Raw genomic sequence first — 40639 nt, forward strand, 5'->3', positions numbered from 1 at the left:
GTTCCCCATCCAGGAGTACAGCTCGGGAAAGACGACGTCGACGACGTTCGACTTCGAGGATGACGGGCGGCTGGAGGTCATCTACGCGGACGAGCTGAAGCTGCGGATTTTCGACGGAGTGACGGGAGCGCTGCGCTGGGAGACGGCGCACAGCTCGGGCACGACGCACGAGTTCCCCATCGTGGCGGACGTGGACGGGGACGGCGCGGCGGAGATTGTCACGGTGGAGAACAACCACGGCGCCCCGGGCTTCAACGGGGTGCGCGTGTGGCACGACAAGAAGGAAGGGTGGGCCGGGACGCGCAAGATCTGGAACCAGCACGCGTACAGCATCACGAACGTGAACAACGACGGAACGATTCCGACGCTGCCCGCGGCCAACTGGCTCAACCCGAAGCTCAACAACTTCCGCTCCAACGTGGCCAACTACTTCGGTGACGGGCCGAGTCCCTTCGCGGCCGCGGACCTGCTGGCGTCGGATGTGACGACGTCGTGCGATGGCTACGGCTCGCTGGTGCTGGGCGCGCGCGTGCGCAACCAGGGCGAGGTGGCCGTGGCGGCGGGTGTGAAGGTGGCCTTCTACAAGGGCAATCCGGCCACGGGTGGCACGCTGCTGGGCGTGGCCACGGTGACGGATGCGCTGCCGGTGGGCGGCTCGGCCATCGCGACGGTGGTGGTGTCCTCCACCAGCTTCGGCACCACCGAGGTGTGGGCCGTGGTGGACGATGACGGCACGGGCAAGGGCACCATTTCCGAGTGCCGCGAGGACAACAACGGCTCCTCGGCCACGGGCAACCTGACGTGCACGGTGACCACGCCGACGAACAAGCCGCCGGTGGCGCTGTGCCGGGACGTGACGGTGAACGCGGACGTGTACTGCCTGGGCAGCGCGAGCGTGAACAATGGCAGCTACGACCCGGACAACGGGCCGTCGCCGTTGTCCATCACCGAGGTGCCCACCACCTCGCTGCCCCTGGGTACGCATCCCGTCACCCTGACGGCCTCGGATGGCGCGGCGACCGACCAGTGCGTGGGCAACGTCACCGTGGTGGACACCACGAAGCCGACCGTCAGCTGCCCGGCCTCGCAGGTGCTCGAGACGTGCTCGCCCGCCGGAGCCCCGGCCACCTTCGCGGCCTCGGCCACGGATACCTGTGGCCCGGCCACCCTGTCGTGCTCGTACGCCTCGGGCTCCACCTTCCCGGTGGGCGAGACGTCCGTCTCCTGCTCCGCCAGGGATGATGCGGGCAACACGGCCTCCTGCCGCTTCAACGTGACCGTGACCGGCGACACCACGCCGCCGGTGCTCAGCTGCCCGACCTCTCCGATCGTCATCCGCGCCTGCGCCCCGAGTGGCACCCGGGTCAACTACACGACCTCGGCCACGGACAACTGCGGCGAGGTGGCCGTCAACTGCTCGCATCCCTCGGGCTCCACCTTCCCTGTGGGCGAGACGCCCGTCACCTGCTCGACCCAGGACGCCTTCGGAAACGTGTCCACGTGCGGCTTCTCGGTGATCGTCGGCAGCACGGGCGGCGGCGATGATGACGAGGGCGACGACGGCGATGACGACGGCGATGGCCACGGCAACGGTGGTGGCGGTCACGACGACGATGACGACGGCAACGGTGGTGGTGGTGGTGGCGACGACGTCTGCGGCTACTGCAATGACGGCGCGCCCGTGGCCGGTGCGGACAAGGGCGTGCAGATGTGGCCGCCCAACCACAAGTACGTGACCCTGTCGCTGTCCGACTGCGCCCAGCCCGCGACGGACTCGTGCGGCAACACGCTGCCGCTGGACACGTACGGCCATGTGCTCCGCGTCACCTCGGACGAGGTGGAGGATGCCAATGGCAACGGTGACGGCCGCACCTGCGAGGACATGTCCATCATCGTGGGCAAGTCGTTCGTGCAGATCCGCTCGGAGCGCGAGGGCACGGGGGATGGCCGCGTCTACACCATCCACTACGCCATCACCAACGACGCGGGCCTCTCCACCGAGGCCTCCTGCCGTGTGGTCGTGCCGCATGATCAGTCCGGCCGCACGGTGGTGGACAGCGGCGTGAAGTACTGCGTCGGCCAGGGATGCCCCGAGGGCACCACCGAGGGCAGTCCGCTCTGCAAGTGAGTCGATGATCGGGTGAAGTAGCGCGGGGCCCGGGACCAGCGGTTGGTTCCGGGCCCTTCGATGGGAGAGTGGGCGCTGAGCCGTCCGGCGCTCAGTTCTCGCCGAACATCAGCCGGCGCACCACGGGCACGGGCGGGTAGCCGTAGGAGACCACGGCGTCATGGAAGCGCTGCAGGGTGAAGTCCTTGCCCCAGCGCGCCTTCGCCTCCTCGCGCAGCTCCAGGAGCATCTTCTTGCCCAGCGCGTACACCAGGTAGGTGGGATCGCTCGTGCCCCGGCGAGCCTCGCGCTCGGCGTTGATGCGCGGCATGTACGCCTCCTCCTCGAAGAAGCGCACCGCCTGCTCGTACGTCATGCCGCGCGTGTGCAGCGACAGGCCCACCATGTAGCGCGCCAGCCGCTGCAGGTAGAGCGCCAGCTGGTTCAGCTTCAGCTTGTCCGCCGCCACGCCCCTGCCGCCGTAGCCCGCCTCCAACATCATCTGCTCGGTGTACAGGCCCCAGCCCTCGCTGAAGGAGCCGCTGCCCATCAACTGCCGCACCCGCGAGTCCACCTTCTTGTTGGTCCACAGGTACTGCACGTAGTGGCCCGGGTAGGCCTCGTGGATGGAGACGAGCTCCAGCGCATGGCGGTTGTAGAAGCTCATGTGCTGCTCCGTCTGCTCGGCGCTCCAGGACGGGTCCGGCGGCGTGACGTAGTAGTAGGCCTCGGTGGCCACTGTCTCGAAGGGGCCCGGCGTGTTCATGCTCGCGAAGGAGAGCGCCCGGTTGAAGCTCGGCGTCTCCGCCACCTGCGCCCGTACCTCGCTCGGGATGGTGATGATGTGCTGGTCCACCAGGAACTGGCGGATCGTCTCCAGCGTCGCCCGCGTGGTGGGCACCAGTTCCGCCGGAGTGGGGTGCTCCTTGCCCAGCTCCCGGTACACGTCCATGGGCGCCCTCTTCGCATCCAGCCGGCGCGCCACCTCACGGAACTCGTCCTGAGTGCGCTTCAGCTCCGCGCGGCCCCAGGCCAGCAGGCTGTCGATGTCCTCGGTGACGCCCTCCTCGTAGGAGAGCTTCCGGCGGTAGATGGACTCGCCGATGGCGAAGTCCCCGTTGGAGCGCGGCAGCAGGTCCTCGCGTAGGAAGCGTACGTAGTCCTCCAGGGCCGCGAGCGCCTTCGCCTGCTCGCGCGTGAAGGACTCCTGGAGGGCCGCGTCCTTCACCGGTGCGAAGGCCTGGGGCAGGGTGCTGGCGAGCAGCGAGCGCGTGCCCGCCGCCTGTTGCAGGGCGATCTCCGTCCACAGCCGGGGCGGGTTCTTCAGCGCCGCCTTGCCCGCGGCGAACACCTCGGGCAGCCGCGCCATGCGGGCCACCGCCGAGCGCATCCGCTGCTCGAGCGGCGCGAAGTCCCGGTTGATGAGCCCATAGACGGAGCTGGAGGCGGTGCTCAGATAGGTGTTGGGGTTGCGCTCCCAGCCGCGCACCTCCTCGATGTCCAGGATGCGGGCCTTCAGGTTGGACTCGAAGATGTCGTAGTCGGCCTGGTCGAGCGGGGACAGCCGGGAGCGATCCACCTGCTGGGGCAGGGTGACGAGCTCCTGTTTCAGGAAGGCGGCCCAGGACAGCTGCTCCTCGGCGGTGAAGCCGGCCAGCTGGTCATCGTAGGTGTGCAGGCCCTTGCTGGTGGCGAACTGGGGGAAGCGGCGGAACTGCTCCTCGAGGTGCGCATCGACGATGCGGCGCAGGGCCTTCCGGTCGGGAGAGAGCGTGGGGGCCTCCGCCTGGGGGGCGGGGCGCGAGGTGGCACAAGCGGACAGCAGGACGAGCAGCGCGGCGGCGAGCACGCGGGTGGACGGCATGTACAATCAACACCTCCGGTAGGGTGGGGAGCCTCGCCCACCCACGCCCCCGCGACAACCCGGGAGTCGAGGAGCAGCGGATGCACCCGAGTGTGGACGCGGGGCTGGCCGCTGAAGGGGGGACTCCAGGCCTGGCGGGCCGAGGTGCTCGCCTCCCGCCAGAGGAATCCCTTCCCGGCGGATGCCGAGGACTGGGAGTGGTTCGTGTCCGCCCCTTGATCCCTTTCAGGACTGTGACCGAATATTCCCTCTCCCGGAGGGCGAGGGGAAATGGACGCGGTATCAGCGCTTTGTCTCAGGACATCCCTGAGGCGATTTAGAGCAGCTTGTCTGGAGTGATTGGCAGGTCCCGGACGCGTTTTCCCGTCGCGTGGAAGATGGCGTTGGCGATCGCGGCCGCCACGCCCACGATGCCAATCTCTCCCAGCCCCTTGGCACCGAGCGGATTGACGATGGTGTCCTCCTCGTCGACGAAGATCACGTCGATGTCCCGCACGTCGGCGTTCACGGGCACGTGGTACTCGGCGAGGTTGTGGTTCATGAACCGGCCGAGCTTCTGATCCGGGACCGACTCCTCTTCCAGCGCCATGCCGATTCCCCAGACGACCCCACCGAGGATCTGGCTTCGCGCCGTCTTCGGGTTCAAGACGCGGCCGCCCGCGATGGCGCTGACCACGCGGGTGACCTTCACGGTGCCGAAGTCCTCGTCGACCCTGACCTCCGCGAACACCGCCGAGTGCGTGCACAGCGTGTAGGCCGACTGTTTGTGTTTGTCGGGCAGGGACACCGTCTGCTCCTCGATGTGGAGGACCTCTCCGTGCCGCATGGCCTCGGTGATGGACACCGCCCGGGAAGGGTCCTCCTTGGAGCGGATGTGCCCTCCCTCGAACGACACTTCATCCAGGCGGGCCTTCGCGAGGGGCGAGCCCTTCACCTTCCGTGCGAGCTCGAACACCCGCTCGCGCACCTTCTCGCAGGCCGCCTTCACCGCCGAGCCCACCGAGGACACGGTCCACGAGCCGTCCTCGAGAGGTGACATGGGCAGCGAGGAATCCCCCAGCTTGAAGGTCACATCCTCCACCGGCAGGCCGAGCGTCTCCGCGGCGATCTGGGTCATGACCGTATAGGTCCCGGTTCCGATGTCGGCGGTGGCGCTGCTGACGGTGAGCTTGCCGTCGATGCCCAGGACGGCCTTCGCGCTGGCCTCCTGCTGCATGGCTTCCCAGATGCCGGTGGCCATCCCCCAACCGATGAGCTGCCTGCCCTCGCGCATCGAGCGCGGGGCGGGCGTGCGCCTGGCCCATCCGAAGCGCTCGGCACCCTGCTGGTAGCAGGCCCGGAGCTCCTTGCTCGAGAACGGCTTGTCCTCGTTCTGATCCCGCTCGGCGTAGTTCTTCAGCCGCAGCTCGAGCGGATCCATGCCTACGGCGGAGGCCAGCTCGTCCATGGCGCACTCCAGCGCGTACACGCCCACGGCCGCACCGGGCGCGCGCATGTCGATGGGCGTGTACGTGTCGAGCTGCGCCACCTTGTAGTCGAGCCGGACGTTGTCGCACCGGTAGAGCAGGCCGGACCAGTTGACGATGACCTCGATGTAGTCCTCGAAGCGCGAGGTCTCCGAGACGGTCTCGTGGATGACGGCCTCGAGCTTGCCCTCCGCCGAGGCGCCGAGCGCCACCCGCTGCAACGTCGTGGGGCGGTGGCCGAACGTGAACATCTGCTGGCGGGTCAGCGCCACTCGCACCGAGCGTTTCAGCTCGCGCGCCGCCATCACCGCCAGGAAGAGTTGATACTGTGGCCGCAAGCCCGAGCCGAAGGCTCCTCCCACGAAGGGCGAGCGCACGCGCACCTCTTCCGGGGACAGGTGGAACACCTTCGAGACATACTTCTGGGTGTTCATCACGCCCTGGGTCTTGTCGTAGACGGTGAGCGTGCCGTCGTCGTCGTAGACGACCGTCGTCGCGTGCATCTCCATCGGGTTGTGGTGCTCGACGGGCGAGGAATACTCCGCGTCGATCCGCGCCGCGGCGTTGGCGAGCGCCTTGTCGGCATGGCCCCTGGGCTTCGGAGGCGGTTCGAAGCCTCCTTTTCCCTCCTTGGGCGCATAGGCCTTGTCACGCCGGGCCCGCAGATCCGTTTCGTGTGAATGGGATTTGTACTCCACCTGGACGAGCGACGCGGCGTAGCGCGCCACCTCGAGCGTTTCCGCGACGACCAGCGCGATGGGCTGTCCGCTGTAGACGATCTCGTCGTCATGGAGCGGCCGGAACGGCGAGCCCGAGGGAGCGTCCTCGTCCTGGTAGTTGCGGTCGAACCAGGCGGCTCGCGGCCGGTTCTCGTGCGTGAAGACGTGCAGCACGCCCGGGACCGCGAGGGCGGCACTCGTGTCGATCTTCTTGATCTTCCCCCTGGCGATCGCACCCGACACGACGCAGCCATGGGTGAGACCGGGGACGTTGAACTCCGCGGCGTATTTCGCCTCGCCCGTCACCTTGAGGCGGCCATCGACGCGGCTGATGGGTCTTCCAAGCAGGGTCGAGGTCTTCGTCATGACGGCTGCTCCATCCCGGTGGCTTGCTCCAGGGCCCGCACCACGGCCCGCTTCGCCAGCTCGATCTTGAAGGTGTTGTGTCCGAAGCCCTTCGCCTCCCGGACGATCGCCTCCGCGACGGCGCGGAAGTTCTCCACGGTGGCGGGCTTGCCGCTCAACATCGCCTCGGCTGCCGTGTCGCGCCACGGCATGTGGGCCACGCCGCCGAGCGCGAGCCGGGCCTCCCGGATGTGGCCACCGTCCAGCTCCAACGCGGCGGCCACCGATACGAGCGCGAACGCGTACGACTGACGGTCCCGGATCTTCAGGTAGGCGTGATGCGTGGCGAAGCCCTTCGCGGGCAGGTCCACGGCGGTGATGAGCTCATCGGGCCGCAGGTTCGTATCCAACTCTGGCGTGTCTCCGGGCAGGCGGTGGAAGCCAGAGAAGGGAAGGGTGTGCTCGCCATCCGGCCCGGTCACGCGGACGGTCGCGCCGAGCGCCGCGAGCGCCACGCACATGTCCGACGGATGGGTGGCGATGCACTTGTCACTGGTGCCCAGGATGGCATGGATGCGATTGAAGCCGCCAATCGCACCGCAACCCGAGCCGGGCGCTCGTTTGTTGCAGGGCGTGGCCGTGTCGTAGAAGTAATAACACCGCGTGCGCTGGAGCAGGTTGCCGCCCGTCGTCGCCATGTTGCGCAGCTGTGCCGATGCGCCCGCGAGGATGGCCTTGGACAGCAAGGGATAGCGCTGCAGGATCCGCTCGTCGTAGGCGGTGTCCGCATTCGTGACGAGCGCGCCGATCCGCAAGCCACCGTCCCCGGTCTCCTCGATCCTCGCCAAGGGCAGCCGCGTGATGTCGATCAGCCGGGCGGGCCGCGAGACATTCTCCTTCATCAAATCGAGAAGGTTGGTGCCGCCCGCGATGAACCGCGCCCTGTCGTTCTTCGCGATGGCGCTGACCGCGCCCGCGATGGTCTCGGCCCGCTCGAAGGAAAACGGATTCATGGGCCACCACTCCCTTCCCGCGCTCGCCGCACCTGGTCGATGGCCGCGAGGATGTTGGGGTAGGCGCCACACCGGCAGAGGTTGCCACTCATCAGCTCGCGGATGTCCTCCACCGTCTTCGCCTTGCCCTCGTTGAGCAGCCCCACGGCGGAGCAGATCTGTCCGGGAGTGCAGTAGCCGCACTGGAAGGCGTCGTGCTCGATGAAGGCCTCCTGGAGCGGGTGGAGCGTCTGGCCCGTGGCGAGCCCCTCGACGGTCGTCACCTCCGCTCCGTCCTTCATGACCGCCAGGGTCAGGCAGGAATTGATACGCTTGCCATTGACGAGAACGGTACACGCCCCGCACTGGCCGTGGTCGCAGCCCTTCTTCGTGCCGGTGAGGCCGAGGGTCTCACGCAGCAGGTCGAGCAAGGTCGTCCAGGGCGCGACCTCCAGCTGTTTCTCCGTGCCATTGACCTGGAGGGTGATCCGTTGTGTGGAGGGTGGACCCGCGGGTGGGGCTTCGTGGGCCTGGTTCCTGGAATGACTCATGTGAACACCTTCGTGGAGAGACGCACCGGGGCGCCAATCTTCGTCGGCGCGCATGCGGTAGCCGCTCGAAGGTGTTCTTGCTATCGAGTAGTCAATAACAGGCCCGTCAGGCGGGCCCGCTCCTGTACTGAACGTGACGGACCGTGCCGTTCTACGCGGCTCCACTTCGCGCCGGCCGCGGCGACTCGATGAAGGCGATCAGCTCGTCGATGTCGATGGGCTTCACGAAGTGTTGACGGAAGCCCGCTGACTGGCTGCGCGTGCGGTCCCCATCCTGGCTGAAGCCCGTGAGCGCGGCGAAGACGGGGCTCGATTCTCCCAGCCGCTCGCGAATGCGCTCGGCGACCCCATAGCCATCCACCTCGGGCAGGCCGATGTCGAGGAGCGCCACGTCCGGACGGAACGTGTCGGCCTGCTGGAGCGCCTGCGGGCAGTCGTGTGCCACGGCCACCTCGTACCCGCTCATGTCCAGCAGCTCGGCCAGGGCCTGGAGGGTCCGGATGGAGCCGGACATCTCCCGCTCGAAGGCCGTGGCGAGCACGCGCGCCGAACGGATCACCCGCCGCTCGGCGTCCTGGCGCTCCATGCGGGCCAGCTGGAAGACCACGACCGCGGCGAAGACGACGGCGGGCAGGAGCGTACCGGCCGCGAGCCGGACGAGATGCCAGCGGAGTGGGAGGGAGGGGGCCGGGGAGGACAAGGCGGGGCTCCCCGGCACGGTAGCTGGAGCACCGTGGGCCGTGCAAACGAAGCCGTGCCCTGGTGTCTACCACCGCATCAGCCCAGTGACACCTCGAGCCTGGACATGGCGCGCATGATGGGGTGCGGCGTGAACTCCGGCTCGCCCAGCAGCTGCATCTTCGGGAAGCGCTGCACCAGCGTGCCCACGACGATGTCCAGCTCCTGCCGGGCCAGCGCCGCGCCGAGGCAGAAGTGCTGGCCCGCGCCGAAGGCGATGGTCTGGCTCACGTCGCGGCGGATGTCGAAGCGCTCCGGCTCCGGGAAGACCTCGGGATCGTGGAGCGCGGCGGTGACGAAGGGGATGACCATCTGGCCCTTGCGGATCTTCTGGCCGGCGAACTCCAGCTCCTCCTTGGCGAACTTGGGGATCCCTCCCTTGCCGAAGAGATCGTAGCGCAGCGACTCCTCGATGGTGTTGCGGATCAGCGAGGGATCCGCGCGCAGCTGGGCGAGCTGATCCGGGTGCCGCAGCAGGCTGTAGAGCGCCCAGTTGGCCGCGTGCACCGTGGTGTCGGAGCCGGCGGTGATGAGCGCCTGGATGAGGGAGAGCATCTCGTCCTCGCTGAGCTTGCTCTCGCTGTCCCGGGCGGTGATGAGGGTGCTGAGCAGATCGTCCTCGAGCAGGTGCTCGCGGCGGCCGGCGATGAGCTCGCGGAGCATCCGCATCCACCGCGGCATCGGGGCGATGAGCGCGAAGAGCTCCTCGGGCTTGTTGAAGGTGATGGAGGCGCGGATCACCGCCAGTCCGAAGGCGCGGAACTCGGCGCGCTTGTCGTCCGGAATCTTCAGCATGTCGCTGATGACGCGCATGGGAAGCGGCTCGGTGACGGACGTGAGGTTGACCCGCTCGCCCTTCACGTTCTCGGCGATGATGTCATCCACGGCCTTCTGGATCTCCCCGCGCATGCGCTCGGCGGCCCGGGGGGTGAAGGCGCCACTGACGAGCCGGCGCACGCGGGTGTGATCGGCGTCGGCCAGGCCGAAGAGCCCGTTGTCCATCATCTTCTTGTACTCGGCGTGCTCGGGCGGCCAGGCCGAGGCGTTCTGGGCGAACTCCCAGACGCGGTAGTCATTGCTGAAGCGGCGATCCAGCAGCAGCGCCCGGACGTCCTTGTGACGGGAGAAGACGATGGCGTCCCCACGCGGCCGCCAGTGGTAGACGGGCGCCTGCTCACGCAGCCACTTGTAGGTGGGGTAGGGATTGGTGACGAAGGAGGGATCGTCCAGGTCGAGGACGAAGTCGGGGCCGAACGCTGGCGTCGAGGAGGTCTGCATCATGGCTCTCGGGGTGGGGGGAGCGGCCATGAGCGTATCGCGCGGAGCGCACCATGGCACCGCCCGCACCCGTTTCCAGGATTCCCAACGCGTGGGAAAGCCTGGCCCCTCGAGCCGCGAGGGCTCAGCAGTGCGCCACGGGCGCCTTCATGGAGAAGAGGAGCATGGGGCGCACGAGCGCGTCGAGCTCGGCGTCGTGCTGGCGCTGCTGGGCCGCGGCGCCGCGCAGCTCGCGCTTGCCGGAGAGCAGGTAGCTGGCGCCGATGAGGGCCAGGGTCGTGACGTAGATGGCGAGTTCCAGGTTCATGCCCGGGTAGGGTCCGGAAGGGCGCTTTGTGACGGGCTCCCCGGCTCCACGTGCACCACCACGTCCACCACCTCGGGGAATTCCGCCTGAAGCCGGGCCTCCACGGCGTCCGCCAGCACGTGGGCCTTGGCGGTCGTCAGCTGGGGATCCACCTCGATCTTCAGATCCACGTACACCGTCCCCTCCATTCCCCGGCTGCGCACGTCGCGGCACGAGCGCACGCCCGGCACCTGGAGGGTGAGGTTCATCACCTTCTGCGGATCCAACCGCGCCGTGTCCGAGAGGATACCCACCGCCTGCTTGACGATGCCCCACGCCACCCGGGCGACCACCACCAGCACGCCCAACGTGACGATGCCGTCCGCCTTGGGGAAGCCCAGCCACACCAGCCCCATGGAGCCCAGCACCGCCAGCGTCACGCCCACGTCCGAGAGCGTGTGCCGCGCGTCCGCCAGCAGCAGCGGGCTCTGCAGCTTCTCGCCCTGCCGGCGCTCGATGGTGGTGACGGCCAGGTTGACCAGCAGGGTGCCCACCATCACCGCCGCCATGAGCGGCGTCACCGTGGGGTGCCGGTCGTGCAGCAGCGAGTCGAACGCCATGCGGCCCAGCTCCAGCATGGCGATGCCGATCATCATCCCGATGCCCAGCGAGGCCAGCGCCTCGAACTTGCCGTGGCCGTAGGGGTGATCATCGTCCGCGGGACGGGAGGCCACGGACATGGCCACCAGGCCGAGCACGTTGGAGCCGCCGTCGATGAAGGAGTGCACGCCGTCCGCGGTCACCGCGGCCGAGTCGTTCATCCACCCGAAGACGATCTTGGCCACCGCCACGGCCCAGTTGGCCACGAGGATGGTGGCGAGCACGGTGCGCACCTTCCGGTTGCGCTGGATCTGCGAGGAGGCATCCACGCGGCGCACCCTAATTCCAACGAGGCCCGCGCGCGAGCCTCCCGGGTGCCCGGGTCCTCAGTTGGGCTGGCGGAAGAGCCGCATCCGGGGGCCGCCACCCATCTCCATGAAGAAGCCGAACTTGAAGCGCACCTTGGAGTCGTCCTCCAGCAGGCCCGGCGGCGGGTTGGGGAAGGGCTGGGCCTTCTTGAAGGACTCCACGGCCGCCAGGTCCAGGAAGTCCAGCCCGCAGCTCTTCTCGATGGTGATGTTGGCCACCCGGCCGTTCTCGTCCAGGGTGACGTTGACCAGGGTGTAGCGATCCCTGCCGCTGTAGGTCTGCCCCGAGGGATCCCTCCGCATCAGCACCGAGTTGGGATCCCACTGCGTGCCCACGCTCTGCTTCACCCGGTTGAAGAAGCTGGCGTACTTCCACTCGCGGGTATTGAGGTAGGTGCCCTCTCCCTCGTCCACGTCCTGGAGCCGGTCATTGGGCGCCCCGCCGATGATCTGATCCATCACCGCCTGCGAGGGCATCAGCCGGGCCATCCCCGGGGAGCCCAGGCGGCCACTGGAGCCCTCCTCGTCGTCCTCGAAGCCCTGCTGGATGCGCAGCCGCTTGGAGTTGCCGGCCAGCTCGTCGCTCTCGTCGCTGTTGTTCACCTCCATGCCGGGGCCGGGGGAGGTGGGATCCTGCTTGAGGGCGATCTCCTGCTTCTTCTTGGCGTCGGGCAGCTCGAAGGCGGACTTCTTGCCGCCCTCCTTCATGGGCCGCTCGTCCGCGCCCGCGCCGTTGTTGCCGGCGATTTGAGGCGCCTTCTCGTCACTGGGGCCCGAGCCCTCCCGGGACTCGCGCGCCGTCGTGCGGGGCATGGCGTTGCGGTAGAAGGGCGTCTGGTTCTTCGCGCGCGTCTCCTTCTCCACCTTGTTGTCGTGCTCGGCGAGGTACTGGGCGTCCGGTGCTTCCTGCTGGTTGCCCGGGGCCACGTCCACCACCTGCCCCTTGGGCATCTCCTCGGGCTTCTTCTTCTCCGGCGGCTTCTGCTGGCTGGCCGGAGGGAGCTTCGAGTCGGGCGCCTGGGGGCCGCGGTTCTTCGCCCACTCCTGGGCACTGAGGGGGCGCATGACGACGGCGCTCGCCGGCCTGGGGGGCTTGGGCTCGGGCGGCAGGTTGAGCTGGATGTGGGCCATCAGCGCCAGCAGGCCGACGAAGGCGCCGTGCGCCAGCAAGGCCAGCACGAGGGCAATGAGGTAGCGAGCGGGGTGTTCCCGCCTGCGCCTGCGCCTGGACGTCTGCTCTGGAACCGAAGGACCCGTCGACACGCGTGCTGATGATAACCCCCGAACCCGTCCGTTACTCCCAAGACGTTTTCGGGGCGACAACCTGGGTTGGACCACTCCCCCTGGAGTGTACGCACTCTTCTAGTAGATGGGCGCGACCTCGGCACCGTTGAAGTAGAAACGAAGGATGTCCTGGTAGCGCTGTCCGGCCTCCGCCCGGCCGATGGCGCCCGTCTGGCACATGCCCACCCCGTGGCCCCAGCCGCCGCCGCGGAAGCGCCAGCCGGTGAGGCGGCCCTCGCCGTCCCGCTCCTCCTCCACCAGGGCCATGGCGCTGTTCAGCATCCCGAAGAGCCGGCGGATGTTCAGCTCGCCCCGCACCTGGGTGACGCCCTTCTCGCCGGCCACGGTGAGGGTGCGGGCCCGGCCGGAGACTCCCCGCTCGCCCAGGCTCAGCGCGTGCACCGGCCCCACCTCGAGGTGCGCGGTGAGCGCGTTCACCTGCTCCACGGTGAAGCGCTTCTCCCAGCGGTACTTGCCCGCCCGCGCGAAGGTGGAGAGGCGGCACGCCGCGGGCAGCTCCGCCTGGAGGTACTCCGCCAGCGTCGCGGGCGTGGGCACTCCCTCCGCCGGGCCGATCAGATCCGGCCTCCCGCGCAGGCTCGGGTTGGGCGGGCCTCCCCAGACGACGTCGTTGTCCTCCGTGTGGCCTCCGCACATGGCGCTGTACACCGAGTCCACCAGCTTGCCGTCCGAGGAGAAGAGCCCCTGGCCGCGCGTGGCCTCGACCGCCGCGCTGGTGCTCGCCGCCTCGCCCGTGCGGCCCCGGTACACCGCGCAGTGCTGCTCGGAGCACAGCAGGTAGGGATCCGCCAGGTGCTTGATGCCCACCTTCGCCAGCACCTCGCCGCGCGCCGTCACCGCCTGCGCCTTGAGGGACTCCGGGTGCGCGCGGGCGTAGATCTCCGAGGGCACCAGCCCCTTGAGCAGCTCCTCCAGCTTCACCACGTTCACCACCGCCAGCGTGCCGTGGCGATCCACGGAGAGCTGCAGCGTGCCGCGGAAGCTCCGGTCCTCGAAGCCGTGGTTGTCGTAGCCGACGTCGTGCTCCACCTGCCGCACGTCGAAGCCGGCGTCGTCCAGCGTCTCCGCGTAGAGGCTGTCCTGCGCGAGCCCCACCACGTTGCCCGCCTCGTCGCGCAGCTCGAGGATGGCGCGCGCGGGGGCGCGGACCTCCTCGAAGAGGGTGGTGCGCACGCCGAACTGGCGCAGCAGCTCCGCCTGGCGCTCCGTGGCCTGCTTCGGGGAGAGCTGCTCGTCCAGCAGCAGCAGGTAGCGCCGGTTGTCGATGACCTTCCCCGCGATGCCGTAGAGCACGCCGAGCACATGCGCGCGCACCGCCACGCCCCGGGCCTGCCACCGGCCCTGCACCTCGGCGAGGCCCTCCTTGTCGGCGAAGGGAAGCTCCTCGAGCTGGATGCGCACGGACAGCTCCGCGGGCGTGCCGTCGGTGACGCGCACCGTCCACACCGAGCCCGCGGGCGCCTCCAACATCCGCTCCGCTTCCCCGCCGAAGCGCAGCCGCATGCGCCCCCTGGGGGAGAAGCGCACCTCGCGGCGGCCCTGCATCAACCCGATGGGGACCTGCGGCTCACCGCCCCGGAAGTCCAGGCGCTTGAGGCTGTCCGGGCCGGGCAGCTCGCCGGGGGGGGGCGCATCCAGGGGGGGGAGGGAGGACTTGTCCGGGGGCGCGGGCGCGGCGTGGCGCGGGCGGGCCGAGGACTCGGAGCGCAGGGCCTCCGGAGCCGGCGCGGACGCGAGCGGGCGCGGTGCGGCGCAGGTGACGAGGAGCAGCGCGAGGAGTGGGAGAACGGCTTTGAGCAAAGCCCCCCGACGGTACCTGTGGAAGGCGCGGGCCGCCACCTCCTGGTTGGAGTCCAGGCGGGCAGCGAGGCGGGGGGGCGAATACCGGGGCCCGGTATGGGGGTTCCCCCTGCTCATGACAATCCAAGCAAGCAAGAAGAGCAGGACTCCAGCGGCCCTCCTGGCCGCTTGCTCGCGGGCACCTACGCCGAGCGCGTCGTCATCGGCGACAACGCCAAGGCCGGCTCCGAGGGCTCGCCCATCACCCTGCAGGGCGAGGGCAAGCCGCGCATCGTCCCGGGCTCCGGCTCCGGCGCGCTCGTGCAGGTGCGGCGGCCGTACTGGATCCTCGACGGCCTCGAGCTGGATGTGCAGCGGCAGCCCGTCTACGCGGTGACCTTCCAGGGGAACGTGAAGGGCTCCACGCTGGCCAACTCGGAGCTGCACCACGGCACGCATGGTGCGGCGGTCACCACGTATGACAGCGCGACGGGCGCGGTCATCGAGAACAACCACATCCACGACTTCGTGAAGAGCTCGGGCAACCAGGACTCGCACGGCGTGGTGGTGCAGCCGGCGTCGCACGACATCACGGTGCGCAACAACGACATCCACGACAACTCGGGTGACTCGGTGCAGTGCCTGGGGCCCGAGGGCTTCAGCTCGCTGCCGCCCGCGGAGGGGCTGCTCATCGAGAACAACCACTTCTACGCCAACCGCGAGAACGCGGTGGACATCAAGACGTGCCACGACGTCACCATCCGGAACAACAAGATGCACGGCTTCAAGCCGAGCTCCACGGCGAAGGGTGACGCGGTGGTGGTGCACTACTCGGCGCGGGACGTGGTCATCGAGGACAACGAGGTCTACGACTCGGGCAAGGGCATCTCGGTGGGAGGCAACCACGAGGGGCCGGTGCCGAGCGGCGTGGTGGTGCGGCGCAACCGCGTCCACGACATCTCGAAGCAGGGCGGTGGCGAGGGGACGGCCATCCGGCTGGAGAACTCGGAGGGCACGGTGCTGGTGAACAACACGGTGACGCGCGCGGACACGGCGCTGATCCTGGGTCACGGCACGGGCGGTGCCACGAGCAACCTCCAGGTGGAGAACAACCTCATCGCGGAGTCAGGGGTGGCGGTGAACCTGGGCGGCCAGCGGCCGGGCCTGAAGATGAGGCACAACCTGTTCCCGGCGGGCGCGCAGTTCACGGCCAACGGCAAGACGGTGGACCTGGTGGGCTTCCAGCAGGCGGCGGGGGACAGCACGTCCACCACGGGCAACGCGGGCGCGGCGCCGCCGGCCTTCGGGCCGGACTCGGTGGCCGTGGACCGGGGCGCCAACGTGGGCCTGCCCTTCTGCGGCGGGGCTCCGGACATCGGCGCGGTGGAGACCGGCTGCTAGACACGGCTCCCTTGCCCGCCTGATGCGCTGGTACTAACGTGGTAGTACCTTCATCGTTCCAGGGGACTCTTGTCATGGCGACATCGCTCAAGCTGCCACCGCAACTCAAGAGCCGGGTCGAGGCGGCGGCGAAAGGGGCGGGCAAGAGTCCCCACGCCTTCATGGTCGAGGCCATCGAGCAGCAGGTCGCCCAGGCGGAGCGCAGACGCCGCTTCGTCGAAGAGGCACTGGCCGCGGAGAAAGAGGCGCTCGAGACGGGTGAGGGCTTCAACGCGGACGAGGTGCATGAGGCCATGGCGGCTCGGGCCCGGGGTGGCAGGACCCGGCGCCTCAAGGCCACGCCATGGCGCGAGTAGTCTATGCCGCCAGGGCGTTGGCGGACTTCGAGCGGATCGTCGACTTCGTTGCCGGGCATTCGCCCGAACTGGCGGAGCTCGCGGTCGCGCGGATCAGCGAGGCCGTGTCCGTGCTGGAAAAGCATCCGCTGATTGGCCGCCCCGCCGAGCAGGGGTTGCGCGAGCTGGTCATCTCCCGCGGCCGCACGGGATACATCGCGCTCTATCGCTTCCTGAAAGCGGAAGACACCGTGCTGGTGCTCGCGCTGCGGCATCAGCGAGAGGTGGGTTACGTCGATGTGGACGAGTGACGGACCGGACCGCCCACGGCTCCCTGAGTTGGTGAACAAGAGAAATCCCCATTTCTCCCTTCCTTTTTGGCAGGCTGGGACCTTCAACCCGAGGGAGAGCTTTGCCATGAAAACGATTCGGAGCCTTGGAGCCGTGGGCCTGCTGGCCACCTGTTTGATCGGAGGGAGCGCCTTCGCGCAGTGGACTGGGGCTGTGTGCGGATGGGGCGCGGACGACTGCAACCGGTGCGTTCCCGACGCGGTCGCCGCCGTGAACGGACTGCGCGACCATGGTGACGTGCTCGGCTTCCATCCCATCGGAGATCCGGTCACGCTGTTCAATCACTGGCAGGGCATTCAGCGCCTGCCCGGTGCCGGAGGCAGGTACCTCGCCGTCTCGCACTCGGGGACGACCAAGGCCTTCACGGTGGTGGAGATGGGCTCCCGGAACACGGAGGGCGCCCGATTCCGCTCCAACCGCCTCGAGCCCAACGTGTCCTATCCCGCCACCCCACCGTCCAGCTCGGACCGGGCCATCACCGACGCGTGGTTCTGGGACATGAGCTACACCCACGCGGGTGGCATGCAGGCCTCGGGCAACCTGCTCGCCGTGCCGCTGGAGTCGAGTCCATCCGGCGAGAATGGCCGCGTCGTGTTCTATGACATGGCCACTCCCTGGAGCCCCGTCCGCCTGACGGTGAGTCAGTGGGGGCAGACGGCGGCCGCGGGCACGGCCTCGTTGGCGAAGCTCTCGGACGGGCGCTTCCTGCTCATCCTCGGGCGGGCCAATGCCAACAATCTCGAGTTCTACCGCTCGACGGGTGGGGACTTGCGCTCGGCGGCCGCGGGCTTCGTTCTGCTGGACAACTGGAACGAGGGCGAGTTGCGCTCGACCATCGGTGACTGGGAGTTCGGCAACTACCAGAACCTCGATCTGGTGACCCAGTGTGACGGCACGCTCTTCCTGGCGGGGACGCACCTGAACTCCACCAACGGCGAGGACTGGATCGATCTGTTCCGGCTGACGGAGGAGTCCGGCCAGGCGGTCATCACCAAGGTCGCGAAGAAGCACCTGTACTGCGGCTATCCCTCGCCCGGTTACGACACTGGCACCAACCGCCAGTGCAATCTGGACGCGGCGGGCGGCATCTACGTGGACCCGTCGGGCCAACTCATCGTCTACGGGACCGAGCACGACAACGATGGTCCCAACAGCTCGGTGAAGATGATGGAGTTCCGCGCGACCTTTCCCAATCCCGGCTGCGACAGCGACATCAACCGGGCCTTCGTCGAGCTGTATGACGACTCCGACTTCAGCGACCGCGGGCTGATGATCGACTACCCGGATTATGGCAAGGAGAGCTACTCCAACTTCTCCTACATCGAGGGCTTCAACGACAAGGCCTCGGCCGTGCGCTACTGCCTGCCTTACGGATGGCGTGCGCGTCTGTACGAGCACGCCAGTTTTGGAGGCAGCTACCGTGAGCTCAGTGGCCGCGGCTCGGTGAATCTCAACAACGTGAGCTTCGGGGACAAGACGTCCTCGATGCGGTTCGTCTACCTGGGGTACTGAGCGGCGCTGCTTCGTTGCCATGTGTGTCTCGATGGAGAGACCTGCTCGCCCGAGCTATGTGAGCCCGGCGAGCCGGCGGGCTCGTTCCACCGCGCTGGTGATCTCCTCCTGGAGTGCCGGGTGGTACTTCCGTCCACGCGTCCGCCGCCCGATGTCAGCGATGAGTTCAGCCGTCTTGCGCCTCCCAGTGGGAGAGCCTTTCGATGCCGTCGCGGCAAGGACGCAGGCCAGAAGGCGGCGGTCCAGTCCGGAGTAGCCGAGTCGCTCCATCCGCCGCAGGTAGGGTGAGAACAATCGCCAAGGACCCTCACTCGCCGCGGTGAGCAGGTCCTCGGCGATTCGTCGCCGCAACTCCAGTTGCTCGCTCGCCGTGAGCGCTTCATCTCTAAGGAGTCGCAGCTCCAGTCGTTTGTACGCCTGGAGCTTCTCGGCGACAGAGGCATTCCGGAGCGAGAGGAGGAGGCGACCTCGTGCCTGGCCGATGCGGAGAGACCTCTCCTCTGCCCGGGTCAGTGACCGGGACATGGCAGCCGCACTCCGTTCCAGGAATAGAGAGCCTCAGGCCAGAAACCATGGGTGGTGCAGTAGTGCATGCAAGCTGAACAGCGAGTTTCATTCTTGTAGCGACCCGGCAGGCTTTCTCCGCCTGCATCTACGCACCTGACGTAGTAGTCCGTGCAGCGATCCTTCGTGGCAGTATCCGGTGTGAGCGCCTCGCTCGCCTCAGTCTCTTTGCCCGTATCGATCGGCGGAACTGGCCCGGGACCCGGGGGTTTGGGCTCTTGGGGTTTGGGCACTCTGGGGGGCTTGGGAGACTTGGGAGCCACCCCCAACTGCTCGCAAGCTGCCGCTGAGCCGTTCTTGCATGCACAATCCAGTGTGCCTACACATCCAGGGCCGGGTCCGGGTCCCATGGTTGATTGTCGCAACTGGGATGGGACTCCAACACAGCCCACCAGATAGCTGCACATCAGCGTCGCCCATGCGAAGAAGCGCATGGGTTCATCCGAGCATGGCCTGTTTGCCCAGCACAACCGGGTCCGTGGTTCAGCGCATCGTTCTTGTGCAGGACCCGATAGTGCCCCAGCCCCCTGTACACGTTCGGTTCGCAGCCCGAGCAGCTCTCATGCTCACCCAGCGGCGCGGCGCTGGCGTGCGGCCCGGGACTCGTAGAGCCGGTGGAGCAGATCGTAGAGGACGAGCTCCTGGGCCCGCGCGGCCGTGCGCAGCATGCGGTTGACGTGCATGTGCACGTAGCTCTCGGCCAGCTGCTCCACGCCCTGGTTCAGCTTGCCCTCCGCCTCCCGGGCCCGCAGCTCGCCCACCCATGGGGCCGAGCGCTCCGAGCGCCTTCGCAGTACCTCTCGTGCGGGTGCCAGCGCGCCTTCTTCCACCGCGGAAGTGGGGGCGAGCAGGGCCTCCAGCTCCCGCCGGTGCTCGCGGAACTTCTCGCCGAGCTGCCGCTCGAACGCCACGTCCACGCGGAACTCCCGGCCATAGCCCTCGCGCAGCCGCCCCATCACCCGGCGCTTCGCCTCCAGGTCCATCCCCATGTCCCCGAGCAGCATGTCCACGCCGAGCAGGCTCACGCGCCAGCGTGCATCCGCGTCGCCGGAGTAGCGCTCCAGCAATTCCAGCACGGCCTCGCTGTCCACGTGGAAGAGGCGCTCGGCCAGCAGCATGGCCTCGGGTCCTCCGTAGCGCTCCACCTCGCGCTCGTACGTGTCGAGCTGCACGCGCCACACCAGCCCCTCGTGCTGCAGAGGCGCCAGCCTCTCGTACAGCCCGCCGAGCACCTCCCCCCGCAGCCGGGCAGGGGGCCCGTGCAGGCGCAGGCGCACGTGCCAGTCCGGATCCCCGTAGCGGATGAAGAACCCGTGGTCCGCCGCGCCCGAGGCCAGCGCCTCCCGCATCAGCGGCGCCACCGCCTCGAGCAGGACGCGGTCGGCCGTGGCCGTGCCCGTGTAGAGCTTCGCGTAGAGCCACTCGGTGCCGGGCGCGAACGAGCGGGGCAGGGACGCGGTGCGCGGACGGAGCTCCGAGGCGGCGGGGCGCTCCGTGCGCACGAAGGGCACCACCAGCTCGTTGACGAAGTGGCCCTCGGGACCGTGTGCGCAGCGGGCCTCGTCGGGCAGCTCGACGAGCTCCGCGTGCTCGCGCTCCTTCACCAGGTGGACGAAGGTCTCCACGCTCAGCACGTTGTCCAGATCCACCGGCAGCACGTTGTCCGCGTCCGTCACCCCCGCGAAGCGCGGCAGCCCCAGCTCGTCCCGCAGCCGCTGCACCGCCTGGTAGCGCGCGCCACCGTGCACCTCGCCCAGTGCCTCGAGCGCCTTCGCCGGCAGCCGCCACCGGGCGCGCTGGAGGATGAGCCGCCCGGCGACGACACGCGGCAGGAACGGGCTCGTCTCCAGGGCGCCCCACCTCCACTTCATGCCTCCCGTCGTGCCCTGCTGCTGGAGGGTCGCCAGGAAGCGGTAGAGCCGCAGGTGGGCCCGGGCGAAGTTGTGCGCGTTCGTCAGCCGCGGCAGCACCTCCCGCCCCAGGCGCTCCGAGCGCAGGACGATGCGCCGCCCCTGGACGCTGACGCGCAGGTCCGTGATGGGCAACTGCCGCTCCGGCTCCGCGCCCGAGCGCCCGAGGAACACGATCTCATGCCCGCGCAGCACGGGCCGGCTCAGGATGTTGCCCACCCGTCCCTCGGGCTGGTGGACCACCTCCGCGTGGAGGACGTCCGGGCGGAGTGCCTCCTCGGCGCGCAGGTGGGCCTCCACGTGCCGGTGGAGCTCCGGGTCCGCGTGGCAGAAGCGGCCCAGCAGGTTCGCTCCGGAGGGCCCCACCACCCCGTCGATGATCACCTGGAACTCCCCGGCGCCGAGGGCCTCCTCCGAGGGCGCCAGCAGGGTCGCCATGACCGCGAAGGAGTCCGGCAGGGGCGGCGCGTCCCGGGACTCCAGCGCCTTCAGATCGTGCTCGTCCAGCACCAGCTCGCGCGCGCCCGTGCGCAGCGTCTCCGCCAGCCGGCGCTGCAGGTGCTGCTGCCGGGCTCCCCAGGCAACGCGCTCCTCCGCGGCCGGGGCGGGGAACGCGAGCCCCTCCAGCAGCGGCGAGGCCTCCGCCGTGGGCACGTCCGCCTGGTCGAAGCCGATTCCCGCCTCCTCGTCGAGCACCTCGACGAGGGGCACCTCGCGCTCGCCATAACGCTGCTGGAAGGCCTCCCGGAAGTGGCGCAGGTGGAGCGGCTCCTGGGCCGGGTGGAGGCGGTGCAGCAGCCGCACGGCGCGGGAGAGCTCCTCCACGGGCGCCGGGCCCAGCTTCAGCTCCTCGGCGGGCTTCACCATGTCCACCTGGAACATGCGCGACAGCTCCACCGGCGCCGGCAGTGCCTCCAGTCCCCGGGCGAGGGCCCGGTAGTGCTCGGGGTCCACTCCGGGCGGGAGCTGGTTCAACTCCTCGAGCACCCGCCGGGCCTGCTCCAGCCGCTGGTGGAACCCGGTGGCCGGAGCGAGGGGACGCAGCTGCGCGAGCAGATCATGGATGGGCTCGGGGCCCGTCACCGCGGGCGACAGCTCCGGCACGAGCAGCTGACTGGAGATCAGCTCCCCGACATAGGCCTCGGCCTCCTCCAGGGACACCTCCGGGTCCGCGTCCGCGAGCGCCTGGGCCAGCGCGCGTGGGCTCGCTCCGGAGCGGGCCCGGGTGAGCGTGGCCTCCAGGTAGTCCGTGGGCTCCACCGCGACGAGGTGGTACGTGCGCGTCCGGCCCTGGAGGCGTGACTCGGCGTAGCGGAGCCGTCCCCCCGCCCGGTAGAGGCTGGTGTTGGGCCGGTAGAGGAGCACCTCGCGCAGCTCGGGGAGGTGGGCCAGCCGCTCCGCCAGCGTGCAGACGTAGTCCATGTCCAGCCGTGCGTGCCGCTGGTACCGCTGGCGCCCGGCCAGCGCGAAACGGGTGGCCTCGCCCAGGTGTCCCACCGAGTAGCCCGCGAAGAGGCCGAACGGGGTGGCACGTCCGGCGAGGCGGGACCAATAGCGCACGAGGGCGCGCTCGACCTTCTGCCCCCGCTCGCTCCCGGGCGCCTTCCTCCAGCTGTCGTGGCTCTCATCGAGCGACGGCGAGGCGAGGAAGAGGGCCTCGCGAATCTCGGGACGGGCGAGCGCGGCCTGGAGCCGCTCGCGGAGCAGGGCACTATCCGTGGCCAGCGCCACTTCCAGCCGGGCCAGGTCCCCCTGCCGCGCGGCCTCGCGGGCCGACAGCCCCTCGCTCCACGCGAGCAGCTCGTCGAAGGGCAACAGGGGCGTGCGGAGGGCGAAGAAGCCCGAGGGGACGAAGCCGTGGGGCGGGGTCATGGCGTGGCCGAGGGCGGAAGGGACATGAGGAACATGCGATCCCACGTGGGCTCCACCGGCGAGGCCGCGGCCAGCAGCGCCAGCGCGACACCGGTGGCCCCCGTGAGGAGCGCCGGGGAGGCGAGCCACTCGCGCGTGAGATCGGGCCGCACCTCGTGGGAGAGGAATCCCCCCAATCCCTCTCCCGGGCGGTGGAAGGAGAGGGTGTTGCGGAACCAGGCCCGCGAGGCCCGCGCGAAAACCTCCTCGCCGGTGGCGTGGAAGAGCCGGTGGTGGAGGTGGGCCAGCCCGGCGGCGCCATGACACAGGCCCGCGTCCTGCACCTGTGCGCCGTCCGTCGAGCGCTCCGCCATCTCGCGGCACAGCGCGAGGGCCTCCTGCTCCCAGCCCGGTTCCTCCACGGCCCGGGCCACCTGCAGCAGCGTGAGCGTCAGGCCGGGATCGCCGTAGCACCACGCCGGGCGGTTGGGCCAGGTCTGGTGGTGGGCGCTGAGCCACGACGGAAAACACGAGCCCTGGGTGGCCGGTTGCCGCCGCGCCATCAACCAACGCCAGCCTCCGCGCAGCAGCTCGAGCGCCTGGGACGTCGCGATGCCCGCGGCGGCGGCTCCCGCCAGCACCCAGAGCACGCCCGGCATGCCGTGGGCCACGCCCAGGTTGTAGGCCCCCTCGGGGAACTGTCCGCGCATGGCCGCGGGAATGAGGGGCGGTGGCGTCCACCAGCGCAGGCCTCCCTCGGAGGGTTGCGCGAGCTCCGCGAGCCGGGCGACGAGCTGCTCCAGGCAGTCCCGGGCACCCGGACGGGGAAGCCGCTCCAGCGCGTAGACGCCCAGCCCCACCAGGCCACTCACGAGATCATAATGGTACTGCCAGGGACGGGTGCGCAGCAGCCCGGCGAGGGCCTCGTCGATCTCCGTGAGCGGATCCTCCTCCACGTTGGAGGTGCCCCGCAGGTGCTCGACGGTCCAGGCGATACCGGTGAAGCCCTGGTAGAGGTCGGGAGGCAGCGGCTGGGTGGCCACCGCCTCCGAGGCCGAGTCGAGTAGTTGCTCCATGCACTCCAGGTGGCGGGACCGCGCACTGTCTCTCGAGAGGTAGGAGAATAGCAGCGCCATACCGGCCTGCCCCGAGGCGAAGGAAGGATCGCGCGTCGCGAGCCGCTCCGGCAGCGAGAGTTCCTCCGCGATACCGGCGACGAGGCGCAGGGCCGTCTCGCGCTCCTCTCCATCGAGCAGGGAATTCCATCTCATGGGCTGAGGCATACGGGTTATCCCTATGTAGCCAATCCTATGTCGCCAATGGGCTGCGCCCTACGTGTTATCCCTTGTACCCAATTCTGACTGTCCTGTCCCGCATGACGGTTCTACGGCAATTATTTACTTCGGTGGTGTGCCTCGGAGCCTCGCGCAAAGACAATCAAAGAAAGCTTGTCGCCTGAGTGAGGACACTGTTAGCTTGAAAACGCCGTCCCCCGAGGGCGGTTGAGTCCCCATCCACGCGATGTCGAGGAGCAGGCCATGAACGAGCAGAAGAAGCAGCCCAAGAAGCTGAGCTTGAACAAGGAGACCCTCCGCAACATCACCACCGAGCAGGGACCGCAGATGAAGGCCCCCCTCACCACCCCGCGCTGCACGGACTACTCCTGTCCGACCGACGCCTGCGGGTGAGCTTGAGCGACTCTCCGAGTCGATGAGCAGGAGAAGGCCCGGTGTGGAGTGCTCCACGCCGGGCCTTTTGCCGCGATCTGGCTTTCTTCCCACGCCCACCGCCGATGCGTTTCCGGGATGATTCCTGCTACGGGCTCGCAGTAAGGGATTGAAAGTGTTTGGCGGTGGGTGACAGTCACAAAGCCGGGTTCGGGCCCCAGTCTGGATGAACGTCAGAAAGGGAGGGGACCATGAACTTCGACACCACCATCTTCGTTGCAACCCTTGTCATCCTCGGCGCGGGGTTGCTCGTCTCGAGCAGCAAGGACAACGGTCGTGCCACGGCACGAGCGCGCGAGCGGCCCGCTGAGCCCCCCGCGCCCATGCGCCCCGTTCTCCTCTTCTCCACCACCCGGCCACCCGTGGTGTGGTGCTGACCCACGCCCGGCGCCTCGGGGGTCGTGCCACCGGGTGCCCCGTTGGCGTCCAGGCGGGCGTCCGGTTCCTCCTCGATGGAGAACTCGACGTCGCGGGGCTCCAGCGGGCCACGTGCACCCGGAGGGGCACCGGCACGAGCGGGCGGAGGAGGTCAGTCCACCTTCTCGAGCTTCACCAGGTGGTACGAAGCGAGGTGCTTCAGCGGCGTGCGCCCGAGCAGCACCTCCGCGGCCATGAAGGCCGGGCGGGCCGCGGGGGGCAGGCGGTGGACGGGCGCCAGCGCGAGGCCTCGCGAGCTGGCGAGGCGCCAGTGTCCGCCCCCCAGCATCCGCAGGTCCCACGTCATCAGCTCCGTGCCCGCGTGCCAGCCGGTGGCCTGGTAGCCCACCAGCCGGCGGCGCAACGCATTGGGAAAGTCGAACACCAGCACCCCTCCCCGGCGCAGCACCCGCCGGCACTCGGCCATCACCCGGCGGATGTCTCCCAGGTGCAGGTGCATGAAGAGGTGCAGGGCGAAGACGCTGTCGTAGCTGCCGTCCGCGGCGGGGATGCTCCAGGCCGGGGCGTGGTGGATGCGCCTGCCCGGCCATCGCTCCCGGGCACGCTCCACCATCTTCCCGCTCAGGTCCAACCCCTCGCTGGCCAGGTCCAGGAAGCGGCCCGTTCCACAGGCGAGATCCAGCACCCGCGGGCCCCGGAGCCACTCGCGCAGCGCCCGGCGCTCCAGCCCGTCCAGGTAGGCCCCGTACGAGTTGCCGAAACGGTCCGCGTCGTACGTCGGCGCGAGGGCGTCATAGTAGGCGACGACCTCGCGGGTCTCCGCGGACAGCTCCTCCGCGGAGGCCGGGGCCTGACCCCTGACATCGGAAGGATCCGAGCTCATCGGCGCAGGCCTCTCCAGGCGTACGGGTCAGGCGGCCTGGGTCTCGGGCGGCTTCCAGTTCGCGAAGAAGCGCGACTTGAAGCGGGCGCAGTAGCGCACCAGGTTCTCCTGCGACAGCGTGTGCTGCTTGAACTCCGTGTCCACCGGGTTGGCGATGATGCTCACCAGGAAGGAGTAGACCACCGCGTCGAAGGACGTGGGCGAGTCCCCGAGCAGGTAGGTCTTGTTGCCCATGATCGTCGCCAGCGCGGAGATGTCCTGCCGGGCCAGCGCCTGGACCTCCTCCATGTTGTGACGGCCCGTGCCCTGGTCATGGAGGATGCCCAGCATCTTCTGGCGCAGCGCCGACAGCGGCACCGGGCCGCCGGTGACGGTGGGGATCATCGTCTCCACGATGGGCGTGTAGGCGCGCCAGCCCGCGTCATCCACCCAGCGCATGTAGACGATGTACCAGTAGGTGCACTCCTCCAGCATGCGCCGGACGGTGTGGCCGACGGCCATCTGCTCCGGGGTCAGGTGCGCATCGAGCGTGTCCCCGTGCTTCCGCTTGAGGTACTCGATGATGAACTGGGAGTCGCCCATGAGCTGCCCGTCGATCTCGACGTAGGGCACCTTGCCCTTGGGGGCCTTCAGCAACTCGGCCATCTTCACCTGGTAGGGCAGCCCCACCATCCGGAAGTACGCCTCCAGTTTGAAGCAGAAGGGGCTCAGGTTGGGGGTTCCCCAGGCCATGGGGGTCTGAAAGAGGGTGATCATCGGTGTTGTCTCATCCAGTTGCGGAATGCTGCTGTGGTTCTTCCGTGCGTGCTGATTCTACCGGCTTGACGCGGACCTGGACTCCACTGAACGCGGCGTTGCCACTGAGGACATCCAACGCCCGGTCGTCGGTCAGGTCATTGATGCTCACGCCCGCATGCTCTCCGGCCACCCGGAGCCGCACGCCCTCCCGCCCGTGCCCGTAACCGTGAGGCAGGCTCACCACGCCCGGCATCACCTCGTCCGTCACGCTCACCGGTGCCCTCACCTCGCCGACGCGCGAGGTTATCACTGCTTGGCCGCCATCCCGTAGGCCCAGCCTCCGGGCATCTTCGGGGTGCACCATCAGCGTACATCTCGGCTTGCCTTTGACGAGCTGCGGCACGTTGTGCATCCACGAGTTGTTGTCCCGCAGGTGGCGCCGTCCGATGAGCAGCAGGGAGCCGTCTGCGGTGGCGCCCGGGCCCTCCGGGAAGCTCTGGCGCAGCCGCTCGAGGTCCGCCACCAGCGGCTCGGGGGCGAGCTGGATGCGGCGGTCGCGCGTGGCCAGCCGCTGGGGGAGGCTCGGCGCCAGGGGCCCCAGGTCCACACCGTGCGGCTGGGCCTTCAGGCTCGCCAGGCTCAGGCCCTTGCGGAAGGGGCGGAGCTTCATGCCGTACGGGCCCGCGCGCAGCCCCAGGTCCAACAGGCCATCCGGGCCGAGCGCCTTGAGCGTCCGGTAGCTCAGCTCGCCGCGCACGCGGGGCTCGCCGCGCAGCGTCTCCAGCCTGTGCTTCAGCTCCAGGAAGAGCTGCCAGTCATGGCGCGTGTCCGGGCCCGGCGCGAAGAGTGGCGGGGAGTACTTCGCGGTGTTGCGCACCGCCAGGGCGTGGAAGGCCAGGTCGTAGTGGCTGCGCTCCAGCTTGGAGCTGGGCGGCAGGATGAGGTGCGCGTGCCGCGTCGTCTCGTTGATGTACGGGTCGATGCACACCATGAAGTCGAGCGACGCGAAGGCCGTGTCGAGCTGCCGCCCGTTGGGGGTGGACATGACGGGGTTGCCCGCGGAGGTGACCATCGCGCGGATGCGTCCCGGGCCCTCGGTGAGGACCTCCTCGCCGAGCGCGGCCACCGGCAGCTCGCCCGAGAACTCGGGCAGCCCGCGCACCCGGCTCCGCCAGCGGCCGTAGCTGCCGCGGCTCATGGCCATGGCCTTGGGGCCTCCCACGATGTCGAAGGCGGGCCGCGTGAAGAGGGCCCCGCCCGGGCGATCCAGGTTGCCCGTGACGATGTTGATGACGTTGATGAGCCACTGGCACATCGCGCCGAAGGCCTGCGTGGACACGCCCACGCGGCCGTAGCAGACGGCGGCCTCCGAGGCGGCCAGCTCGCGGGCGATGCGCCGGGTGGTCTCCGCGGGCACGCCGGTGTGGGGCTCGGCGCGCTCGGGGGTGAAGCCGCGCGCCAGCTCGCGCACGGTGGCCAGGCCGTCCACGAGCTCCGCCAGCTTGCCCGGCTTCGCGCCCGCTTCTTCCAGCAGCACGTGCAGGAGCGCGAAGAGGAAGAGCGCGTCGGTGCCGGGGCGGATGAAGATGTGCTCGTCCGCGACGCGGGCCGTCTCCGTCTTGCGGGGATCCACCACCACCACGCGGCCGCCGCGCTGCTGGATGGCCTTGAGCCGGTGGCGCACGCCCGGCGCGCTCATCAGGCTTCCGTTGGAGGCCAGCGGGTTGGCCCCGAGGATGAGCATGTAGCGCGTGTGGTCGATGTCCGGGATGGGGATGAGGAACTGGTGCCCGAACATCAGGTACGCGGCGAGCTGGTGGGGGAGCTGATCCACCGAGGACGCGGAGAACTTGTTCCGCGTGCGCAGGGTCCGGAGGAACATCGGCAGGAACATCATCGAGCCGTGGTCGTGCACGGTGGGGTTGCCCACGTACACGCCCACCGCGTCCTTGCCGTGCTCGCGCTGGATGGCGTGCAGCCGCCGCGCCGTCTCGTCGAGCGCCTCCTCCCAGGAGATGGGCTGCCAGCCGGTCGCCGTGCGCCGGACGGGTTGCCGGAGCCGGTCCGGATCCTCGTGGAGATCCTGGAGCGCCACGGCCTTGGGGCAGATGTGGCCCTGGCTGAACGGGTCCTCGTCGTCACCCCGGATGGAGGTGACACGGCCCTCCGAGGTCTCGATGCGCAGGCCGCACATGGCCTCGCAGAGGTTGCAGGTACGGAAGTGCGTCATCGCGTGCTCCGGCGGCGGGTGGCGAGGGCCAGCAGCGACAACAGTCCCATCCACCCGGCCGCACCCATGCTACCCGGAGCGGCGGAGCAGCCACTGGACTTCTCGATGCGCACGTTGAAGGTGCATGTGGCCGGGTTGCCCGCGTCGTCCCGGGCCGTCACCTCCACGGGGGTGGCACCGACCTTGAACACGCTGCCGCTGGCCGGGGAGTAGGTGATGGCGGGCGAGGCCGTCACCCGGTCCGTGACGGACGGCGGGGGCAGCTGCACCGCCACCGGCCCCTTGGCGATGGTCACGTCCTGGGGGCAGGTGAGCAGCGGCGGCAGGGTGTCCTCCACCACGACGGAGAAGCCGCACTCGGCCACGTTGCCCGAGGCGTCGCGGGCCTGGACGCGCACGGGCGTCTCGCCGACCGGGAAGGTGCTCCCGGAGGCGTGGCTGAAGGAGAGCTCGACGGCGGTGGAGACGGTGTCCACCACGTTGTTCACGGCGAACTCCATGGGCGCACCCGAGGGGCCGAGGGCCTCGGTCCTCTGGGTGGGCGGGCACCGGAGCGAGGGCGCCTGGGTGTCGCGGACGGACACCTGGAAGGTGCAGCTCGAGGTGTTGCCGGCGCCATCCGTCGCGGTGGCCGTGACGGGCGTGTTGCCGAGCGGGAAGCGGTCGCCGTTGACGTGGCTGTAGGTGAGGGCCGGGCGGGAGACCTCTCCGTCCGAGGCCTCGGCGAGCGGCCAGGTGACGTTGGCGCCGGTGGCGCTCTCGGCCTCGACGCGCTGGTCCGCCGGGCAGGAGATCACCGCGGCCGTGGTGTCCTGCACGCGCACGGTGAAGGTGCACTGCTTGCTGTTGTTCTGCGCGTCGGTGGCCGTCACCGTCACCGTCGTGTTGCCCTGGGGGAAGAGGGTGCCGGAGGCCTGGCTCACGGTGATGACGGGGGCGCGGGTGACGGCGTCGGTGGCCAGCGGAGCGGCGTAGGTGAGGATGGCGCCGCCCGAGGTGGTGGCCTCCACCGTGGCGTTCGCGGGGCAGACCGGCTCCGGAGGCGTGGTGTCCCGCACCGTCACGGTGAAGGAGCACGTGGCCACGAGGCCCGCGGTGTCGCGCGCGGTGACGTGCACCACGGTGTCACCGATCGGGAACAGGCTCCCCGGGACACGGCTGTAGGAGAGGGCGGGTGGGAGCCCGGTGTCGTCGCTGGCCGTGGCCTCCTCGAAGTCGACCCGCGCGCCCAGGAACTGCTGGGCCTCGATGGGAGGCACCACCGGGCAGGTGACGCTCGGGGGCGTTCCGTTGGTGAGCAGCGACACGGGCATCAGCCACGGCTCGCGCCCGCGCCGTCCGTCGTTCGCGCTGAAGGCGATGGTGTCCCCGAAGCGGGTGAAGCCCGCGGGGTGCGAGCCGAGCTGCCAGGGCGCGATGTCGTGCAGCACGAAGGTGCCCGCCTCGGTGCCGTCCGAGCGCCACAGCTCGGTGCCGCTCACGCCATCGTCGGCGGCGAACAGGAGCAGGCCATCGGTGGGGATGGCGAAGAGCGACTCGGCGAGCACGCCGCTGCCCGGGCCCGGGAAGATGTCCTTGACGCGGACGGGGACGGCCCCGGACGCGGTGGTGTCGAGCTTCCACAGCTCGCGGCCCGAGGTGCCGTCATTCGCGGTGAAGTAGAGCGTCTTGCCGAGCACCGTGAGGGCGCCGGGATTGGAGCCCGTGCCCGTCGACGAGAGCTCCTTGACCATGACGGTGCCGCTCTCCGTCCCGTCGGTGCGCCACAGCTCGGGGCCGAAGCCGTCGCTGGCGGTGAAGTAGAGGGTGCCGTCGATCACCGCGAAGGCGGAGGGCCCGGCGTCCAGGATGCCCGGGGCGATGTCCTTCACCAGCGACGTGTTCGCCGGGGTGCCATCCGTCTTCCACAGCTCGATGCCCGTGTTGGTCTCGTTGGCCACGAAGTAGAGGGTGCTGCCCACCACCCCGGCGATGTTCATGACGGCGCTCATGTCCACACTGTCGCGGACTTCCGCCACCCGGGTGGTGTTCGCCTCGGTGCCATCCGTCTTCCACAGCTCGCGGCCGCCGGTGGCGTTGCGGGCGATGAAGTAGAGGGCGTCACCCATGGGCGTGAAGCGATACGGACGCGAGGACGGCCCGCTGCCCGGGGCGATGTCCTTCACCAGGGTGGTGCCCGCCGCCGTGCCGTCGCTCTTCCACAGCTCGATGCCATTGGCGGAGTCCTGGCCGGCGAAGAAGAGGAAGCCACCGTGCGCGATGATCTCCATGGGGCTGCTGGCGGCGGTGGTGAGCCGGACGGCGCTGGTCACCCGGGCGGTGCCCGCGGGGGTGCCATTCGTCTTCCAGAGCTGGAAGCCCTCCAAGAGCGAGGGCATGGCCGCGAAGTAGAGGGCTCCGTTCAGGGGCGTCAGGGCGCTCAGGCCGGACTCCACGGTGAAGGCGGGAGCGTCCCCGGGGACGATGTTCACGAGCGGCACCGTGCCCGCCACCGTTCCATCCGTCCGCCACAGCCGGGCCGCCGCCTCTTGCTCGAAGGTGGTGAAGTACAGCGCGTCGCCCCAGGCGGCGAAGGGCGCGGGGTTCGAGCCCCGGGTGGGCGACAGATCGGTTCCCACGGGGACGGTGGTGGCCACATCGCCCTTCGACTTCCACAGCGTGGGCAGTGGCGGGTTCTCGTCGGAGTAGCCCGTGCCCGGCGCGGTCGCCACGAAGTACATCGTGTCCCCCAGGACGGTGAACGCCTCGGGGGCCGGATCCGCGAGGCGGTCGCCGGAGAAGACGTTGGTGCCGATGCGCCGCGAGCCCGTGGGCGTGCCGTCGCTCGTCCACAGCTCGTGGCCCACGCCTGGCTCGTACCCGGTGAAGTAGAGCGTGCTCCCCAGGGCCGTCATCATCAGGGGGCCCTTGCCGCCCAGGGCCTTGAAGTCCACCAGCTTCGCGGTGCCCGCCGCCGTGCCGTCCGTCGCGTAGAGGGCGCTCTCGGTGTTGCTCGCGTCCCTCAGCATGAAGAAGAGGCGCGTGCTGGCGGCCACGAGCGCGTCGGGCTTCTCCACGGAGTTGTTGCCGGAGATGATCTCGAGGACGCGCTGGGTGCCCGCCTCGGTGCCATCCGTCTTCCACAGCTCACGCCCCGTCACGCCGTCCGAGGCGACGAAGTACACCGCGCCGTCGAAAGCCGTGAGCTGCACGGGGTTGGAGCCCGTCGCGCCGGGGAGGATGTCCTTGACGCGCTGCGTGCCCGCCTCGGTGCCGTCGGTCTTCCACGGCTCGGCGCCCGCGGTGCCCTCGCTGCCCGCGAAGTAGAGCGCCCGGCCGGAGCGGACGAGCCCTCGCCCCGAGGAGGCCGTGACGGTCACGCCCGCTCCGACCCGGACGGTGCCCGCCGCGGTGCCATCGGTGCGCCACAGCTGCCTGGCGCCGCCCGGATCCTTGACCAGGAAGTAGAGCTTCCCGCCCAGCTCGGTGAAGGACTGGGGCTCGCTGCCGCCCGAGCCCAGGGAGATGTCCCGGACGAGCTGCGTGCCTTCCGGGGTGCCATCGGTGCGCCACAGCTCGGGGCCGTACGTGCCGTCATTGGCGCTGAAGAAGATCCACCCGTTGAGCTCGGCGAACTCCGTGGGCCGCGAGCTGTCCGGACCGGGGAAGATGTCCTTGAGCAGGAAGGTCCCCGGGGTGGTGCCGTCGGTGCGCCACAGCTCCACGCCATGCGCGGCGTCCGCGGCGGTGAACCAGGTGAGCCCCCGCGAGTGGAAGAGCTGGGAGGGCGACGAGCCGGTGGTGCCCGGGACGATGTCGGCCACCAGGGCGGGGCCCGTGGCGTCGAGCCTCCACAGCTCGGGCCCGGTGCTGTCCTCGTTGGCCGTGAAGAGGAGCGTGTTCCCCGCGGCGATGGGGGACTCGGGGTAGCGCACCAGCGCGCGCTCGGCCTTCACGCCCACGTCCACCAGGTTGGCGGGACCTTCACCCAGGGCGCGGCGGGTGGCCTTCGGCGCCTGCCGGGCCGGTTGCTCGGGAGTGGGGGACGTGCAGGCCCCTCCCAGCACCAGGACGCACAGGGCCGCCAGGTTCGTGTTCGCTCTCACCATGCTGTTCCTCGGAGACTCCCCCGCCGGGCCCGTGGGACCCGGCCATGTCGGACCGGCGGCATTCAACCATATCCGGACCCGGCGGAAGGCCCTCCGACCACTCGGAAGAGGGCAGGGGAGCGGGGGCTTCTGGCTCCCGTGACGATCTCTTTCAGATGCAGGAGGGGGTCCGTGGAGATAAGAGGCGACTCCATGTTCACCCTGCGTGGCGCCCCCGCCCTCTCCGAGTTCCGTCTGGCCAAGCTGCTCGCTCGCTGCCGTGAGCTGGAGCCCGCCGTGGCCTCCGTCTACGCGGAGTTCGTGCACTTCGTCGACGTCGCGGACGCTCTCTCCGAGTCCGAGCGGACCTTGATGGACAGGCTGTTGGAGTACGGCCCCCGGCTGGCCCGTGGCGAGCGGCGCGGGAGCCTGCTGCTCGTCATCCCCCGTCCCGGCACCATCTCGCCCTGGTCCTCGAAGGCCACGGACATCTTCCAGAACACCGGCCTGCGCTCGGTGCGGCGCATCGAGCGGGGTGTTGCCTACTGGGTCGCCGACCAGGCCGGCAAGGCGCTGGGCTCCGAGCAGCTCGCCCGGGTGCAGCCGGTGCTGCACGACCGGATGACGCAGGCGGTGGTGGGGCGCGAGGAGGACGCGGCCATCCTCTTCGCCGGGCACACGCCCCGGCCGTTCACGACGGTGGACGTGGTGGGCGGAGGCCGGGCCGCGCTCGTCACCGCCAACCGCGAGCTGGGTCTGGCGCTGGCCGAGGATGAGATCGACTACCTGGTGGCGCGTTTCACGGAGCTGAAGCGCAACCCCACCGACGTCGAGCTGATGATGTTCGCGCAGGCCAACAGCGAGCACTGCCGGCACAAGATCTTCAACGCCTCGTGGACCATCGATGGGAAGGAGCAGGAGCGCTCGCTCTTCCAGTCCATCAAGAACACCTACGCGGCGCACAAGGAAGGCGTGCTGTCGGCGTACAAGGACAACGCGGCGGTGATGGAGGGCTTCGAGGTGGATCGCCTCTTCCCGGAGGTGACCACCGGCGAGTACCGCTTCCACCGCGAGCCCGCGCACATCCTGATGAAGGTGGAGACGCACAACCATCCCACGGCCATCTCGCCGCACCAGGGCGCCTCGACGGGCGCGGGCGGAGAGATTCGCGACGAGGGCGCCACGGGCCGGGGCGCGAAGCCCAAGGCGGGCCTGACGGGCTTCTCCGTGTCCAACCTGCGCATCCCCGGCTTCGAGCAGCCCTGGGAGCAGCCCTACGGCAAGCCGGAGCGGATCGTCTCCGCGCTCGACATCATGATCGAAGGCCCGCTGGGGGGCGCCGCCTTCAACAACGAGTTCGGCCGGCCCAACCTGTGCGGCTACTTCCGCAGCTTCGAGCAGCAGGTGTCCACGCCCGAGGGCGTCGAGGTGCGCGGCTACCACAAGCCCATCATGATCGCCGGTGGCCTGGGCAACATCCGGGACGGGCACGTGCAGAAGGGCACGCTGAAGCCGGGGGACAAGATCGTCGTGCTGGGAGGCCCGGCGATGCTGATCGGCCTGGGTGGTGGCGCGGCGTCCTCGATGACGCAGGGCACGAGCGCGGCGGACCTGGATTTCGCCTCGGTGCAGCGTGACAACCCGGAGATGGAGCGGCGCTGCCAGGAGGTCATCGACCGCTGCTGGGCGCAGGGAGAGGCGAACCCCATCCGCTCGATTCACGACGTGGGCGCGGGTGGCCTGTCCAACGCGGTGCCGGAGCTCATCCACGACAACAACCTGGGTGGCCGCTTCGAGCTGCGCGAGGTGCCCAACGCGGAGCCCGGCATGGCGCCGGTGGAGATCTGGTGCAACGAGGCGCAGGAGCGCTACGTGCTGGCCATCGCGCCGGAGGACCTGGCGCGCTTCGCGGCGCTGTGCGAGCGCGAGCGGGCGCCCTTCGCGGTGCTGGGCGATGCCACGGAGGAGCAGGCGCTGAAGCTGACGGACCGGCGGTTCGGCAACGCGCCCATCGACATTCCGATGGACGTGCTGTTCGGCAAGCCGCCGCGCATGCACCGGGACGTGAAGTCCCGGCCGCTGACGCACGCCGAGCTGAAGCTGGACGCGCCGGTGAAGGAGATGCTGGGGCGGGTGTTGGGGCACCCTACGGTGGCGGACAAGGGCTTCCTCATCACGATCGGTGACCGGACGGTGTCGGGCCTGACGGCGAGGGACCAGATGGTGGGCCCGTGGCAGGTGCCGGTGGCGGACTGCGCGGTGACGCTGTCGGCGCACGCGGGCTACACGGGCGAGGCCATGTCCATGGGCGAGCGCACGCCGGTGGCGCTCATCGACGCGGCCGCCTCGGCGCGCATGGCGGTGGCCGAGGCCGTGACGAACATCGCCTCGGCGCGGATCGGGCGGCTGGGGGACGTGAAGCTGTCGGCCAACTGGATGGCGGCGGCCGGCAGCCCGGGCGAGGACGCCAACCTCTACGCCGCGGTGAAGGCGGTGGGCATGGAGCTGTGCCCGGCGTTGGGGCTCACCATCCCGGTGGGCAAGGACTCCATGTCCATGCGCACGGTGTGGGAGGAGAAGGGGGCTCGCAAGGCGGTGACGGCGCCGTTGTCGCTGATCGTGTCGGCGTTCGCGCCGGTGCTGGACGTGCGCAAGTCGCTCACGCCGCAGCTGCGCGAGCCGGGCGCGGACTCTCGGCTGGTGTTCGTGGACCTGGCGGGCGGCAAGCAGCGGTTGGGGGGCTCGGTGCTGGCGCAGGCGTACTCGCAGGTGGGCCCGCGCTGCCCGGACGTGGAGAACCCCGAGACGCTCAAGGGCTTCTTCACCGCGATGCAGTTGCTCAACGAGGCGGGTCTGGTGCAGGCCTACCATGACCGCTCCGACGGTGGTCTGCTGACCACGCTGGTGGAGATGGCCTTCGCGGGACACTGCGGCTTCGACGTGGACGTGGCCGCGCTGGGCGCGGATGCCGTGGCGGCGCTCTTCAACGAGGAGCTGGGTGCGGTGCTGCAGGTGAAGGCCACGGATCTCCAGCGCGTGCGCGACGTGCTGACGCGGTACGGGCTGGGCGCGCACTGCCACGAGCTGGGCCGGCCGAGCGCGGCGCTGACGGTGCGGGTGCGGCAGGGCGGAAAGGTCCTCCTGGAGGAGGACGTGGTGGCGCTGCGCAAGGTGTGGTCGCGCGTGAGCTACGAGATGCAGAAGCTGCGCGACAACCCGCGCTGCGCGGAGGAGGAGTACGCCGCGAAGTGTGACCCGGGCGAGCCGGGTCTGTCGGCGCGGCTCACGTTCGATGCGAAGGACGACGTGGCGGCGCCGTACATCGCGAAGGGCGCGAAGCCCCGGGTGGTGATTCTTCGCGAGCAGGGCGTGAACAGCCAGTTCGAGATGGCGCGGGCGTTCATGCGCGCGGGCTTCAGTGCGGTGGACGTGCACATGAGCGACATCCTCACGGGGAGGGTGTCGCTGAAGGACTTCACGGGCGTGGCGGCGTGCGGAGGGTTCTCGTACGGCGACGTGCTGGGAGCGGGTGGAGGCTGGGCGCGCTCCATCCTGTTCAACGCGCGGGCCCGGGACGAGTTCGCGGCGTTCTTCGCGCGCTCGGGCACGTTCGCGCTGGGCATCTGCAACGGCTGCCAGATGATGTCGCAGTTGCGCGAGCTGATTCCGGGAGCGGAGCACTTCCCGCACTTCGTGCGCAACGCGTCGGAGCAGTTCGAGGCGCGGCTGGTGCAGGTGGAGGTGGCGGAGAGCCCGTCGCTGTTCTTCAAGGGCATGGCGGGGAGCCGCATCCCCATCGCGTCGTCGCACGGCGAGGGGCGGGCGGAGTTCGCGAGCGCCGAGGAGGCGGCGAGGGTGAACGGGTTGGGGATGGTGCCGGTGCGCTTCGTGGACAACCACGGGCGGGTGACGGAGACGTACCCGGCGAACCCGAACGGCTCGCCGCACGGAATCGCGGGCCTGACGTCGAGGGATGGGCGGGTCACCATCATGATGCCGCACCCGGAGCGGGTGAGCCGGAGCGTGCAGTACTCGTGGTGCCCGCCGGAGTGGGGCGAGGACGGCCCCTGGATGCGGATGTTCCGCAACGCCCGCGCGGCGCTGGGCTGAGAATCTCTCATGCGTGGCGATATTCGCGCTTCACAGCTCAGGCTCTGTGTAGAGCATGGAGCGCGATTCGTTGAGTCTCCCTCGGACATGAAGGTCGGGATCTCCCTCAACGTGAAGAGTGGGCTCATGCCCATCAACGGGCTGCGACACCGCATCCAGGGAGACACCACGGGCTGGTACATCTGGGCAGGTGACGAGCCATCCGCGGAACCTGATTTCTTCCAGCCCGTGCATGTGGCCCATCTGGCCGAGTGGTGTCCGCTTGCATTGAAGTTCCTGGGGCTTCCTCCAGGATGGCGATTTCTGGTCGCGGATGGCTACGAAGACGTATGGGAGGATCCAAGCTTGCTTGATACGTAGCTCGCGGAGGATCCATGTCCCGTCACGTGCTGATTGCCGTGCTGTGCCTGTCGCTCACCGCCTTCGCTGACACGCCGAACCGCTTCGAGCCGCAAGAGCTGTCCAGCGAAGCGGTCGTGACCTTCGTCCTGACCTGTTCCGAGAAGGTCAAGAAGTCCGACTCGAGCATCAGTGAGGTGCAGCGACTGAGCTTCTGCTCGTGCGCGGCCGATGCTCTGCGCCTGCGGCACAAGCAGCCGGGGAAGGACAAGGCTCCGAGCGCCGAGGACCTTCAGCGTTGCTCGAGCGCGCTCACGCGTTCATCGCCGGAGGACGTCGCTGGCCAGCTTCAGCGTCAGCCGGAGCAGTCTCCCTCGGAGCACAACGTGGCGCCCGCCTCCACGCAGCCGGAGACTTCCCGGAGCACGAACTGGGAAGACTCGGAGGACACCACCTCGTCGGAGTCTCCCAGCAGCGTCGAGCCCGCGCGCAACTGCTGCAAGGTGTGCACGAAGGGCTGTCCCTGCGGAGACTCATGCATCTCGTGCAGCAAGGTCTGCCGCAAGGGCCCCGGCTGCGCCTGCTGAGTCACGGGGGGCGGACGCCCTCGCGCTACGCGCGCTCGAGGCTCGCGAGGTCGATGACGAAGCGGTAGCGCACGTCGCCCTTCATCATGCGCTCGTAGGCCTCGTTGATCTTCTGGATGGGGATGATCTCGATGTCCGACACGATGTTGTGCTTCGCGCAGTAGTCGAGCATCTCCTGCGTCTCGGCGATGCCGCCGATCATCGACCCGGCCAGGCGCTTGTTCCCGCCAATGAGCGAGAACGCGTTCACGGGCACCGCCTCCGGCGGCACGCCGACCACCACCATGGTGCCCTGGGGGCGCAGCATGCGCAGGTACTGGTTGTAGTCATGCGGGGCGGAGATGGTGTCGAGGATGAGATCGAAGCGGCCCGACAGCTTCTTGAAGGTGCCCGCGTCCTTGGTGACCTCGAAGCCCTGGGCGCCCAGGCGGCGCGCGTCGGCCTCCTTGGTGCGGGACGTGCTGAGCACCGTCACCTCCGCGTCCATGGACGCGGCGAGCTTCACGGCCATGTGGCCCAGCCCGCCCAGGCCCACCACGCCCACGCGAGCGCCCTTCTTGCAGTTCCACTGCCGCAGCGGCGAGTACGTGGTGATGCCGGCGCACAGCAGCGGCGCGGCCGCGGCGGGGTCGAGCCCCTCGGGCACCTTCAGCGCGAAGTGCTCGGTGACGACGATGCGGGCCGCGTAGCCGCCGTAGGTCGGCGTCTTCCGGTCCATGTACGTGCTGTTGTAGGTGCCGGCCATCCCCTTCTCGCAGAACTGCTCCAGGTCCCGGTGGCACGTCTGGCAGTCGCGGCACGAGTCCACCATGCAGCCCACGCCCGCCATGTCGCCCACCTTCAGCTTCGTGACGTGCTGGCCCACCTGCTTGACGCGGCCGATGATCTCGTGGCCCGGCACCATGGGGAAGATGGCGCCGCCCCACTCGTCACGGGCCTGGTGGATGTCGGAGTGGCAGACCCCGCAGTAAAGGATGTCGATGAGCACGTCATGGGGGCCCACCTCGCGCTGCTCGAACGAGAAGGGCGCCAGCGGCTTTCCAACGGCGGGGGCGGCATAGGCAGAAGTCTTCGGCATGGGGTTGTCCTTGGGAGTTTTCGTGGCCTGGGGGCCACGCGCCCCTCAGGTATGCACTCCGGGAACAGCGGGCGAAACTGGCGGGATCCATATGGGCCATTTAGAAATACTTCAAGATGGCCTTCACCCCCCTCAATGCCCTGAATGCGTTCCTCGCCGTGGCCCGGAGGCGCGGCTTCACGGCCGCCGCCGCCGACCTCGGCATCTCTCCATCCGCGCTGAGCCAGTCCGTCCGCCAGCTCGAGGAACGGCTGGGCGTGCCCCTGCTCACGCGGACCTCCCGGAGCGTGGCGTTGACGGAGGCGGGGCGGCGCCTGCTGGAGAATGCCGGGCCGGCGGTGGACCAGGCGCTGGAAGCGATGCGGACGGCCGCGGTGCAGCCTGGGGAGGTGACGGGCCGGGTGCGGCTGACGGTGCCCACCATCGCGGTGTCCACCCTCATCGTGCCGCTGCTGCCGCGGTTCCTCGCGCGCTACCCGAAGGTGGAGGTGGACGTCCGGGTGGAGGACCGCTTCGTGGACATCGTGGCCGAGGGGCTGGACGCGGGTATCCGGCTGACGGAGTCCATCGAGCGGGACATGGTGCAGCTCCGGCTGTCGGACGCGTGCCGGTTCGTGGTGGTGGCCGCGCCCTCGTACCTGGAGCGGAGGGGCACGCCGGAGACGCCGGACGAGCTGCTGTCCCATGACTGCATTTGCATCCGCTCCCCCACGACGTCAGGCATCTACCAGTGGGAGCTGGAGCGCGGGCCACGGAGCTGGCGCGTGCCGGTGCGGGGGCCCGTCATCACCTCGGACAGCCACCTGCTGCTGCGGATGGCGGAGGCCGGGGTGGGGCTCGCCTACGCGTTCGAGCCCATGGTGACGGAGGAGCTGCGGCGAGGCACCCTGCGCGTGGTGCTGGAGCCCTACGCGGCGTGGGTGCCGGGCCTGTTCCTCTACTTCCCCAGCCGCGCGCAGGTCTCGCCCGCGCTGCGAGCCTTCGTGGACGTGGCCCGCGAGGCGGCGCCACGGAAGAAGAGGGAGGCCCCGGAAGGAGCACGGGGCCCCGCAGGTCCGCGCCCACCGCGAAAAGGGTAGAGGAGATGACGCGGCCAGTTGGCCATCGGCGGAATGGGGGCCCTGTTGCTCGGCGGCGGGCCGGTGCCAGGCTGCGGGTTCGATTCCCGCCGCCTCCACTTTTTCACGCTGTAATCACGGGGGGTTAGCAGCTCCCCCAGCTTGTGTTGCACGTATGTCGCACGCCGGAGCAAGAGGCCGGTCCAGAACACCGACCGCCTCTCTCCGGGTGTCGGGGCTCAGGTGGGCATAGCGCTCCGTCATGTCGATGGTCGCGTGCCCCATCAACTCCTTGATCACCGTCAGCGGGATCCCCCTCATGGCGAGGTGGCTGCCGTAGGTGTGCCGCAGGTCGTGCCAGCCGATGCGGCCCTGCTCGCGCGTGATGCCGGCCCCCTGGAGGGCGCGGCGCAGCGGCAGCTTCATCAGCCCGTCAGTAAGCGGCTGGCCGTCCTCCTGGCAGAACACGTAAGGGCCGCGCAGGTGCCGGTGTCCCTTGAGCGTGTCCACTGCCGAGCCCGGCAGCTCTACCAGCCGCTCGCGCCCGCCTTTGGGCAGGCCAGTGACCCCGCGCCAGATGGTACGCCGGACGTGCAGCTTGCCGCGCTGCAAGTCCACGTCGCCCCACTGGAGCCCGATCAGCTCGCCTTGCCGCAGCCCCGCCTTGAGCGCCACCAGGATCAGCGCGCGCCATTCCGGCTCGGTGGCGTTGATCAGGCGCTCAGCCTCCTCAAAGGTGAGGAAATCAAAGGGCGGCTTCGGCAGCTTCGCAAAGGCGCCGTCTGGAAATAAACTTTCCAATGTGCGAGTTTTTAAGACATGAGCTCGGAGAAGCTGATAGCGGAGAAGTATGAAGAAATGCGGCCTGTGCTTGACGAGCAGAGTCGGCGTCGTTGGGCTGCTACAGAAGCGCTGGCGCTGGGGCGCGGGGGCATCAGCGCAGTTGCGCGCGCTACCGGGCTTTCACGGCCTACTATTCGCGCCGGCATTCATGAAATCCGGCATGGCCGGACGCCGGTGACGCATTCGGATGGCCGCCTGCGTTTGCGGCGCCCCGGTGCGGGGCGCAAGCCGCGCACCTATCACGAGCCGTCCCTGCTGTCCGACTTGGAAGCCCTCGTG

General features: G+C 69.3%; 29 protein-coding genes and 2 pseudogenes. 12 read left to right on the forward strand and 19 right to left on the reverse strand.

The annotated features are described in order from the left end of the window. The coding region (locus VFZ09_RS30615) for an HYR domain-containing protein (RefSeq protein ID WP_329731244.1) at positions 1-2128 on the forward strand (2128 nt) is incomplete at its 5' end. A gap of 91 nt (positions 2129-2219) precedes the next feature. Here the strand turns inward: VFZ09_RS30615 and VFZ09_RS30620 are convergent. The 10 genes from VFZ09_RS30620 to VFZ09_RS30665 all read right to left on the reverse strand — a co-directional run bounded on the left by VFZ09_RS30620 (position 2220) and on the right by VFZ09_RS30665 (position 14419). Further along, positions 2220-3971, reverse strand: coding sequence for a DUF885 domain-containing protein (locus tag VFZ09_RS30620; RefSeq protein ID WP_329731245.1), 1752 nt, complete (start codon positions 3969-3971; stop codon positions 2220-2222). A gap of 316 nt (positions 3972-4287) precedes the next feature. Further along, positions 4288-6522, reverse strand: a complete 2235-nt coding sequence (locus VFZ09_RS30625) for a xanthine dehydrogenase family protein molybdopterin-binding subunit (protein ID WP_329731246.1) — start codon at positions 6520-6522, stop codon at positions 4288-4290. Next, the gene (locus VFZ09_RS30630; protein WP_329731247.1) at positions 6519-7514 is read right to left on the reverse strand and encodes a xanthine dehydrogenase family protein subunit M; all 996 of its coding nucleotides are present in this window, start codon (positions 7512-7514) and stop codon (positions 6519-6521) included. The genes VFZ09_RS30625 and VFZ09_RS30630 overlap by 4 nt, the downstream gene beginning before the upstream one ends. Next, positions 7511-8044, reverse strand: coding sequence for a (2Fe-2S)-binding protein (locus tag VFZ09_RS30635; protein ID WP_329731248.1), 534 nt, complete (start codon positions 8042-8044; stop codon positions 7511-7513). The genes VFZ09_RS30630 and VFZ09_RS30635 overlap by 4 nt, the downstream gene beginning before the upstream one ends. 151 nt (positions 8045-8195) lie before the next feature. After that, a complete protein-coding gene (locus VFZ09_RS30640; protein ID WP_329731249.1) occupies positions 8196-8744 on the reverse strand; it encodes a response regulator in 549 nt (182 codons plus the stop codon). Positions 8745-8821: 77 nt separating this feature from the next. Continuing rightward, positions 8822-10063 carry a cytochrome P450 gene (locus VFZ09_RS30645; RefSeq protein WP_329731250.1) on the reverse strand — a complete coding sequence of 414 codons (1242 nt, stop codon included), beginning with the start codon at positions 10061-10063 and terminating at the stop codon, positions 8822-8824. A 121-nt stretch (positions 10064-10184) separates the two neighbouring features. Continuing rightward, a complete protein-coding gene (locus VFZ09_RS30650) occupies positions 10185-10367 on the reverse strand; it encodes a hypothetical protein (RefSeq protein ID WP_329731251.1) in 183 nt (60 codons plus the stop codon). Next, positions 10364-11284, reverse strand: coding sequence for a cation diffusion facilitator family transporter (locus VFZ09_RS30655; protein ID WP_329731252.1), 921 nt, complete (start codon positions 11282-11284; stop codon positions 10364-10366). The genes VFZ09_RS30650 and VFZ09_RS30655 overlap by 4 nt, the downstream gene beginning before the upstream one ends. Positions 11285-11332: 48 nt before the next feature. Continuing rightward, positions 11333-12577, reverse strand: a complete 1245-nt coding sequence (locus VFZ09_RS30660) for an energy transducer TonB family protein (protein WP_414640766.1) — start codon at positions 12575-12577, stop codon at positions 11333-11335. A 99-nt stretch (positions 12578-12676) separates the two neighbouring features. Then, positions 12677-14419, reverse strand: coding sequence for a SpoIID/LytB domain-containing protein (locus VFZ09_RS30665; RefSeq protein ID WP_329731254.1), 1743 nt, complete (start codon positions 14417-14419; stop codon positions 12677-12679). A gap of 168 nt (positions 14420-14587) precedes the next feature. Between VFZ09_RS30665 and VFZ09_RS30670 the strand changes: the two genes are divergently transcribed. From VFZ09_RS30670 to VFZ09_RS30685, 4 genes are all read left to right on the forward strand, one after another. Then, the gene (locus VFZ09_RS30670) at positions 14588-15799 is read left to right on the forward strand and encodes a right-handed parallel beta-helix repeat-containing protein (protein ID WP_329731255.1); all 1212 of its coding nucleotides are present in this window, start codon (positions 14588-14590) and stop codon (positions 15797-15799) included. A gap of 74 nt (positions 15800-15873) precedes the next feature. Then, positions 15874-16155: a hypothetical protein gene (locus tag VFZ09_RS30675; RefSeq protein WP_329731256.1), complete on the forward strand. Its 282-nt coding sequence runs from the start codon at positions 15874-15876 to the stop codon at positions 16153-16155. After that, positions 16143-16445 carry a type II toxin-antitoxin system RelE/ParE family toxin gene (locus VFZ09_RS30680; RefSeq protein WP_329731257.1) on the forward strand — a complete coding sequence of 101 codons (303 nt, stop codon included), beginning with the start codon at positions 16143-16145 and terminating at the stop codon, positions 16443-16445. Before VFZ09_RS30675 ends, VFZ09_RS30680 begins: the two co-directional genes overlap by 13 nt. 106 nt (positions 16446-16551) lie before the next feature. After that, entirely contained in the window at positions 16552-17997 is a 1446-nt protein-coding gene (locus VFZ09_RS30685) for a hypothetical protein (protein WP_329731258.1), read from the forward strand. Positions 17998-18051: 54 nt separating this feature from the next. On the opposite strand, the gene VFZ09_RS30690 is transcribed toward VFZ09_RS30685, so the two are convergent. From VFZ09_RS30690 to VFZ09_RS30700, 3 genes are all read right to left on the reverse strand, one after another. Then, positions 18052-18522, reverse strand: coding sequence for a hypothetical protein (locus VFZ09_RS30690; protein ID WP_329731259.1), 471 nt, complete (start codon positions 18520-18522; stop codon positions 18052-18054). 605 nt (positions 18523-19127) lie between these two features. After that, positions 19128-22343: a lantibiotic dehydratase gene (locus VFZ09_RS30695; protein WP_329731260.1), complete on the reverse strand. Its 3216-nt coding sequence runs from the start codon at positions 22341-22343 to the stop codon at positions 19128-19130. Beyond that, on the reverse strand, positions 22340-23593 hold the full coding sequence (locus VFZ09_RS30700) for a lanthionine synthetase C family protein (RefSeq protein WP_329731261.1): 1254 nt from the start codon (positions 23591-23593) through the stop codon (positions 22340-22342). Before VFZ09_RS30700 ends, VFZ09_RS30695 begins: the two co-directional genes overlap by 4 nt. 267 nt (positions 23594-23860) lie before the next feature. On the opposite strand from VFZ09_RS30700, the gene VFZ09_RS30705 reads away from it, so the two are divergent. Next, positions 23861-24010: a hypothetical protein gene (locus VFZ09_RS30705; RefSeq protein ID WP_329731262.1), complete on the forward strand. Its 150-nt coding sequence runs from the start codon at positions 23861-23863 to the stop codon at positions 24008-24010. A 230-nt stretch (positions 24011-24240) separates the two neighbouring features. Further along, a complete protein-coding gene (locus VFZ09_RS30710; RefSeq protein WP_329731263.1) occupies positions 24241-24426 on the forward strand; it encodes a hypothetical protein in 186 nt (61 codons plus the stop codon). 152 nt (positions 24427-24578) lie between these two features. Here the strand turns inward: VFZ09_RS30710 and VFZ09_RS30715 are convergent, their stop codons facing one another. Genes VFZ09_RS30715 through VFZ09_RS30730 form a run of 4 tightly spaced genes read right to left on the reverse strand, consistent with a single transcriptional unit; the run spans position 24579 to position 32366 of the window. Next, positions 24579-25310: a class I SAM-dependent methyltransferase gene (locus VFZ09_RS30715; RefSeq protein ID WP_329731264.1), complete on the reverse strand. Its 732-nt coding sequence runs from the start codon at positions 25308-25310 to the stop codon at positions 24579-24581. A gap of 27 nt (positions 25311-25337) precedes the next feature. Next, the gene (locus VFZ09_RS30720; protein WP_329731265.1) at positions 25338-26066 is read right to left on the reverse strand and encodes a glutathione S-transferase family protein; all 729 of its coding nucleotides are present in this window, start codon (positions 26064-26066) and stop codon (positions 25338-25340) included. A 10-nt stretch (positions 26067-26076) separates the two neighbouring features. Continuing rightward, positions 26077-28278 carry a molybdopterin oxidoreductase family protein gene (locus VFZ09_RS30725; protein WP_329731266.1) on the reverse strand — a complete coding sequence of 734 codons (2202 nt, stop codon included), beginning with the start codon at positions 28276-28278 and terminating at the stop codon, positions 26077-26079. Beyond that, on the reverse strand, positions 28275-32366 hold the full coding sequence (locus VFZ09_RS30730) for an ELWxxDGT repeat protein (RefSeq protein ID WP_329731267.1): 4092 nt from the start codon (positions 32364-32366) through the stop codon (positions 28275-28277). The genes VFZ09_RS30725 and VFZ09_RS30730 overlap by 4 nt, the downstream gene beginning before the upstream one ends. Before the next feature lie 192 nt (positions 32367-32558). On the opposite strand from VFZ09_RS30730, the gene purL reads away from it, so the two are divergent. Genes purL through VFZ09_RS30745 form a run of 3 tightly spaced genes read left to right on the forward strand, consistent with a single transcriptional unit; the run spans position 32559 to position 37381 of the window. Beyond that, complete coding sequence (gene purL, locus VFZ09_RS30735; protein ID WP_329731268.1) at positions 32559-36455, forward strand: phosphoribosylformylglycinamidine synthase; 3897 nt, start codon at positions 32559-32561, stop codon at positions 36453-36455. Positions 36456-36464: 9 nt separating this feature from the next. After that, entirely contained in the window at positions 36465-36815 is a 351-nt protein-coding gene (locus tag VFZ09_RS30740) for an immunity protein Imm33 domain-containing protein (RefSeq protein ID WP_422653093.1), read from the forward strand. A 14-nt stretch (positions 36816-36829) separates the two neighbouring features. Then, on the forward strand, positions 36830-37381 hold the full coding sequence (locus VFZ09_RS30745) for a hypothetical protein (protein WP_329731270.1): 552 nt from the start codon (positions 36830-36832) through the stop codon (positions 37379-37381). A 25-nt stretch (positions 37382-37406) separates the two neighbouring features. Here the strand turns inward: VFZ09_RS30745 and VFZ09_RS30750 are convergent, their stop codons facing one another. Next, complete coding sequence (locus tag VFZ09_RS30750; protein WP_329731271.1) at positions 37407-38459, reverse strand: NAD(P)-dependent alcohol dehydrogenase; 1053 nt, start codon at positions 38457-38459, stop codon at positions 37407-37409. A 116-nt stretch (positions 38460-38575) separates the two neighbouring features. On the opposite strand from VFZ09_RS30750, the gene VFZ09_RS30755 reads away from it, so the two are divergent. Further along, entirely contained in the window at positions 38576-39538 is a 963-nt protein-coding gene (locus tag VFZ09_RS30755) for a LysR family transcriptional regulator (protein WP_329731272.1), read from the forward strand. A gap of 114 nt (positions 39539-39652) precedes the next feature. On the opposite strand, the pseudogene VFZ09_RS30760 reads toward VFZ09_RS30755, so the two are convergent. Next, a pseudogene (locus VFZ09_RS30760) lies at positions 39653-40291 on the reverse strand (tyrosine-type recombinase/integrase); the annotation flags it as partial. Between the two features lie 45 nt (positions 40292-40336). Between VFZ09_RS30760 and VFZ09_RS30765 the strand changes: the two are divergent. After that, positions 40337-40639, forward strand: a pseudogene (locus tag VFZ09_RS30765) (ISAzo13 family transposase); the annotation flags it as partial.

This window comes from Archangium sp., from assembly GCF_036277355.1.
Classification (GTDB): domain Bacteria; phylum Myxococcota; class Myxococcia; order Myxococcales; family Myxococcaceae; genus Archangium.

Bases quoted from the DNA above. Each gene is read 5' to 3' on its own strand.
- VFZ09_RS30730 (WP_329731267.1), bottom strand. From the start codon at position 32,366: ATGGTGAGAGCGAACACGAACCTGGCGGCCCTGTGCGTCCTGGTGCTG.
- VFZ09_RS30630 (WP_329731247.1), bottom strand. From the start codon at position 7,514: ATGAATCCGTTTTCCTTCGAGCGGGCCGAGACCATCGCGGGCGCGGTC.
- VFZ09_RS30705 (WP_329731262.1), top strand. From the start codon at position 23,861: ATGAACGAGCAGAAGAAGCAGCCCAAGAAGCTGAGCTTGAACAAGGAG.
- VFZ09_RS30710 (WP_329731263.1), top strand. From the start codon at position 24,241: ATGAACTTCGACACCACCATCTTCGTTGCAACCCTTGTCATCCTCGGC.
- VFZ09_RS30620 (WP_329731245.1), bottom strand. From the start codon at position 3,971: ATGCCGTCCACCCGCGTGCTCGCCGCCGCGCTGCTCGTCCTGCTGTCC.
- VFZ09_RS30750 (WP_329731271.1), bottom strand. From the start codon at position 38,459: ATGCCGAAGACTTCTGCCTATGCCGCCCCCGCCGTTGGAAAGCCGCTG.
- VFZ09_RS30625 (WP_329731246.1), bottom strand. From the start codon at position 6,522: ATGACGAAGACCTCGACCCTGCTTGGAAGACCCATCAGCCGCGTCGAT.
- VFZ09_RS30675 (WP_329731256.1), top strand. From the start codon at position 15,874: ATGGCGACATCGCTCAAGCTGCCACCGCAACTCAAGAGCCGGGTCGAG.
- VFZ09_RS30690 (WP_329731259.1), bottom strand. From the start codon at position 18,522: ATGTCCCGGTCACTGACCCGGGCAGAGGAGAGGTCTCTCCGCATCGGC.
- VFZ09_RS30635 (WP_329731248.1), bottom strand. From the start codon at position 8,044: ATGAGTCATTCCAGGAACCAGGCCCACGAAGCCCCACCCGCGGGTCCA.
- VFZ09_RS30680 (WP_329731257.1), top strand. From the start codon at position 16,143: ATGGCGCGAGTAGTCTATGCCGCCAGGGCGTTGGCGGACTTCGAGCGG.
- VFZ09_RS30745 (WP_329731270.1), top strand. From the start codon at position 36,830: ATGTCCCGTCACGTGCTGATTGCCGTGCTGTGCCTGTCGCTCACCGCC.
- VFZ09_RS30650 (WP_329731251.1), bottom strand. From the start codon at position 10,367: ATGAACCTGGAACTCGCCATCTACGTCACGACCCTGGCCCTCATCGGC.
- VFZ09_RS30645 (WP_329731250.1), bottom strand. From the start codon at position 10,063: ATGATGCAGACCTCCTCGACGCCAGCGTTCGGCCCCGACTTCGTCCTC.
- VFZ09_RS30685 (WP_329731258.1), top strand. From the start codon at position 16,552: ATGAAAACGATTCGGAGCCTTGGAGCCGTGGGCCTGCTGGCCACCTGT.
- VFZ09_RS30755 (WP_329731272.1), top strand. From the start codon at position 38,576: ATGGCCTTCACCCCCCTCAATGCCCTGAATGCGTTCCTCGCCGTGGCC.
- VFZ09_RS30700 (WP_329731261.1), bottom strand. From the start codon at position 23,593: ATGAGATGGAATTCCCTGCTCGATGGAGAGGAGCGCGAGACGGCCCTG.
- purL (WP_329731268.1), top strand. From the start codon at position 32,559: ATGTTCACCCTGCGTGGCGCCCCCGCCCTCTCCGAGTTCCGTCTGGCC.
- VFZ09_RS30720 (WP_329731265.1), bottom strand. From the start codon at position 26,066: ATGATCACCCTCTTTCAGACCCCCATGGCCTGGGGAACCCCCAACCTG.
- VFZ09_RS30740 (WP_422653093.1), top strand. From the start codon at position 36,465: ATGCGTGGCGATATTCGCGCTTCACAGCTCAGGCTCTGTGTAGAGCAT.
- VFZ09_RS30695 (WP_329731260.1), bottom strand. From the start codon at position 22,343: ATGACCCCGCCCCACGGCTTCGTCCCCTCGGGCTTCTTCGCCCTCCGC.
- VFZ09_RS30715 (WP_329731264.1), bottom strand. From the start codon at position 25,310: ATGAGCTCGGATCCTTCCGATGTCAGGGGTCAGGCCCCGGCCTCCGCG.
- VFZ09_RS30725 (WP_329731266.1), bottom strand. From the start codon at position 28,278: ATGACGCACTTCCGTACCTGCAACCTCTGCGAGGCCATGTGCGGCCTG.